A 51,982-nucleotide genomic window follows, 5' to 3' on the forward strand; every position below is an offset into this window, starting at 1 on the left:
CCGCGGTGACTGGGTCGAGTTCGACACCGGTCATCCGGGCGGTCTCCGGGGCGTAGGCGATGAAGTTGCCGCTACCGCACCCTGGCTCCAACACCCGGCCGTCCCGGAAGCCGAGATCCGTGAGGGCCTGCCAGATGGGCTGGACCAAGCTCGCGTCGGTGAAGTGCGCGTTCCTGGTGGTGGCCTCTGCGGCGTACCACTCCTCCTCGCTCAGCAGGGGCCGCAGCTCCGCCCGCAGTGTGGCGAACTCCGGCTTCCCTGGGTGGAAGATGTTGGGCACCGCTCCCCATGAGCTCCAGCGGGCCAGAACTCTCTGCTCGTCCCCAGACGCCGGGCGTTGCTCTTCACGCAGTGTGTGGAGCGTGCGGATCGCGGCTATGTTCGCCCGGATGCGTGCTACGGGTCCCGACGGCGCCAAGTCGTCTTGACTCTGGGGCCGGAACTGGACCTTCTCGTGTTCCGGCTTCGCGGGGGGCCGCTGTCGAGAAACGATCTGGTGCAGCAGCACAGGGTAGGGCTCGTCGTCTAGGTCGACGTCTTGCACGAGGAGGTCGCCGAATTCTCTCGGTCCGGGGAAGCCGACGACCACGGCAGCGACGGGTTCGTCCTCCCTTTCGTCCTGGTGCTCGACCTCGTCGCCTACGGAGTAGTCGCTGACCCGGGTGGGCGCGTCTTCCCAGAGGTCTGCACTACCGTCCTCCGCGGGGGCCCCGGTGGTGCCCCCGCGGAGGACGGTCGGTCCCTCCGGTGCTGGCCCATTGATCACACCGGCGACTAGTCGCTGCTCTGCGGATGCGAGTGCGGTCGGGCCCTGGGCTTCTCCCTCCAGGAGACTTCCTGTCTCCATGGTTTCCCAGAGACGGTCGAGTAGGTTTTCCGCCCATTGCTGGTGCGGCAGTGTCTGGGGAGAGGCAACCTCATGGACCGAGCCGTCCTCCTCGACTCGGACCAGTAGAAACCTGCCGGCCTCATCGGCTCCGGTTTCGGGGCTGTCGTGTCCGATGACGTAGAGGCGGTACTGCCAGCCGAGGTCGGGGCTGGTGGCGGCGTAGAAATGGAGTAGGTCGGTAGCAGCCTGGGCATCGAGAGCGGAGAGCTGCCGGGGCGTCTGGTACATGAATTCCTCCACGACGTCGCTGGGTGCGTGCTGGTCGGATCAAGGCGTCAGACGTTTCGCCCCTGGGCCCGCAAGTCCTCGACACTGGTCCCGAAGAGCCGAAGGAAGGACGGCGTCATGTAGTCCAGAACGCGGCGCAATTGGGCGTCGTCGAGGTCGTCCAGTTGGAGACTCCCGTCGGTGAGGCCATCGGCGGTTGCCCCGAGCCACTCGGTTCGCTCCTGCACCCCTTGCAGCCGGGCCTGGAACTCCTCGTCGCTCTCTAGCAGTCCGTCGTCCGAATCCTCGGCCGCTTTCTTCTCAGGAGTCAGCCGAACCATTTCGCTCAGCACCGTGTGCTCGGCCTCCGCTTTGAGTAGGCCGAGTCGGCCGACGCGCTCCTCATGGGTCTCTTCGACGGGAGGCTGGTCTTTGATGACCAGGTCGTCCCACAGGTCCCCTACCTGTTGCTCCACTTGCTCGCCGAGGTGCGTGAAGAACGCCACCGGGTCGGGGAGCGCGGCGTAGCGGGCAGGGAGCCACCGCCGCCAGTAGGCACGGGCCTCGATGCTGTACCGGTTCATGGCCATCGGTCTTCTCCTTGTGTTCGGTCGGTGTCTGGTGGCTTGGGGTGGTCTTCTGTGTCCCTGGGGCTCGTTGCACCTCCATCGCCGGTGGTCCCGTCGCTCGGTTCATTGCCGTCCGCCCTGCCGTCGTAGGCGGTCGCTTCGGAGGCAAGAATGGCGTTGCGGTACGGGACGTCCGCCCATGTCTCTCGGTGGCGCTCGCGGTGTTGGCCGGTGCGGCACGTTCCAAGCCAGAGCCGACCGATGCGCTCGATGCCCCGCGCGAGGGCGTCTTGCCACAGGTACGGCGCGGAGCCGGCGTCCTCTCCGGCGGCGTAGGCGGACTGGCGGGACGTCCACAGCGCCGTCAATTCCTCCACGACCCCGCCGTGCAGCCACCAGCAATGCCGCGGCAGCTGATCATTCGTGACCTCGTACCGGTCGGCAAGCCAGATCACCCAGGACACAAACGGTGGCCACAACAGCTTCATCTCGTGGCTGTCCAGGGTGTCCCAGTCGACCGGCATCCCAGGAATCCGCTCTGGTACTCCCTCCGCGCCCGCGGTGAAGGGCACGCTGGAGGCGCGGCCCTCCTCAAGGATCTTGACGCGCTCGCCGAGTAGGACCAGTTCGGCGTTCAGAGTGACAACTTCCTGGTTCACGGATTGCAGTGCCGCGAAGAGGTCGTCGAATCCGCCGCTCGTCATGTGGGCCTCCTTCCGGGAAGTCAGTCCGCCTGGCCGCGGCTTGGGGCCTTAGTTGACGGGTAGGGGCTGAGGCGTTTGGTCCGCGGGTAAGGAAGACGGGTCGACGACAGGTGACCTCGTTGCTGTGCCTCGATTCAGCGTTTCCTGTGGAGGCTCGAATACTTGCGGGCACTCATGCGAAGACTCAATCCGGAAGAGCATGGAGTTCTCTTGGGGATGTGAATATGCGTCGGGGTTCCTGACTCCGCGAAATGGTAAATTTCGGGGCGTTGTTCAGTCTTCCGGGAGCTGCTCATATCGTGTGGCCTTTCGCCAACCGTGTTCGGCTGGCGATCATTTCGTGTGCGCGGCGAGTGGCCTCCTTGATCTCGTCAGCTCGCGGACCCTCGTGAGCGCGAACGAACGCTGCGAGGACGGCTGACGTTCGACGGTGTATCAGCAGCCCGTGCCGTTCGGGAACTTTACGGATGTCTGCTGGCTCGATGACCGCTCTGCGCCGAACAGATGTGGAGACTGAAACCCGGTCACCGTCATCGGAAACGGACTCGACATCCTCATCGAATTCGCCGGCTAAAGAGCTGTAAGACTTGAGTTCCTCCGGGTCCGATATGCCGCCGAGGAAGATTTTCAAAGTGCCGCTGGCGAACATTTTCCGCACGCCTAGGGGGCCCCAGCGGTCTTCGGCCTGTGCGTACCCTTGAAGGACGGCCATGACGAATATGTTCTGAGATCCGCTTACACTCATCAAATTGGGGATCTCCGGCAGGGGAGCCACATTTGCCAGCTCGTCGAGAAAGCAACCCAGTGGAGTTTCCAGGCGCCCATTGGGGCTGCGTGCTGCGATTCTCTTGGCCGTGTCGAACATGGCTTTGGCGAATGCGGCATTGAGTGGGGCCAAGGCGCTGCCCTCTTCGTCCTCGCCGATGAGGAAGAGAGTGCCGGATTCGGTGAGGTACTTCTCGATGTCGAAGATCTCAACATCGGCATCTGGGGCAAATATTTCGGCAACTTTCTCGTCATAGAGTGCGATGAAGGACTGTTCAGCTGTCCGCCAGGTGGCGGATCGCTCCTCCTCAGCAGCTGCGTGCTGTCCGGCTAGTGCCGCGGCCAAGAGGTGTTTGCCCTTGGCTGCCAGCAGGTCGACAGCCTCACGAGTATCAGGGTCGGTCGCCCATCGCAGGACGTCGATAGCCGGCCGCTTGTGCAGGGCTGCGGCGTGCAGCCAGCAGGTGATAAGTGTCTTCGCGTTGAGTGCGAAGTAGCCTCCATTCTTCGTTCCTTCTTCGGTCTTTGTGGTCGCTGCTAGAGTTTCCGCTCGCTTGCGGGCAACCTGGTAGTCCTCGCAGCCAGCGGTGATCGGCCAGCGCAGTTGATGGGGCCAGCCGGACAGGCCGGTCGGATCGAGCACCCAGACCGGGCCGCGGGTTTCACGCAGTAGCGCGGTGTTGTAGAGGACATCCGTCTTGCTGCTGGTGGCCAGGACTGTGCCTTTGAACTCCAGAATCTCGGGCAGGATGATCTGGGACGTCTTTCCTTCACGGGGCGGGGCGACGAGAATGACGGATTCCTCTATGGTCACCCAAAGATGCACCTCCGAAGGCGTCGCGCGTCCGGCGTAGACGGCAACGTCCCGGATCGAAATGTTGGGATTCCATTCCGCCATCCGGGGTCTCAGGGACGGGGCGCGTGCCAGGGCTTGCTTCTCGCCCATGGCTTTCTCCAGTTCCGCACGGGTCGCCATACCGTCCGCCCCGTCGGCGCCACGGTTCTTCCACCACCCGTAGGCCTTCCAGGCGCCGAAAGTCGATCCGCCAAGCGAAATCAGAAAGCAGGGCCAGAAAGCCCAGGGGCCCCCGACTCCAGAATCGGATGGCCACGCGGAGTCGGGATTCCCGGGCTGGCGAAAGACCGCGAATGCGGCTGTGCCTACCGAGTCCCAACCCACTGCCGCTGGCCGCCCGTGCGCGACAAGCCCTGAGAGAAACGCTGTTAGCCAGAGCACGGCGGTGAGCATGAATGCCGCCACCATGGGAATGACCCAGACAGCGTCTCGTCCGAGCCGAAGTCGGGCGGCTGTTTTCGGCGTCACCGCCTGGGGCATCATGCGGACCCTCTCTTGGCCAGGCGGATCATCGGGGCCTGGGGGCTTTGAGTTCCGCTGTCATCGGATTCCGACATCCTGCGGTTGGTGTCCGTGAGGCGGATCTCTCTCTGGGTGCGGACGTGTTCCACCAGATTGATTCGCGACCCGACCTGCCAGACCGCGCGACCCGGCGCGCAGACATTCGCTCCATCCGCCAACGCTCGCCTGGCCCAGACGGTCAGGCCTAGATAGTTGCCTGTCGTCTCCGCCTCCTCGCGATCCATATGGTAGAGAACACGCGTCGCTGTCAGTTTGAGAATGGCTAGAGCTTCAGGAGCCTCTTCCAGAACAAGGTCCGCGAGATGGTGCAGGATTGCCCAGAAACTCAGGCCCAGACGTCTTCCGTATCTCACCAACTCCTCAAAGAGTCTGGCGACGGGACGATGGCTCAGAATGTGCCATGCTTCCTCAACGATCAAAGTCCTTTTGATGTCGTCGCCGGGCCGTATCCAACCAAATCTGATCCACGGACCGATGACTGCCATGAGTAGCGGCATTGCCTCCCCCTCGCGGGGCAGACGCGTCAGATCGAAAACGATCAGGCGAGCGTCGAGATCGATTCCGCTACTCGTGGGGCCGTTGAAAAGGCCAGCCAGTTCGCGGTCAGGGTTGCAGAGTTCGTCCAACGCCAACGCCGCAGGCTGTCCCCACGCCACCAGCTCCTCCGGGCCGACTGGCTGCTGGCCCAGCAGTGCTTCACTGGGCGCGGTCAGTGCGTCGAGGACATCGGAGAGGATCACGACGCGCTGTTGGGCTCGGGTCCTGCTGATCGCCGCTTTGTGCGCTTCTGCGAGCGCGAAACGGGTCTGGGAGGCGAGGGGGCCGCCGGTGAGGATCTCCATCATGCTCACCAGGACTTTGGCTTGGTGCTCGGGCGGGATGCGGGGGTCGAGCGGGTTGATCCGGACTCCGTCGACTCCGTCCGCGTTGCCGTAGATGAGGCGGATGGGCTGGATGCCAAGCTCCTTGGCAATGCCGTCCCACTCGCCTGTCCCGTCTTCCCCCTGCGCGTCCAGCACGCAGAAGTGCCGGTCACGGAACCGGAGCTGACGGAGAACGTAGGTCTTCTCCAGCGCGGACTTCCCGTATCCCGACTTGCCGAGGATCAGGGCATGCCCGCTGGGAAGGCGTACGCGGGCCTTCGGGTCGTACAAGATAAAGGGGTCGTAAATGTAAGCTTTGCCGCTGTATGCCTCCCTGCCGATGATGACGCCACGTGGGTCCATGCTGGCCGCACCGACGGCCGGGTAGAGGCCGCAGGCATTGCTGGTGGTAGAGCGGATGGCCCGACGGCGCGTCTGGGTTTGGGAGCGCAGCATGTCCAGCATCGCGTCAGCTCCCGTTCCGGAAGAGCCCTGCCGCGAAGGGCAAGGTGTTGGCGAAGGCTCGGTAGTGCTCCTTGTCGGTCCACTCCAAGCGGATTCCTGAGCGGGATGCCGCACTGCGGACGGTGTCGCCGTCCCGGCGAAGGGCTTCGTCGTCGGGGGCCGTGACGGTGATCCAGGCGGCCAAGCGGATGCCTGCTGCTCCAGCGGCGATCTCGTGCATGGTCCCCAGCGACGCTTTCTGAGCTTTCTGCTCGCGGGGGTCTTCGATGACTCCGGCGCGCTTGTCGGCCTGCCCGAGCTCGTTGGTGGCGTCTGCCATTGCCTCGGTGATCGCCTGGTCAGTGGGCACCAGGTCCATCGTCACGCTGACGGTGAAGACGACACCCTGAACGTAGAGCAGCACGGGTGCCATGAAGTTGATTCCGACGGGGAGGACTGGCATCTCTTTGATCCACGCGGTGCGTGAGTACCAGCCGGGGGAGGTCTCCCAGCTACGCGATACCAGGTGGCTCGGGTCACGGGCGTCAAGCTCAGCTGGCCAGCAGGTGACGCGGTCCATGCCCGTTGTGTCGTCGATCCAGTGGCTCGGGTCGTACCCGTGGTGGATATACGAGGCCAGACCTGCTTCGTCCAGGTTGCGCACGTGACGCAACTGGCCGCGAGAGAGCTGGCGGATGAAGTTCTCCAGCTCCTTGCCGAGGGCGATGCCGTAGCCGACGTGCAGGGTGTCGTAGCGTCGGGCCTCGGCGACCAGGTCCGTCGTGTACGGGATGCCGAGGACGAGAATCAGGCGACGATCCTCGGACGTGACGGCGACGTGTCGGATCAACTCCTGGTACGAGACTTCCAGCCAGGCGGGCGCCTTCGGGTCGGCGCGTGCGGCCGCGTCCCGCGCGTGCGCGTTGGGATCGGTCGGGATTACGCGTGCGATCCATTGAAGGCGGCGGATTCGGCCGCCTCCGTCAGCCGTGGCCTTGAGCAGGGATTCGTAAGCCTGGATGAGCGATTCCTTGTCTTCGGTGTCGAGCGATCCGAAGTCTCGCATCGCCTCAACCTCGATCGCCGCTGTAAACATCAGCTCGTGCGGCTGGAGGAGGATCGCGATCTCGCCGAAGGCCGTGCGCGCGCTGATCCATTCCATGTCCCGGGGCACTCCGGCAGGAACGTCAACGGACATCCGCCGCCCGGCGATCAAGCGGCCCGCATACGGGGCCTGCGACTTGTACAGCAGCGATCCGTCCCGCAGCAGGCGGCGGTATGTACGCGTGACCTCAAACCACTTGAGAAAGGTGCGTCCGCGAAAGGGAGCGAGAACGGCCCACGCACACGGCCCGGCCAGCACACCGAAGCAGACCACCTTGAGCACGGTGCTGCTGACGAGCCAAGCGAGGACAAGCCCGCCAAGAAGCCCTGCGGCGAGAACGACTTGTTCGTCGCCCTCCAACTTGCGACCGAGTAGCCCCCGGGGCCTCGGACGAGGGAAGACGAACGTGCGGGCCATCAGCTGACTCCTTCAGTGGTGGGCGGCGTCATCGCGGGTCCTCGTCCGCCGGCGGGAGATCATCCGAGGGCTGTTCGGGGGGCATCTCCGCGGGCGGCCACGATGACGGTGGCGCAGGCTCGGCATCGCCCCCTGCGGCTGTTGCACCATTGCCGCCTCCAACAGGCGCGGCACTGCTCTCCTCTCCCGCCGCAGCCTCTCCGCCTGCTGGAGAAGTCGAGTCCGAGCCTGATGCAGCACCACTCCCCGATCCCCCTCCTGAGGTTTTGTCACCGGCATTCCCAGCGGAGGTGTCCGGGGTGCCGGAGGCGCCATCCGCAGACCCGCTGGCCGCATCCACGCCCTGCTCGACTGCCTGCTCACCTTGCTCTTTGGCGGAATCGACGCCCTTCTTCGCTGCCACTGCCGCGGCACCGACTCCAGTGGCCGCTGCGCCGGCCTCAGCAACCTCAGCTTCTGAGCCTCCTCCGCCCAGGCTTTCGCCCCCTTCGCCCGAGTCACCACCCTCGCCCCCTCCACCACTGCCGCCCCCAAAACGCGACTTGAGTTCGCCGAAGCTGTCGCCCATCTGACTGCCGACGTTCTGCGCACTGCCCTTCATGCCTTCCTTGGCCTGATGCATGCCCTGGATCTCATCACCCACAAGAGGGAGGAACTTCGCAAGCTGGAATGGAAGGTAAAGGGCCAGCCAGAAGAGAGCGATCGCGGTGAACGCAGTTGCGAAACTCTGTGTCACGGAGGGACTGCTCGCATCGCTGACGAGCATCCCAGAAGCCAGATTCAGGGTAGTGAAAAGCACATACTTGCTCGCGATGATTCCGCACATAACGCCGACCCAGCGCTTAACGTGATTCCACAGACTTCTGTCGACCAGGCCGGAGAAGACACTCGTGCCCAGAACAAGTCCGGCAAGGATCAGTGCGTTCCGCACTATCAACTCCAGCCAGACACCCGCGATTGCAGTCAGGAGGGACAGGGCGAGGAAGATGACGAGGATCGAGCCACCAGGAATTGACATCAGCACACCCATGGCGGTGGTCACCGTGAAGACCATGTCGGCCGCGTCCGAGGCCACTGGCATGAGCATCGCCTCAGCCGCCTCATCGAACAGCTTCACCGTGTACGCGATACCTGCTGGGGCCAAGGCGCTTACGGTGACTGAGATCAGCAGAAAGCCGATCGATTCGCCGAGGGCTTGCAACGGCGGGACCCCTTGGACAGCACGTTTCGCCACGGCCAACAGCCAGAGAATTATGGTCAGAACCGTGGACGCAGCGAAGGCCATGGAGTACGCCCGGAGAAACCCTGGATCCTGCCAATCGATGGATGTCGTTGACAGGAGAGCCTTGATCATCTGAGTGAACAAGCTCGTGACGGCATTGTTGAAGAACTGGGCGATATAGCCCAGAGGGTCACTCATGAAGTCGACTGCCTTGTTCGTTGACTCCACGACACCGCAGACCTTGTCGGCGAAAGGAACGTTCTTGCAGGTCCAATCGCTGAAGTCGTTAGCCTCAGCCGTCTGCCCCGCGCTGAGCATCACTTGCAGCGTCGTGGTGAGTCCCACAATACCGAGGACCCGAACGCGAATCCGGTGTCCCGCTTCAGCCCGTATAGGGAGGCGCATTGAAGTCCCCATCTGCCCGACGGAATTCCTCGACAGAGCTGGGTTCGTTTCCGCCGTCGTCGAGAGGAGTGGGCCCGTTCACCGAACTGATCGCCGCGAGTTTCCAGTCGGAGCTCTGCCATTGGAGGGTCAGCGTGTAGGTGGTCCAGGAAGCGGAGACCGGAAGTGGCGCGCTCTTGTCGCTCACACCGATGAGTCCGGTCATCCAGAGGGACACGGTGGCAACCTGGTCTGAGTAGCTGACAGTCTTCGTGCCCATGGCCGCTGCGCGCGCCACCAACTCGTTCTGGTTGTCAGTCGTGACACCGAGAGCGAGGAGGACCTGCCTCATTCCCGCGTCATCGTTCCGGAGCAGCCGGTCCCGCGAGTCTGTGGCCGCCATCGCTGTAATGATCTTTCGGCGGGTCGACGTGTCCGTGAAGTAGCGCGCTGACGAACGTGCGATCTGGTAGTTGACCGCTGCCCGCACGGCACCGCCCTCGGAACGCGGGTACCCCACCGGGACACCGTCGACATGCTCCTGTTCGTTGACGGCTCCGTCGCCGCCGGCTCCCTGTGCGCCCTTGCCTGGTTTGGCGCTTTGGGCGGGGGCGGTCTGCGTCGAGCCACCCGACTCGTTGTCGCTGCCACCGTTGGACAGCCGCACCCCGACGGCTAGGGCGAGCAGGAGCGTGAAGACGCCAGCCGCGATGGCCATTCCCCACCACCATGGTTTGCCTCCCGACTGGATAGCAGGATCTTCGCCGCCGAGCACGCGCGGACCGCGCGGCTTGGCCGCCATCAGATTCCCAGCCCGTAGACGATGGTGAAGATGGTGCCGAGGGACCCGACGGCGAAGGCGCCAATCAGGCTGCCACCGACTTCCTTCTTCCCCTTGCTCACCTGGGCGGTGTCGTGCTGGCCTTCACCGACTTTGATATGGAAGGCACCGAGCGCCGCCCGGCCCAGCAGGGACACGATCACACCGGCCATGATCGCCTGCACAACCGTGCGCGCGGTAGCGCCAAGTGCTGCGAAGGGCCCCCAATCGGGGGCGACTCCGTCGACCAGACTGCCGATGTCTCCGTTCGCGGCAAGAATCACCAGTTCCTGGGAAGCAGACATGCCACTCCTCTCTCCCCGTCGCAGAGCTGACATAGAGCACGAGTTCACACGCGACACAAGCTACATACACTGACTCTTGACAACAAGTGTTTAGAGTATCTGACGCCAGAGGTGGGTGCGTCCTGATCGCTCTGTGGGGGTGGCATCCAGGCGGCGGCCCGGTCGCGGGCATCGGGCGAACGCTGCCGAGCTCCACGCCTATTTCTGCATTTGCCCAGTCAAATACAGGTTACTGAATAGCGTTGCGCGCGGATGCCGGCTGGGGGTGACTCGCCTCGCGGTGGCCCTCGATGGATGTTGCGGTGGCGCAAGTTCGGCCATCCTACTGGCGCCACCGGGTGGCTAGCTCCTGGCCATTTCACCCCGAGTGCTGTTCACTGGAGGCAGTCATAAACATATGTTGATGAAAGGGGTGGTCGCAGTCAAGAAGACCGCCCTTGTCGTCCTCGCGTTGGGGCTGGCGGTGGTATCCCTCTGCGTGCTCGTCGTCTCAGCGGCCACTGGTCAGGCGCAAGCCCGTTCCGAGACCTGCGAGGGTCTCCAGCCCCTCGGGAACGGCCAGATCGGAGACGTCGCGGGTGGCAAGCCAGTTCTCTTCGAGGGAGTAGAGCGCCCTACCGGTTCACAAGTAGTGATCCCGCTCCGCCCCGAAGGCCATCAAACGCCCGCGCGGTGGTCAGTCCGCCAGGTCCGCAACGCTTCGAGCATCACCAACGTCGCCCGGACTCGGAAGCTGTCGCCCCGGGCGGCTGTGATCGCGGTCGCGACCGCGATGCAGGAATCCACGCTGAACAACCTGGCTGGTGGGGACCGTGACTCGGTCGGGCTCTTCCAACAGCGTCCTAGCCAAGGGTGGGGAACCGTTGCGCAGTTGACGGACCCGATCTACGCAGCGAGAAAATTCTACGACGCCCTTACCGGAATCCCTGACTGGCAGACCAAACCGCTCGCAAAGATCGCCGGCGCAGTTCAGCGCCCAGCCAAAGAACTGGTAGGCGAGTACGCCAAGTGGGAGCAGACAGCGGGTGCGCTGGTCGCCAAAACGTGGGGCACCCATGCGGTGACCTCGGTCTCCAGCGGCTGTGAGAGCGATGAAGCAGAGGGTGTAGGCAGCGATCCTGCGGCGAAGTTCACGGTCAAAAACCCTCGTTCAGCTGCCCATGCCGCCGCCGTCGCTCGCAAGACAGCGGGCAAGCGGGGGTGGTACCGCATGTGCGACAACTTCGTGGCCCAAGCGTACGGCTACGGATTCTCCGGTTCGGAGACCGCCAACGTGCACTGGAACCGGCTCGTCGACGCGGGTCTCGCGCACCCTGGTGACGCCAACCCACCAGCAGGGTCACTCCTGTTCTACGACACCGGGGAGTACGCGGGCCACGTCGCCCTCTACCTGGGAAGCGGCAAGGTCGCCAGCAACGACATCCTCGACACCTACCGGGGCGAAGGGAAGATCGCGATCGTTGACAGGAAAGAGCTAACCGACGGCAAGTGGCGCCTGCGCTATCGCGGCTGGACTCAGCCGGGCTTCCCCAGCGCAGGAGGCAACAGCACCATCTGACTCACCACCGAAAGCAGGTGTCCTTACCATGTCCGATGTCGTCCACGTCCGCATCACCGTAGATGGGGCGTGCTTCATCGACGACGAGTACTTCGCGGCCCCGCCAGGGGTCTCAATCAACGAGGCCGTGCTCGCCCATCTCCAACTGGAGTCTGCCGCACTGGAGATATCGGTCCGCGCGACCATTCGAGACGAGCAAGCCGACTACACCACCGACATCGAGGTGAATCCAGACGGGACCAGTCAACCCGTCACCGCGCGAGCCGCAAATGCCACAACCTCACCTGGAGGCCGAACTGCGCCGACAACCGGATCGGTGCAACCGGCATGGTCATCCATTGAGGACCCAATCCCGCCCGGTCGCCCCTATGCCCCACTGCCGCAGCCATACCGAACCGCGCTCCAGGCAGTCTGCGCGACCGCCAACCACAACAAATTCACCGCAGCGGCGCGTGAAGCTGACCGACTACTAGCGGATTTAACCGCAGAGTACGGCCCTGACCACCTCTATACCCTGTCCGTCGGACTTGTGCGGGGTGACATCGCCTGGCTTGCCAAGGACTATCGCTACGGTTGGGAGAGCTGGAACTACATGGCCAGAGCCTGGAACCAGCACCTGGGCCCTGAACACATCACTACGATCCGCGCCGTGGGCAACAGTGTCGGCTGCTGGCACCGCCTGATGCCAGGCGAAGCCCTCTCGACGGCTCCCCAGGTCGTGGCGCTCCTCGGTAGGATCCCGGTCCCCGGCAGTGAACAGGCCCTCAAACGCATCCACCATCGGCGAAGTCTGCTTGCACGAGCATCGAAGAGCGAATAGGAGTCACCCGATGAATCCCATCACCACCGGTCGCACGATCATCTTCCTTCTCCCGTACGGGTTGCTCCTTGCGGGGATCCTCGCCGCAGCGAAAGTGTCGGGAGCGCCTGGGGGTACGACTGCCGTCTTCCAGGCTCTCGGAGTCGCTGCTCTCGGAGGCATTTGGGTCTGGCTTCGCGCTCGCAGGAGCTACCGCAGGTAGGGCCGCAAGGCCGACTAGGGCTTCCGGCTGATGAGCTCTCCCTGCGGGGGATGACTTGGTGGGAGCCGGTGACAGTGCGTTTCGACCGGCGGCGGTGGTTGGAGGCGGTGTATTGCAACCGGAGTCTGGTCACGCAGCTTGACGGTGAGGAGGCGGATTGGAGCGATCCGATCCCCCCGATGGTGGTTCGCCGACGTCGGGCCTTGACCCCGGATTTTGGACACCGGAGACACTTGGATCTTGATGGTCCAGGAGAACGGAGTCCCCGTGGGGATGAAGCACTACCCCGCCGAGTTCAAGGCGGACGCGGTCGCGTTGTACCGGTCGAGGTCGGGAGCGACGATCAAGTCCGTCGCCGCTGATCTCGGGGTGAACACCGAGACGCTGCGGAACTGGATCCGGGCCGCCGACGGGCGCCGTCCCGGCGCCCACTCGACGCAGCCGGCCGCTGCCCGGACCGGCGGTGACGACGTTCAGGCGGAGCTGGCCGCCGCCCGCAAGAGGATCCGTGAGCTCGAGGAAGAGCGTGACATCCTCCGCAAGGCAGCCCGGTATTTCGCGACGGAGACGCGCTGGTGAACCGCTACCAGTTCGTTGAAGACCACCAGCGTCGTCACGGCGTGAAGCGGCTCTGCGACATCCTCGGCCTCTCCCGCTCGAGCTTCTACTACTGGCGCCGCACCGCGGCAGCACGGGCGGCCCGGCGGGCCGTCGAGGCCGGCATCGCGGCCCGGATACGCAAGGCCCACCAGGAATCCGACGGCACCTACGGAGCCCCCAGGATCACCGCCGAGCTCCGCGACGAGGGCGGCCAGGTGATCAACCACAAGCGCGTCGCGAGGATCACGCGGACCATCGGGCTCGAGGGAGTCCGTCTGCGCCCCCGGCACCGCACCACGCTTGCGGACCAGGCCGCAGCGAAGGCGCCGGATCTGATCTGCCGTGACTTCACCGCGTCCGCGGTGAACACGAAGTACGTCGGCGACATCACATACCTGCCGGTCAGAGGTGCCAAGCCGCTCTACCTCGCGACCGTCATCGACCTCGCCTCACGCCGGCTGGCCGGGTGGGCGATCGCCGACCACATGCGCGCCGAGCTCGTCATCGACGCCCTGACGGCCGCCGAGAAGACCCGCGGAAACTTGACCGGAGCTGTGATCCACACCGATCACGGCTCGCAGTACACGAGCAGGTCCTTCGCTGAAATCTGCAGGTCAGCGGGGGTCCGACAGAGCATGGGCGCGATCGGGTCCAGCGCGGACAACGCCGCCGCGGAAAGCTTCAACGCCGCCTTCAAGAGAGAGACGCTCAAGGGCCGCAAAGGCTGGTCGAGCGAGCGTGAGGCCAGGCTCGAAGCCTTCCGCTGGCTGACCCGGTACAACACCCGACGCAGGCACTCCCGCCTCGGTCAACGATCCCCGATCTCCTACGAGAACGCCCTGCAACCAGCACCAACTACCCTGACCCAAGCCGCATAGATGTGTTCAACATCCGGGGTCAAGGCCCGAAACACGCTGACCCAGCACCCTGAACCACGTCGATGTGCCACGGACACGGTAGAGAGGCGGGCAATGCCGTCGCTGCGTCGATCTGCTCGTACACGTGTGGGATCCCCCTGAGTTGCGTGGTGAAGTCGCGACGGATGCGGGACCCGCCCGCTATCTGTCGACCACGGTGGCGGGATCGCGTGGCGACAGCGACACCACATACCTGCCCTAGGCCGGGGTTCGGTGGAGGAGCAGTGAATTAAGGAAAGACGCGGTGGCAACTGGGTCAGTTGTGTGGTGCACGGTGCGGATGCCCAGGGCCTCGGCAGGGGGCAGGTTATCGGCATGGTCGTCCACGAACACGCATTCAGAGCCAGGCAGTCCCAGGGCCTCCAGTGCGCGCTGGTATATGAGTGACGACGGCTTCCGTACCCCTTCCAGTTCCGACAGGACCACGGCGTCGAAGAAGTCGTTCCACATTCCCTTGTCCGCGTAAGGGTTGTATGGCTCAATTCCGAATGAGTTGCTCAGCATGGCCACCTTGATGCCGGCCTCACGGGCGCGCTGGGCTGCTGCGACGATCTGCGGTTCCGGGTGCAGGTTCGCAAGCGCCCGGCGCATCAGGTCTGTCGAGTCAATGTTAAGGATGCCGCCGATGACGCGGTTCCAGTCCTCCTGGGTAGCCTCGCCGACTTCCAGAGCAGCGTAGACGGCAACGCCTTCCTCGTTCTCGTTCAGAGCATGGAAGTACGCCCCGGGCCGCAGCCCTTCAGACCTCTCGAATGCCTCGCCGTTCAGTCTCATGCGGGTAGTGAGCACACCGCCAAAGTCCAAGATCAGGCCACGGTATGGGGCAGACAAAGCAGCCTCCTTGCCATTCTGGTTGTACGTGTACGCCGCCCCCCTGCCGCGCTAGCGGCAAGGGGAAGACCGTTGAGTGCCCTCTCAGGGAGAGAGGACCAGTATTCCCTCTGTCACGGGCACGCGGGCATACGCTTGTTGCGAGTGCCCTGCCCACGACGACGAATGGTCAGTCCATGGCGTATGACGGAGAGTTGTTCAGCATCGGGCAAAGGATCAAGTGGTTCCGAGAGCGCCGGGGGATGTCCCAACGGGCCTTGGGTGACTTCATTGGCAGGTCAGAGAACTGGGTCTACAAGGTAGAGAACGGGCGGATGCCGTTGGATCGGGTGACCGTCCTGGTTGCGCTCTGTCACACATTGCGATGCAGCATGGAGGATCTCACAGGGGGCTACCTATCTGGCATCACGACCAGCGGGGCTGAGCACGAACACGTCCCCAGCATTCGCCAGACGCTGTCCCTTCCGTCGTCTCTGCTGCCTCTGAGGATCGCGGAGGTCAGCGCAACCGACTTCGAGGCATCCGTCACAGACGCGTGGAACGTTTATGAGACACAGGCGGAGGGCCGCTATCGAGACGTGGGAGATCGTCTGCCCAACCTACTTCGTCAGGGGCATGCAGCTCTGCGCGACGTCGGCACCGGAGAAGAAGGGGGAGTTCTGCGGCAGCTGATCAGCCTCTACGGTCTGCACCAGATTTGGCTGCGACGGGTCGGCGAAACCACCCTCGCCCGGATCGCGGCTGACCGTGGCCTGGCGTTGGCCGAGAGAGCGGACGACCCCGCGCTCCTGGCCGCTGCGGCATGGAACCTCTCCTGCGTCCTCACCTCAGCAGGCGACGTGGCGGACAGCTACGAGCTGGCGCAGCAGACGATCGCCCAGTGCAAGCCCAGTGATAACGCTAGCGTCGAGCACTGGTCGGCGTACGGAGCGCTCCATCTGCAAGGTGCCGTCGCCGCAGTTCGGGCGACCAAGGGACCGCGAGCGTGGGATCTGTACCACGGAGCGCGGCAGGCCGTGCAGAGGGTCGGCGCCGACCTCAACCACTGGCACACCTCATTCGGCCCGACGAACTTCGCGATGCACGAGGTCCATCTGAAGGCCGAGGAATGTGACGCCAGCGAAGCGCTGCGCGCGGCGGACCACGTCCAGATCAACCCTGAGCTGCCGCTCGAACGTCGCACCAGGTACTTGATCGAGGTGATGAACCTCAACCGGGTCCAGCGCGATGACTACGCCACGGTGCACATTCTTGGGAAGCTGATGAGGCAGTCACCGGAGGAGATCGTGTTCTCTCCGCTGGTCAGGGAGGCAGTAGCCGACCTTCTGAAACGAGAGAAGCCGATGTGGCGGGACGACCTGCGTGCCGTAGCCGCACACATTGGGCTAGCCGCTTAGTAAGCGCCGCAACCCTGAGCGTTACTCATGCCTGATTTTTCCTCAGGGGCGCCTCGCCAAAACGGCCGTACTTTTACCGGTCATGACGACAAGTCCTGGAAAAACCGGTCCGGGCGCGGCGCCCTTACCACCCGTCAACCGTCACCTCCGCCTCACGCAGAAGGCCGAGGTGACACCCACTGAGGCCGGACGATTCGCGGTCCCCCTTGTGCTCCACGAGGGAACCTCAAAAATCACCCCTGTGCAGCTGGTGTTGACCGCCGAGGAAGCGGTCACACTCCACATCTTGCTTAGCTCCCTCCCCGCCATCACGGGCGGAAGTACGCCGTGACACCACGCCGCACCCCACAGAACCTTGATCGTCGCCGGAACCTGGCCGACGCAGCCACCACCGGTTTCCGAGCCTTCGCCGGAATACTCCTACGGCGCACCCCGCTCCGATGCGACCGGCACCGTGACATGACCGCTCCTCTCGGCCCTTCCGTGCCCACGCCCAGCATGGCGACATTGATCTTCAGAGCCTCCGCGAGCGCCCTTCGATCAGGTGTAGTTGGTGTGTGCTGGCCCCGTTTTATGGGCTTGGGATGTCCGTCAGCGTTCGTCGGGGTTGCGCCAGTAGTCGGGGAGCATTTCGGGGACCCATGTGGGTGTGTGGATGGCTCCTTGTGGGCCCATGGCGGGGAAGTACGGCGCGAGGTCGAGGATCGGTGTGCCGTCGACGGCGTCGAGGTCGGTGACGTGGATGTCGCGGCCGTGGACTCCGAGGACGCGGGGGAACGAGGTCGCCAGTTGGTTCGGGCGACGGTGGTTGCGGTGGGCGAACGTTCCGGTCGCCGGCCACTGCGGGTTGTTGCGGGGGCTGCGCACGTGCAGGGCCACATCTTGGGGTGTGGCCAGGTGGAAGTGCCAGGTGACGACGAGGTGGGAGAAGTCGGCGAGCCCGCGGAGGGTTTCGTCCGGGTACTCGGCGTGGAGACGGATGAGCGCCTCCACACCGCCCTGATAGTCGTCGGCTACCTCGGTGTGCCCGCCGATGACGGTGGCGATGGGCCTGATCTCGTACCTGTTGGACACTGCTTCCCCTCATTCCCGGTGTCCCGGCGCGCTGCGGTGGGTGGGCCATGCGGCCGCCCGAATGCGTCGTCGCCGTCAGCCTACGTTCCGCAGGACCGCAGCCGCCCGCTGGTCGAGTTCGGCTGCTCGGCTTCCGCCCCGTCCGCGCAATGGGGACAGCGTGCGGCGCATCTGGACGACGGTGTCGCGGGTGCGGCCGGACTGGACGCCGGTCATGGCGTCCAAGGCCTGGGACCAGGTACCGCAGGCTGCCTCCAGGTGACCCTGCCTGGCTTGGACGGCGCCGAGGTATCCGAGGGTGACGGCGTGGGTGCGGGCGTGCTGCTCGGCACGGCGGGTGCGCACGCTGCGCCGAAATTCCTTCTCGGCGGCCCCGAGGTCACCGAGGTCGCGCAGGGCGCAGGCGGTCTCGTGGGCGAGGCTGGCCTCACCGAAGAAGAAGACCCTGCCCGGCTCTTCGGTGCGCGCGTTGTCGGCGTCGCGGAGGTCATCCTCAGCGCGCAGCAGTGCGGCGAGGGCGGGTTTCTTGTGGCCTGCCGCAGCGAGTGCTTTGCCGTGGACGACGCCAAGGAGGGCCCTTTCTCGTGGTGTCGCGTGGGTGTAGCGGCGCTGTGCGACGGAAGCGTCGGCCAGTTCGAGAGCTTGGGTTGGGTGGCCGAGGTCGACGGCTTGGTGAGCCATGGCGCGCAGGATGTGTCCGGCGAGGGGTGCGTCGTCTGCTTCTGCGGCCATGCGGGTCGCGAGGCGGAAGAAGTGCTGGGCCAGTGCGTGCTGGCTGCTGTCGAAAGCCATCCATCCGGCCAGGTAGGCGAGTTCCGCCGCTGCGGATGTGAGGTCTTTGCGCAGCGGCTCGGAGGGGATGTGGCCGGAGAGGTACTCGGCGACGTCCGTCTGGAGGTAGGTGATCAGGGCGGTCCGGCCGGCTGCGCCGCCGAGCCGCTGATCGCGTCGGGAGAAGAAGACGCCTGCTTCGCGGACCGCGTCCAGGTGCCCGGCGGTCACGGTGTGGCGGGAGTACGGCTTTCGGCGTTGAGCACTGGTGAACGTCCGCTCCCACCAGTGCTGGGGCGGCAGGGCCGCACCGGCGACCGAGTAGGCCGACGTCGCGAGCAGCCGCCTTCGGGCTTTGTCCATCTGGGTACTCCCGAGGTCGGTGAGCGTGGTCAGTGTGTCGAAGTCCCAGCCGGGTTGTGTCAGAGGCTCACTGGCTGGGGCGAGCCCGATCTGCTCGGGTGTGACGACGCGTCCCAGCTTCCGCGAGAGCGTCTCGCACAAGATAGAGGCCGCCCGGGCCTCGGGTTGTGTTCCGCCGATCCACATTGCGATGTGCGAGCGGGACACCGACTGGAGTTGGTGCGCTCCGGTTTCGGTGGCCACCCGGCCGAAGTGGGCTGCCGCTTGTGTCTGCGACCAGCCGGTTTCCTTGATGGCCGCCGCGAGCAGTGTGTTGCGTGTGCGCGCCATAGTGCGCCCCTCGGTGCAGAAATGATCTTTGACGGCTTTGACGGCATCCGCACTGTCAGCGGGGTATCCCCGAGCCGCAGTTCACGGTTTCCTCAATGCGACCACGATATTGCTCAACGTCACCGGCTCGTCGAGTGTTCGCTGAGTTCATTTCCCGCAGAATCCGTTCGTAACCGGGGAGGCGGCGGCTTCAGAACCGCTTCGCCACCGCCTTCTTCTGGGGAGCGCCTTCCCTCTTTCGGTACCCACCCCTGCTCCTGCCGGAGGTTCGTCATGCCCCACGCCATGAGAACGGCTGTCGTCTACGCGTGCGCCCCAGATGCCGCCGGGTCCATGTCTCTGCTGCGGGATATGACCCGTGCGGCTCAGGAGCGGGGCTACACGGTCCGGGCGGGTGTCAGTGATACCGCGGAGTTGGATGTGGCGCTGACAGGCCGTGAGGGCTGGCGGTCTGTGAGCCGCATCATCCGGGATGGTGATGTTGGGGTGCTCGTCGTAGCGTCGACGGCGGAGCTCGCGGGCGACGCGGCAGGACGGGCTGCGGTGCTGAAGTCGTTGGCGAGCCTGCGTGTGGAGGTCGTGGTCGTGCGGCCGGCAGCGTGGGAGGTCTCGCACTGGCTGCGGAACTGGCTCTATAAAGCGCCACCGCCGAACGTCCATGAAACCCCCGATGTCCCGGGTACACGGTTGTGTCGTGCGGTCTTTCCCGCCCAGCTCGCCCATGCCGGTGCCGCTCGGGCGCTGGTGACGGACGCGTTGCGCAGCTGGGGTTGTGTCGGCTTGTCCTCGGAGTGGGACGAGGCGGCTTTGGCGGTGAATGAGTTGATCGTGAACGCCATCCGGCACGGCTCGCCGGTTCCCGGGGATCTGGTTGCGGTGTCTGTCGAGCGCGGCGAGCGGGGGTTGCGGGTCTTGGTGGAAGACCGGTCATCGGCACTTCCGCGGCCGCGTGCCGCTGGGAGCAGGGAGGAATCCGGCCGGGGGCTGGAGATCGTCGCCGAGATCGCGGACGACTGGGGCGCCGTCCCCCATGCCGAACGACCAGGCAAGACGGTCTGGATGCTCTTCCGAACCACCGCTGTCCAGCCCGCCCGCGCGGGATCGCCTGTCGCCGCCTGACTCCAGGTGAACCAAGCCCAGCGGCCTGATCGCAGCGGCCCCCTGCCCTTCTCCATACCCATGCTGACTGACGGACTCTTCGATGACCCTCACAAAGACGTGCCAGGTCGCCTCATCCTCCGACTACGACCCCGCAGTGGTTCCGCCGCTGTCCGTGGTGGCCCAGTCGCCTCATCTCGCGTACGACTACGACTACATGGTGGGGCGGCTTGCCGATCCGTCGCTGCTCGCGAACGCCGTGGCGGTGCGTGTCTTTCGGGCGCCGCTGCTGGCGGTACCTGTCGGTGGTACCCGGCTCGGCGGTGTGCTGGAAGCTCCCACGCGTGAGATCGCTAAAGACGTGGTCGGGGCTCTGGCCGGGCGGTCGGGATTCCCGGATGTGCGACTACGCCCCACCAGGCCTCAAGTCTTTCTTGTCGAGTGGGGTGCCTCCTGTCCTCCGGAGTTGCACCGTGTGGCCCGAGGTCGGTTTTACGGGCTCGCCGCAGGCGACGGTGGTCTGGCCTCCGCTCGGGACGCGGTGGTGCTGGACGCGGTCGCGCAGAACATGTCCGCGCGGACGTTGACGGATTGCCGCCTGTATCCGAGTCCACGGGACGCGTATCGGGGGGTGGCCGCTCTGGGCCGCGCCCTCGCTGATGGCCGGGCGGTGCGGTGGACCCGCATCGTGCACCTGGCTATCTCGCGTTGCTGGGTATCCGCGCCCCCGAGTGCGCAAGCGCGGACCCTGGCGCCGTGGCCGCTGGACCTTCTTCGAGCCTGGGCGGGTGGGGTGTCCCTTCCCGCCTACGCAGATCGCGCCGCCCTGGCGGAAGGGGACGCACGGGAGTTGCGGCAGCTGGTGCTCCTCGGTCTGGGGGCTCGTGGCGATCAGCACGCGGTGCTCCGCGGCCACGAGACCGGCCTCCTGCACACAGCCATCCCTCCGGTGGCGTACGGCCCGGCACCGGATACGGCGGCTAGACCGGCCGCCGGGGCGTCCGGTCGGGGGTCCTAACCCGACCGCCCCCTTTGAGACCGGCCGCCGGGGCGCATCCCGCCCCATGTCCCGTCGCCTCCCTGTGTGGGCACGGGCCAGGGGGCGCCCCGGCGGCCACCCCTCCACCGTTGCGACGCGGACGGTTCCGGCACACCCCGCGATCACCGTTTCCTCCTGGTTTCCGACTCCTTCTTTCCCATAGTGGCTGACTCGATCTGATCTGAGAGACCTGATGAGAGCTGATGTAATCGCGGCGGTAGCAGGGTGCGGTCTGGGCTTATGCCTGGCTTTCGCACTGGTCTACCGCTCGCGGTGGAAGACCAGGCTGTGGCGTGAGCAGGCCGTCCGGGCGCAGGAGGAACGGAACACACTGGGTCGGGCGCTGGGGCGGCGGCATGATGCCTGACTCGTTCGCTGACGCCACTTCGGCGCGTGTCCACGACTGGCTTCTGGGCGGGACGGAGAACTATGGAGCCGACCGCGAGGCCGGAGCCGCGCTCCTGGAGATGCTTCCCCACGCCCCACTGCTTGCCCGTGCCGCCCGGGCCTTCCTCACACGCACGGTGGGCGCCTTGGCCAAGGAGGGGATCGCCCAGTTCCTGGATCACGGGTGCGGGCTGCCCGCCGAGGTCACTGTCCACGAAGTCGCGCAGGCTGCCCGTGACGGGGCCCGGGTCGTCTACATCGACAACGACTCCATGGTCCTGGCGCATGCGCGCACCTACCTGGACGACAACGAGGACACCATGGTCCTCGACCGCGATATCCGTGCCCCGCAAGCCATCCGGGAAGCGACCCAGGGTTTCCTCGACTGGCAGGAGCCGATCGCGGCGCTCTTCGTCAATGTGCTCGACTGCCTGCCCACCGACGAGGGGGCCGGCCCGGGGGACGTCGTGCGGGCCACCGTCGAGCGGCTAGTACCTGGTAGTCGCGTCATCATCTGCCAGGTCGTCAGCGACGACGCTGCTATTTGCGAGCGGGTCACCGAGCTGATGGCGGGTGTGAAGGGCGGCCGGTGGGGGCGCCTGTGCGGCACAGTCGAGTTCCGGGGGTACTTCGAGGGGTTGGAGACCGAGTCGCCCGGGCCGGGCGAGGTGAACGGCACGAGTACGGGCTCCGGGTTCTCTTCCCCGTCCGCGCATTCGCCGGTTACGGGCGCGATGTTGTGGGCCGGCATCGGTCGCGTGCCCGGAGATTGCCTTCAGCCGCCCGGCCACGACACTGCCGCCACGCTGACCGCCCGCGCTGGTCGTTCCCCGTAGAAGCCTCGGGTCGTGTCGGCACCTGCTCGTGACCCCGCACAGGTCCGGGCACTCCACCCAACGCCGACAGGGCCCCTGCCAGGGATCCGCCCCGGCACAACACCGCTGCTTCCCTCGGGTCGGGAGCGGCGGGCCGGCCGGGGGTGGAGGAGCCATGGCGCTCCCGGTGCTCGTGCCAGGCAGCCAACCCGGCACGAGCACCGGCCCGACATCTTCTTGCCGTCCTGCCCCACCCGTGGCTCGGGCAAGGGGCGGAGGTAGAGCTACCCCCTGCCCTCAAGCGTTCCCGTTTGTGCATGTTGGAGCGGATTACGAGTGCCCGGCGTCCCCGATCGATGCCTCTCGTTTCAGCGACTTCGCGTCGTTGCCGTCCGCGCCTTTCGCCGTGACTGCCCTGAGTGACCGGAGAGTCCTGATGTTTGTTGATGTTCTCGCCGTGGCGGGGTTGGGCTTATGCCTGGCCATCGTGCTGGCCTACCGCTCGTGGCGGAAGTCCAGGCTGTGGCGTGAGCGTGCCGTGCGGGCGGAGGAGGAACGGGACGCACGGGGCGAGGCGCTGGAGGCGCGGGATCGGGCGCTGGAGTACATGGTGACCACCGGGTTGGCGGAGCTCGCCGAGTCGATGCGGTTGCCGGAGCCGACCGTGTCCGAACTGCCCTTCCCCGCAGTGCTGCGCGGCACCCGTTTCCTGGCGGGGGTCGAGGCGCTGTCCGAGTTGTGGGTGTGTGAGTTGGAGCGGGCGCGGGTGGACAGCGCCGAACAGACCACACAGCACCTGGACGAGACCTCGCGGGAGGCGTCGCGGGCAGCGGTGCGCTCGTTCTCCTCCTCCATCACCGCGCTCGGAGCGCAGTTGAGCCGCGTCGTGGACGACTGTCTCCGCGAGCACCAGGGCGACGCAGTGTTCGCGTCGCTGACGCGGATCGATCACACGGCGCAGCAGATGTCGCGTCAGGCGCAGTCGTTCTTGGTGATGTGTGGGGGTTTGCCAGGGCGGTCGTGGCCGGCGACGTCGGTAACTGATGTGGTGCGCGGGGCGATGGGGCGGGTGCGGGACTTCCCTCGGGTGCGGTTCGGTGAGTTGGACGTGGCGGTGCAGGGGCGGTTCGTGGAGCCGTTGGTGCATGTGCTGGCGAATCTGCTGGACAACGCGTTGCGGTACTCGCCGCCGACCGCGACGGTCGAGGTGTCGGTACAGCAGGGGCATCACGGGGTCACCATCGTCGTCGACGACGCGGGCATCCAGATGACCGCCGAAGACCTCGCCCTCGCACGCGCGGTGTTGTCCGGTGCCGATGTGGATCTGCACGCGCTGGGCCCACACCCGAAGGCCGGTTTCGCCTCCATCGCGGCGCTCGCCCTCCGGTACGGGTTCCAGGTCTCGTTGCATACTCCGTCCCCGTTCGGTGGGACACGGGCGAGCGTTTTCATCACCCGCGAGCTGCTCACCGCCGCCGTGTTCGACCAGAACGCCTCCCTATCCGTCCCGGAGCCTGCTCCGGAGCCGCGAGCAGGGGCAGCCGTGGAGGGCGATGCCGTGCTGCCTCGCCGGCGGCGACGGACGGCAGTGCCCGCTTTAGATCCGGTACCCGAGCTGGCCCCGGGCGCCGCTCATTCCAGTGCCGCCGCGGCGTGGGTGCGCGGCAGCCGCAGCGGCCGTCAGGCCGCCCAGTCGACCTCTCCGTCTCCTGAAGGGACTTCATGATCATGGCTTTCCACTCGGCTCGGCAGCATGTCGGCGGGAACTCGCTCAGCTGGCTGTTGACCGATCTCGACCTCGCGGGCGTGAAAGGTGCGGTGCTATCCAGCACCGACGGTCTGGTGATGTCCTGGTCGGAGAGTGTGACTCGGGAGGACGCGGAGAAGCTCTCAGCCGCGGTGTCCTCTCAGGTGTCGGTCGGTAAGGCACTCGCCCACTATGTCGGTGGTGGAGTGCGGCAGCTGCTGGTGGAGTGCGAGGGCGGGTTCGTCCTCATGTCGGCCGCGACCGCGGACAGTGTGCTGGTGGTACTCACCGACCCGACAGCGGACATCGGCGCGGTCACGCACCGGATGAACGAGCTGTCCGCGCGGGTGGGTCACGAGCTCGCGGCGGGTCCGCGCCGGGTGGCGGACGACGGTCCCGGACGGTCATGACCAGGCCGCGGCGGGTCCGTGACCTGGTACGCGCCTATGTGCGCACCGGCGGGCTCACCCGCCCGAGCCGGGACCTGGACCTATCGGCGCTGGTCCGCTCCACCACAGCAGCCGCGCCGGTCGAGGCATCCGGGGAAGAGCGGCGGGTGCTCGCGCTGTGCAGCCGACAACGCGCCCTGTCGGTCGCGGAGATCGCCGCCCATGTGGACCTGCCGCCCTCAGCCGCCCGGATCGTGATCGCCCGCCTAATGGACCACGGCCTTCTCACCACCCCCACGCACCCGCACATCACCGCCAGCCATGACCTGCTGAAGGAGGTACTCGATGGACTGCGCGCCCTCGTCTGAGCAGGGAGGCGTGACGTACTTATCCGACACGGTGACCCGGTCGACGAAGCTCCTGATCGCCGGTCACTTCTCCGTCGGGAAGACGACCTTCGTGGACTGCGTGTCGGAGGTGGAGCCGCTGCGGACCGAGGAAGCGATGACCCAGGTCAGCGCGGGGGTGGACGACGTTGCCGGCCTGCCGCACAAGACGCACACGACGGTCGCGCTCGACTTCGGACGGCTCACCCTCAACGAGGAACTGGTGCTGTATCTGTTCGGCACCCCGGGCCAGCCCCGGTTCCTTCCCCTGTGGCACGACCTCGCGAAGGGCGCGCTGGGCGCGCTCGTCCTGGTCGACACCCGACGCCTGACCGAATCGGACCCCATCCTCGCCCTCCTGGAGGAACAGGGGCTGCCCTACGCGGTCGCGGTCAACCAGTTCGACCGAGCACACCGCCACCCGCTCGACGCGGTGCGCGAAGCCCTCGATCTCGCGGACGACACCCCCCTGACCAGCTGCGACGCCCGCGACCGCACCTCCTCCCTCCACGCCCTGATCACCCTCGTCAGATTCCTGTTCAACCGCATGGAGCCCACCCCATGAACCAACAACCCTCCCCCTCCCCCTCCCCCTCCCCTTCTCCTTCCCCTTCTGCTTCCTCCTCTGTTGTGTGTCCTGCGGTGGACGGTGTGTTCCCGCTGCACGGGGCGGAGTTCGCCGCAGATCCGCACGCTGCCTATGCGCGGATGCGCTTCGCCTACGGCTCGCTGGTGCCGGTGGAACTGCATCCCGGGGTGCCCGCGACCCTGGTCATCGGCTACCGCGCCGCCCTGCGCATCCTCAACGACCCAGTCGGCTTCCCCGCTGACCCGCGCGGCTGGCAGTCCACTGTCCCCGCCGACTGTCCGATTCTGCCGATGATCGAGTGGCGGCCCAACGCCTTACGCAGCTCCGGGCCGGAGCACGCCCGCTACCGGGCCGCGACCACCGCGGCGCTCAGCGGAGAAGACCTCCACGCCCTGAACCGGCAGGTCGAGGACATAGCGGGCCGGCTACTGGGCGAGATCAGCCCCCTAGGCCACGCGGACCTCTTAGCCCAGTACGCCTTCCCCCTCGTGTTCCAGACCCTGAACACCCTGCTCGGATGCCCGCCGCAGATCGGGCAGCGTGTCGCCCAGGGCATGGCCGCGATCTTCGAAGGCATCGACGCCCAGCACGGCAACCAGATCCTCACCGCCGCCCTGGACGAGCTGATCACCCTCAAACAGCGGCGACCTAGCGATGACGTCACCAGCCGCCTCCTGGCGCACGAAGCCGGACTCGATCGGATCGAGATGATCCACCAGCTGGTCACCCTTTATGGGGCGGGGATCGAGCCGCAGACCAACCTGATCACCAACACCGTCCGGCTGATGCTCACCGATCCCCGGTTCTCCGGGGATGTGCTCTCCGGCAGCCTGACCGCGATCGACGCTCTCGACGAAACCCTCTACACCGACCCGCCGATGGCGAACTACTGCCTCTCCTACCCCCCACGGCCGGTAGAGGTGGAAGGACAACTGCTGCCGGCGCATCAGCCGGTCGTCATCAGCATGGCCGCCGCGTCCAACGACCCGTCCATCGCCGACGACGACCGCGCCCGCAACCGGGCCCACCTCGCCTGGTCGACCGGCCCGCACACCTGCCCCGCCCGCGCGGCCGGCTACCTCATCGCCCAAACCGCGATCCAGCACCTGTGCGACGTCCTCCCCGACCTACGCCTCGCCATCCCCGCACACCAACTCACCTGGAGACCAGGCCCGTTCCACCGCGCCCTCACCGCCCTCCCCGTCACCTTCTCCCCTACCCGCCACGCGTCCTGATCGAAAGGCACCCACCATGACCACACAACAGCAGACCCCCCACGTGCTGGACCCGACGGGCAGCGACCGGCAGGGCGAAGACACCGCACTGCGGGCCCAAGGTCCGCTCACCCGCGTCAACGTCCTCGGCGAACCCGCCTGGGCCATCACCGACCCGAAACTCCTCAAAGCACTGCTCATGGACGCTCGGATCTCCAAGGACGCACACCGGCACTGGCCCCGCTTCCCCGACCACACCCAGGAATGGCCTTTGAAGCTGTGGGTCGGGGTCCGCAACATGTTCACCGCCCACGGCGAAAACCACCGGCGTCTGCGTCGTCTGGTCGCGCCGGCGTTCGCCGGACGCCGCATGACCGCACTCACACCCCGCATCGAACACATCACCCGCGAACTGCTGACCAGCATCGACCGCACCCCGCCCGGGGAACCGGTCGACCTGCGCGACCGCTACGCCGCGGTTCTACCGATCCGGGTCATCGGCCACCTCATGGGCCTCCCCGACAGCCAAGCGCCTGCTTTCCGCCGCACCGTCGACTCCGTCTTCGACACCACCCTCACCACCGACCAAGCAGCCGCCAACACCCGCGACCTGTACGCCATCCTCACCCGCCTGGTCACCACCAAGCGTGCTGAGCCGGGAGACGACCTGACTACCCGTCTCATCGAGGCCCGCGACACCGACGGACTCGGCGGCGGGCTCACCGAGCAGGAACTCCTCGACACCCTCCTGCTCGTCATCTCCGCAGGCTACGAGACCACCGTCAACCTCATCGACCAGGCCATCACCGCCCTCCTCACCCACCCTGAGCACCTCGCCGAGATCCGGACCGGAACTCTCTCCTGGGACGACATCGTCGAGGAGACACTGCGCTGGAAAGCCCCCGTACCACTGTTGCCGATGCGCTACGCCACCACCGAAATCGTGCTTCCCCGGTCCCAAGGGATCATCCGCAAAGGCGACGCCGTCATCGCCGCGTTCTCCGCGGCGAACACCCACCGCGCTCTCCACGGCACCACCGCCGACCGGTTCGACCCGGCCCGCCCCCACAAAACCCACCTGTCCTTCGGCCACGGCGTCCACGCCTGCGTCGGCGCCACCCTCTCCCGCCTCGAAGCAACCACCGCCCTCCGCATGCTCTTCGCCCGCTTCCCCCACCTCACCCTCGCCGTCCACCCAGACGAATTGGCGCCGCTGCCGTCATTCCTCTCCCACGGCCACCGAACACTCCCCGTACTCCTACGCCCCGAAGCCGTGTAATCCCAGAACCGGAAACCCTTGTGTGCTGCCCTCGCTGCTTCCTCGGACGCCTGGCCGCCTTCACCGTGATCGCCATGATCGTCCACGCCGTCGCCCAAGCGACCAGCCCATAGATCGGCACACCGGTCCCCGCCGTGCTGACCCGGACCGCGCCCTTCTTCCTTCCTCATGCTCCCGAGCCCTGCCGTTCAGACCCTCACACCCCGGAACCGCCATGACAGCCCTGCAGTACGACCGCGCCCAACCACCGACCGGAAGCACCGCCCCCAGCACCGCCCGGCTCTACCACGCCTACCAACACGGCGAAGACTCCAAAGCCGCCTACGCGAGTGATCGGGACGTCGCCCGCCGTATCCGCGGGCTCGGCCTCGACCCCCAGCTGATGGCCACACAGAACCGCGCATTCCTGATCCGCGCCGTTGCTCACACCGCCCGCGACCTCAACATCAACCAGTTCCTCGACATCGGATGCGGACTCCCCGGCGATCCCGGCCCCAACGTCCACACCATCGTGGAGACCATCCACAGCGACTCGCGGATCCTCTACATGGACCACGACCCACTCGTCCGTGCCCACGCCGACGCCCTCCTCCACGGCAAGACGAGCACGACCACCGTGGTCGAAGCGGACCTGCGCGACCCCGACCTCATCCTCACCCAGGCCCGACACTTCCTGGACTTCACCCGCCCCATCGCACTGCTCCTTTCCGCGATAGTCCACTTCATCCGGGACGAGGAGCAGCCGCACGCCCTTGTCGCGCGCCTGGTGGACGCGCTGCCTGCGGGTAGCGCCATGGTGCTGTCGCATGTAACCGATGACTTCGCACCATTGGTGATGCGCAGGGCCGAAGCGCTCCTGGCCGGGGAACGGGTGCAGGCCCGTACCCGGGGCCGGGAGGACATCGCGCGGCTCTTCGCTGGGTTGTCGCTGGTGGAGCCGGGGTTGGTGCCGGTTCACCAGTGGCAGCAACCCGACGCTGAGACCGCCGCTATCGCTCCGTCCGAGGTCCACGGCTACGGCGGCATCGGCATCAAACCCGCTCCCGCACAGAACACGACACGCTCCGAGCAGCTAGGCCGAAACGCCCGGCTGACCACCCGCTCGGAGCAGGGCGTCCTAGTCATCTCGGTCAGCGGCATGGTCGAGGAACGGGAGCATGCACCCCTGCGAGAGCGCGTCAACGCGATCGCCGCAGAGTCGGCTGGCGATGTGGTCCTCGATCTCACGGCTGTGGAGTTCCTGGACTCCGCCGCCCTCGGCGCGGTGCTCGGGCTGTGCCTGCGACTGGGCAATGACGAACGGGAGTTGCACCTCCTGGGTGGGGAGCCGGTGCGCAAGCTCCTGCGGATCATGGGTTTCACCGTGCCGCTGCACACCGACCTGCCCCAAGCCCTCGCCGCAGCCCAGGGCCAGCGGAAGCGGAAGCGGGGGCGGGGGCGGCGATGACAGCGACCAGCACCGAAGCCGTCCTCATGGCCCCGCTGGTGAACGAACGAGAGCATCTCGCACTGCGGTTGACTGCTGATGGTCTGGAAGGTAGGGGCCTTGCTCGGGCCATGGAGGTGTCGCGGGCGACGGCGCGTGTGATCTTGGGGCGGGCGTGCCGTGCTGTGGGGCGGGATCATCCCGCTCAGGCCGTCCTCGTCGCTGTGGTGCACCGGCTCGTTACCGCCGGCGACCTATCGGGCGCTGTGCCCGAGGCTGGGACGCTGTGTGGCGAGGACGTGGCCGTGCTGGAGCAAGTGGTGAGCGGGCTGACTGCGTCCGAGATCGCCGCGGCTCACGGCTGGAGTACCGGCCACGCGACAGCGGTGATCCACCTTTTGAAGGGCCGCTTCCGAGCCCGGACCCTCGCTCATCTCGGCGCACTCGCCCTCGCGCACGACCTCGTCCCCTGTCACCTGGTCGACGACCGGCTACCAAGGGTGCCGCTCAGCGCCCTCCCCGCACCCCGGACACCCGCAACCCTCGCCGACGCCATGAGTCATGCACAGCAATTCCCCGACCAAGGTGGGGCCGACACCGGTGAGCAGCTGCCCCGTGATCTGCGGATCGTGTCCAACGCCACCACCCACTCCGCGGTCCAGGACGCAAGCGGTGTCGGGCAGCGGGCCGTGGGCCTGGCCCAGATCGTGTTCCGCTGGCTGCCTGTCGCACAGGAGTTCCGTTCGGCGGCGGTAGGTTCGCCAGCGCATCTACGCCGCTGGGACCACGCCATCTCCCATGTCAGCAGCGCGGGTTCGCTGACCCGGCCGCTGGGCGAGACAGCAGCGTACGCGGTGGATGTGCGAAGGCTTCTCGAAGCGGTCCGGGATGGGCGTAGCGCCGGTTCTGCTACCCCGGCCGGGTTCGCCAACTCTCTGGCCCTGCTCGTGGAGAGCCACGAGTACTACCCCGGATGCCCGATGAGCGCCTACCAGCTCGCACGCGACCATCGCCTGCCCCGGTCACTGGTGGACGACGCGATCCAGGACCTCTTGGCTAACGGTGTTCTGGAGGGCAGCGTCACCAGGCCCCTGCCAGCCGGTTCCCGAGCAACCCAGAAAGGCCATGCCGGGGTGGTCGCGGCCCGGCTGCGTGACCAACTCGCCGCCGGCCTCTACCCACCCGGAACCACCCTGTCGCTCTCTGACCTGGCCACATTCCTGTGCGCGACAGTCCGCGAGACCAACAGCGCGCTGCGACAACTCGTCGACGAGGGCCTCGTGGTTCCCGGCTCCGGACAGGTCACCGAAGCAGCAGCACGCCTCACCCCCACTCCACGCCTTGACCCACCACACCCCTACGCCCAACGCCCCGCCGGGGCGAGGATCACCATGACAGCCGGACTCGCGCACATGCGGTGGGACCTGCGCCGTCCGATCTCACCAACGGACCTGAGCAGGTCCTGGGACACGCTGCGCCGCATGGCCGCCCAGCTTCTCCCCAGCGGCAACCCCGAGAACCTCGCGGTGCGGCGGGTCATGGAGGCGGTCACCGCGCCGTGGCCCGGCATGCCACGCGACCGGGTATGGCACCTTGCCTGCCTCGGCCGCGCCCTCGCCGCCCTCCAGCAGCATCTCACTGAAACAGAGGCTGGCAGATGACCCAGATGCACTTGAGGCCGGTGACAGAGCCCACGCGCGTGGAGCTGGAGGCGACGTCGTCACCGAAGGTGGCGGACGTGACGGCGGCACATCAGACAGCAGCGTTGGAAACACTCAGGCACGACTACACCGCCACGGCGCGGGCAGCGCGGGTGTACGAGCACCTGCTGGGCGGCGTCGACGCCTTCAAGGCCGACCGGAGTGCCGCGCACGACCTCTGCCAGGTCGCACCCTGGGCACCCCGCGCCGCCCGTGCGAACAAGCACTTCACGCACGTGGCCACCACGACTTCTCTCGCCCTGGGTGTGCGACAGTTCCTCGACCTCGGAGCGGGCTTCCCGCACCATCCCTTCCTCCACGAAATGGTGCCTCCCGGCTATCCCGTGGTGTACGTCGACCGCGACCCCGGCGTCCTCGCCCACGCCAAATGCCGGCTGGACCCCGGCCCCCCGTACAAGACCGCCGTAGTGGCCGCCGACCTCCTGCACATGCAGAACCTCCTCACGCACGAGCACCTGACCGGCGCACTCGATCTCACGCAACCGATCGCCGTCACCCTGCACGACGTGCTCCCATGGTCCACCGACGACACTGCGGCGGCGGACGCGATGGCCATACTGCGGTCCTGGCTCCCGACAGGCAGCACCCTGTCCATCACCCACCTAACCGGCCATTTCGACCCGCATGGCGTGCGGCAGGCCGTAGCCGCCTACGAACGCCACGACATCACCGTCCGACCCCGCGGCCTCGCCGAGATTGCGGCATTGTTCGGCGATTTCGTCCACCTCAGCACCGGACTGAAGCCCCTCAGCCGCTGGTCCATCCACGACCAGCCCGCCGTCCGCCAGTTCACCCCGCACCCCGCCCGCTCTGAGGGTTGCCCGGCCTTTGCCGGTATCGCGGTCAAGTCATGAGCTGGCCGCCCCGCGAGCGCAGCGGTCTACGTGCTCTCGGGCCTGCTCCGGGTTTCGTCGTGTCTCTGTGATTCCCGGAGCGCCGAGAGGGACATCGACACCTATCGATTGGAGAAGCGATGACAGATCTAGGTTTTCCCTCGGTTCCGCCGAGGACGACACGTGAGGTCGGTGCGGGGGTGGTGTTCGAAGGCAACGGCCACCACTTTAGTGCGGCTCCGGAGGTGGACATCGCGGCTGCCTCGGCGGTGGCGAACGTCCCGTTGTCGGTGATCTTGCAGGTTACCAAGCGGTGCGACTTCGACTGCTCGTTCTGCTCCGAGGTGTTACAGCTCCCGGACCCGACGCTTGCGCAGTTGGACACCATGCGGGTGAACCTGGCCGGCGTCGGCCGCGTGTTCCTGTCGGGTGGGGAACCGCTGATGCGCAAGGACTTCCACGAGATTGTGGAGATGTACCACCGGGACTTCATTCTCGCTGTGCCGACGAACGCCACCCACGGGCTGAGCCACGCGTCCCGGATCGCGGGGAAGGTGGCGTTCGCGAACATCGGGTTGGAGGGCCCGCGGGCGACGGTGCGTCGGGTGCGTGGTGACTACGACAAGCAGATGGCGGGTGTCCGTGCCTTGATGGAGCATGGCATCCCGTTGTCGCTGTCGGCGGTGGTGTACAGGTCGACGCTGTCCGTACTGCCGTTCACCGTGCAGATCGGGGATGTGCTCGGCGCCGGGAAGGTCAAGTTCATCCTGCCCCTGCGCAAGGGCAACGCGCTGAACCTCGCGGAGCACGAGTTCATCACGCAGGGCGAGGCGGAGACCGCGTTTGGGCACCTCAAGGGGCTGCGGGCCGAGCACCAGTGGTCGCCGGCGCTGCGGCTCACGACGTGGACTCCGGAGAACGAGGGCCACATGATCGTCGTCGAGCCGAACGGGATCGCCCGTGCCTGGCCCGTCTACGACGCACCGGATCTGTGGGAGCCGCTGGGGAACGTGCTGGAGGAGCCGATCACCGCGATCTGGGAGCGGTACCGGTTCAAGGCGAACCACTACGCGAAGTACCTCGGCCGCTCGATCCACACTGTGGCGCAGGGATTTTGAGGTGCGGGTGATCTCGAACCTGGGCTGGCCGGATACGCCGTTCGGCTCCACCGGGCGGCCAGTGCAACGTCCGGTGCAGTGGCTCACGGGCCTCTCGTGCCAGTGGGCGGATTCCGGGGGCGATCCGGTGCTGATTGGGGCTGCCGTCGTGCTGATGCCCATACACCGGACACGATCCACGCGGGTCCGGCTCGATCTCGCTCACTTCGGGTTCAAGGCGATGGCGGCCGAGTCCAACTGCGACACCGGTCTGTTGGACATGCTGGACGCGCTCCTCGTCCAGGCGCGGCGCCAGGCCCGGGTCATCGCCTGGCACGCGGCCGATGACGACCTTCATGTGCTGCGCGGGCTGGCCCGTTCCTGTGGCGGGCACCGGCATCCCGGAATCACCGGGCTGTCCGAGGCATGGGCTGAGCGCGATCGGCCCGCGAGCGGTCTGGCCCGCTGTGTGGACACGGCGTTGGACTTCTGTCCGGGCGTCGTGATCGCGGACGCCGCCGTCGAGCACGCGTTGGCGGTTGCAGACGAGTTGCTGGGTCTTCAGCACCCGACCCATATGCAGCTCTGCCACGACGTACTGGCGGAGGGCGGCGACACCACTGTCGTCACCGAGACGATCGCGGCGGCAGCGCTCCTTCAAGCCGTGATGACAGCTCTGCTGGGCGGGAAGGCAACCGATCGCCTTCACTGGGAGGGCGACGACGTCGGCAACGACCGCCCGTTGGACCTGCACCGCTTGATCGACACAGTCGCGTGGGGCCAGTTCCCGACCCTGTTCTCCCGCACCCTCCATTGGTAGACGAGTAGCGTTTCGCGGGGGCTGCGGGCACCGGGCCCGCAGCCCCCGCACACGACAGGAATCGATGATCACCATCAGCAGCCATCCCCGCTCCCACCGGCCACCGAAACGGCGCGCTGGCATCATCCGCATCGCGTCGATCGACGTCGAGTGGACCAAGAACTACCGGATCAAGAACGGCAACCGGCCGTTCTGCTACTCGATCGTCTGGCTCGACCTGCCAGCCAAGTCCTCAACCGACCTCGCGGTCATCCCGTTCGCGTTCACCAGCGTGTACGTCGAAGACCCAGCAGAGGGGCCCGACCTCGTCGCCTCGGCCGCCGCCACCATCCATACGGCAGGTGAGCACGCCGACCTCATCACCGGCCACCAACTCTGCTCCGACCTCGCCGTCCTAGCCGCCAACGCCGACGACGACGAACCCGCCCTCACCCACGCCCGCGGCCAGTGGAAGCAACGCCGCACCAAGACACCGGCCACAACGCCCTATCTGGACACCCGCTACGACGCAGGCCACCTCCTCACCGGTACATCCCGCCGCCTCGTGGACGTCTGCACCGAACTCGGCCTCGACGTCACCCAGCCCGAACTACGCGGCGCGTCCATGCCCGCCCTCCACCGACGCTGGACCGACCAGGCCGACACCGAAGGCCGCGAACGCGTCAGCGTCCTCAACCTCCGCCACTCACTGTCCACCGCCTACGTCGCCGCCCGCGCCGAGGGACTGGGCCACTGGGCCCCCGACGGACTGAACGTCAACCAAATCCTCGCCCAAGGCGCCGAGGGTTCCTGGGACTGGCTCACTCACCCAACCTTCACCAACCTATTGGAGAGCCGATGCCGATCCGAGACTGCACCGTTATTGCCATCGAAGGCACGCAGGCAGCCGGTAAGACAACACTCGCCCACGCGTTAACAGCACACCTGCGCGAACAGTCCATCAACGCCCAATGCACCGGCGAACCCGCCCGCTCCAGCCCTTTCATGGAAGAGATCGTCCTCCACGACCAAGGCCACTTCGACCTCGTCGCCGAACTCGACCTCTTCGCCCAGCACTTCACCGTTCCCCTACGGGCCGCACGCCACCAGCAACTCCTGATCACGGACAAGACCCCCGCCAACGTCCTCGCCCTCGCCCACCTGGTCCTTGACACCTCCGACCCCCAGACCGCGACGGTCCTCGCCGCCTGCGACGCCCTATGCCGAGCCTGGATGCCCACCGCATACGACGTGATCCTCTACTGCCGCGACCGCTACAACCAGAAGGCAGGCGGCGACCGAATGCGGGAGAAAGTCCTCTCCCTCCAAGACGACGCCGACACCGCCATCTACGCTGCCTGCGCCGCCACCGGCGTACCCATCCTCGAAGTCCCCACCGGGATGAGCACCGCAGAACGCGTCCACTGGATAGCCAAACGAGTGAATCACCGCGGGCTGGTCGCCTGACCGAGCACTAGAGTCCCCGACGACCACCGCACCGTTGGAGGACCCGTGCCACAACCCCACCACCCCGTGAACGACGTCATGCTCATCCTCGAACGAGGAAACACCCTGCTCCTCGCCGAACGACAGAACACCGGCTACGCCGACGGCCTCCTCAACCTGCCCTCCGGCAAGGTCGAACACAACGAAGACGTCTACGACGCGATCATCCGCGAGGCACACGAGGAAATCGGCGTCCAACTCCGCCGAGACGCCCTACGGCTCGTCCACGTCATGTACTTCCGCAACCCCGAGGGCGCAACCCGTGTCGGCTGGTTCTTCGCGACAAACGAATGGGACGGAGAACCGGTCAACACCGAGCCCCACAAATGCGCCGGCATCGCCTGGCACCACCGGGACCAACTCCCCGACAACACCGTCCGCTACAACTCCCTCGGCATCGGCCACTACATCAAAGGCGAACCAATGTCCGTGCACTGGCATGACTCCCACACCCACCAGTGACGCAGTCATTGCCAGCGACGCTGACACCGATCAACAGTGCTAGCGCAACAGAGCGGCTCCTCAGGCAGAGGCCCTAGCGACACGTCGATCCATCACAGCGACTCACCGAAGCGTGATGTGCTGATCACCACTGCCGGACGCCGGTCCGCTCCAACTTCCGTGACCGAATGACGCAGCCGCAGGCCTAGAGCAAGGAGGAAGCCGACATCCCCTCCCACGCGGTCCGCCGCGCAGCTCGGCTCTGGCCAGGTCGGGCGGCGGGCTTGTAGTTGCCGCAAGGAATGGCGCAGGTTGCTGTGTTTAGTACGGTAGCGCGGCGCATGCGAGGTGAGCGGGCAGCAGGCCGTCACAGCAGCACTCACCTCACGTTGCCCGCGCGCCCCGCCACCGACAATCTCAGCCTTCGCCGGCACCATCGGTGCGCTGGCGACTCAACATTCTGCAGCGCGCACGAAGATCCGGAACCTCCATAGTCACGCTGCAGCGTGCGGAGAGCAGTCGGTCAAGCTTCAGGAGCGTCGTGACGGTTGGGAAGCTGGCCGCTGAGGAGCTGCCGGATTGCCTCCTCGTATATCTGCACGGTCCGTCGGAGTTCGTGGTTTTCTTGCGCCAATTCGTTGTCCCGGTTGGGGCTGGTCTCGAATGCGGAGTCGAGGGCACGGAGGCGGTCATCGAGTGTGCCTTCGATCGGTGGGGTGTGCCCCAGGGCGGCCATGCGGGCATTCCGCTCGGCCAGCCATCCTGCCAGCGCTCCCTGCTGTTCCTGGCTGAGCCGATCCTTCTTGTTGCTGTCCATCATTCCTCTCCCATTCCTAGGCTCCTGGGCTCCGACGTGGGCCAATAGGGCGACCTGATTGGCGCTGGTGCTCGTCTTCAGCGACCTGTGTAGTTCGCCGACTGACTTGTGCTGATTGCGTCGAGGGCAGTGGGCTCTCCGGAGACAGTCCGCGGTGAGAGCGCTCTGCTGTACGCAGGGCGTCGATCTCTGCGAGCCGTTGTTGGATGCGAGCACGCTGGAAGAGCGTCATAGCGGCTTCCAGCTCGTTCCACTGGGCGCGGAGTCCGGTTTCACTAGGACTCTCTCCCAGGGGCTCGTCGGAATCAGTTTGGTGCAGCATCCGCCACAGTGCCAATGCAGTTACGACCCGCTTCCACTGCGCTTGCTGCTCGTCGTCTTCGGCGTCTGGGGCTGGGATGTTCCGGACCCATTCCTCCAGCGGTTCTTCGCCCTCTATCGCAAGGTGCAGGGCGGTGTCGGCGAATCCGCTTGCGGCGCGTGTCAGAGCCTCGTGGTCATCCTGGTCCGGTATGAGCGCGTCGAGTAGCCGGAGGTGGATGTTCTCGGCAGCTTGAGCTGCGATGCGGGTACCGTTGTCAGGTGTGTTGGGCCGGGCGCGGGCAGCAGTCGACGCACGAGCGCGCCGCGCCAACTCTGCGATACGGGCTTGTAGAACAGACCAGGCGTGACCCTCGTCAGGGCCATTGGGGGCTGGGCCGATGCTATCGGCTGAGTCATCCACGGCGTGCCGGGTGCGCCAGGCTTCAGCGAGAGCGGCGGTACGTTCCCATAGGGCTCGCAGATTCGTTCCTGTGCGCGGAACGGGGCCTAGGGCGCACGCCCAGGCGGGCGGCTCCGCCGCCAGGAGGGCACCGTTGTGGTCCAGACGTTGGGCAAGGACGATGCGTCGTTCGACGAGGTGCTGGCGCCAGCCTTCGGGTGTTTCTGTGTCCCGCAGTGCCCGAGAGGGGGCTAGCCAGTCGGGGAGGGGGCCGGAGTGGTCGGCGATGGGGGCGGGGCCGTGCGGGAGCTGTTCCCGTAGGCGGCGCTCTGCGCGGATACGGTCGTCGATGATCTGCGCGCGGCGCAGCCGGTTGCGAGCGCTCTCTTGGCGGTGAAGAGTGGCGGTCAGTTCCGGGAGGGTGAGGTGAACTGGCTGGTGTGCTGTGTGGCTCGCGCCCTTTCGGGGTTCGCGTTGCCAGTCCTCCCGCATCCGGTCGATCGGCGGCATAGTCTTCCTTAGCCGCTGTTCCCTGCGTAGAGCTGTGTGTTCCATCGCCGCTGTTCGTTCGGCGTCGTGTGTCCCTTCCAGCGCGGCTTGGCGCATGCGGCGGCGGGCATCGGCGACCGCCGCGCTCAGGTCGGCCCGGGTGAGATAGCCATAGGTACGGCGTGGCCAGGCAGGGTGGGGCAAGCCGTCCGCGACGACGGTCCGCGGTTGGCCGGCGACAGCGGCATCGGCGCCGTGGAGTTCCTCCAGCGCGTCACGGCGGTGTGAGTCGGCACGCTTCAGTAGCTGGGTCAGCAGGTTTTCGTCCAGGTGCTTTAGCGGGCGGCTGCTACCGGGGCGGGACTCGCGTCGAGCAGCGGTTTCGGCAGCTGATCGGCCCTCAGCGACGCGTGCCAAAATGCGCCACGACAGTAGGGCGGCAGGGTCTTCGGCGTCCGTGAAGTCGTGTTCGGTGTGGGCTGCCGCGAGTAGGGCGCCAGCGTTCCATCCATCCGCCTCAGCGGTCCGGAGCGAGCGTTCTACAGCGGACCATGCGTCGGACTCGATGAACGCCTCGGCTGCGGAACCGAGGACGCGGCGCGCGACTCTTGTGAGGCGGTGGCTGACCGTTCGTGCACAGACGTCTGTGTACTCCGCCGCCAGTTGAGTGATGCTGTAGGCGCGGTCCTGTTCTGCCTGGATCGTCTCGTGAGCGGAGAGCTGGGCGCGGTTGCTGCGAGCGACGGTGTCGAGCACGTCGCGCATGTTCTGCCCTTCCTCGGCCGCTGCGTACAGCCAGTTGGAGCGACGGCCGCGGGTGGCCATGACGTAGGCCGCCTCTCGGCTGGTCCGGGTGGTGATCAGGCCGTGGGCCGTGTCCACGGTCAGGCCCTGCGCGCGGTGCACTGTGCTGGCATAGCCGAGTTCTCCGTGCCTGCGGAGGTACCGGGAAGGGAGCACGACACGGCCTCCGTGCCCGGTGTGCCGAACTGTCGCGCTACCGGACTTGTCGAGCCTCTCGATGCGCCATTGGTCTCCGTTCTTGACGTAGTCGTGTCCCGCGAGCACAGGGAGCCGGGGCTGGTTCCTTCGGGTGATGATGACGTCGCCAACGGCAGCCCGGAGGTCGTCCCGCAGAGCGATGGAACGTGTCAAGTCAAGGTTTCCGGAAGCGATCTGGTACGCCTGGGCACGGACGTTCAGCTCGCGTACCGCGTCTGTGTCGTCCGCCATCATCAGAGAGTGGAGACCGGCTTCGGCGTCGGTCTGCCAGGCGGTGAATACGGCGTCCAGCATGGCATCGGGCGTGCCGCCGACGATGCGGTTCTCCGTGAGGTACCAGCGCCACGCGTCGGGAGGGTCAGCGTTACGAAGGGTGAGGCTGGCATGGGCCTCGCCGTCCGTCTGGAATCGGTGAAGGGTCTCCAGTCCCACTGCTCCGACTTCGTTGGCCACTCGTCGCAGATCGCCGCCGGCTTCTACGGAGCCCAGCTGAGCGGGGTCTCCGATCAGCCTGATCAGAGCGCCTGCTGTCTCTGCTTCGCTGGTGATGCGGGCGAGTCGCCGGTTGCCAGCCATGAAGGTCTCGTCCACGACGATGACGTCACCGGGGTGGAGAGTGAAGTCGTCCTTCACCTTGCGCCCTTCGGCGAGCCGGTCGCGTTGTGCAAGCCACCTGTGCACGGTGTGTGAGCGGACGCCGAGCTCGGCCTCCATGACTTTGGCGGCCCGGCTGGACGGGGCGAGCGCTATCAGGCGGCCTCCGGAGGCCGCCACGGCATCCCGTACCAGCTGGAGGGCGGTTGTCTTGCCTGAGCCGGCTGGGCCGAGACCAAGCACGAGCAGTCGGTCCGAGCAGGCGAATGCCTCGGCGAGCCGCCGTTGTCCCGGGTCGAGAGGGGGACCGACGAAGCGGCTGGCGACGGACGCGAAGGCGTCGTGCCCCAGTGCTGGGATGACGCTTCTTTTTGCGGCTTCGAAGATGCGAGAGCCGACAGCCAGTGTGTCTTCCGATGTGTAAAGCTGTGATTCGCGACGTCGGTAGATGCTGGTGCCGTCCGCCCGTAGTAGCGGTGCGAAGGGGGAGTGGAGATCGGGGGGCGTGATGTCGATGGAGCCCTGCTGTAGTACCTGCTGTGTGATGCGTTCGGCCAAACCTCGGGTGTCGCCTCGACCGCTGGTCAGTCGGACGACTTGTCGCCGGGCTTCGGCCAGTACGTGTCGCTTGCCCCACACCGTTCGTTCCGATGACACGGTGTGCAGTACGTCACGGGCCGCTTCATCGACGTCGACGGCTGCAACGGAATCTCCACTTGCGAGTCCCCCTTGGGCGACGTGGCGAACGTGTTCCAGCAGGCCGTCGATTCGCGCTGCGCCGAACATTGCGATGGCCTCAGAGCGCCATGCAGTCCGTAGAACGGACAGGGCTCGTGCCTTCTTCTTCTTCTTCGGACGGGAAAGTTGGGCGGCCTGTTGGATGAGTGCCATGCGGGCGCTGATGTCGGGGTCCTTCTTGTAGCGATCCCGGTACTCGTCGAGGAGCCTGTCGAGGTCGCGACGAATGTCGCGACCTCGTTTGGAGAATGCCTGGAGGAGGTCGTCGTCGATGCCGCTGATGGCCATCACGGGGCGCTTGCCGGGGGTTACTTCCCTCTCCTCGGCCTGAACACCGAGCCGTCGGCAGAGCTCTTCGACGACACGCTGGTTGTAGAGTTCGCTGGCTGCCACGCCCATCGCGTACAGCAGTTTGCCGTCGATGCTGCGCCACTTCCCGTCCAGGCCACGGACTTTGTTGGCGACAACGACGTGGTCGTGCAGCAGGGGGTCTCCGCATCGGCTGTCGTAGTGGCGATAGCGCGCGGCGATGAGTCCGCGCACGTCCTCTTGGGCGATTCCGTTGATGCCGGTTCGGGTCGCCAGCGCGTGTTGTTCGATCCAAGCGAGCGTGTCGGCGATGGCCAGCTCGTGAGCTTCTTGGACCTCGCGGCGTGTTCTTTCGTCGCACAGCCCCCACAGTAGCGAGGCGTACTTGTGGCGGAAGACGAGGTCGTATCCCGCGACGGCCTGACGGTCGCACGAGGTGTTCGCGCTGATGTAGCGGCTCAGCTCCTGGGCGTCTTTCGGGGACCGGCCGAAGTCTTCGCGGAAGGCGAGGGCACCCACCCTGCCTCGAAGGCTTTTGCGTTCGGGATCTGATGCCTCGCGCCCCTGGCGTGCTTCGAAGTCCTCGATGGCATCCTGGATCTTGGCGGCGAGTGGTCCTTCGGTCCGGTCGTACCGGTAGTACCGGCGGCCAAGGCGGGCTTTCCGCAGGGCGGCTGGAGCGCTCAGTCCCTGGGCGGTGGCCTGTTCGATGATCTGGTCGGCATCGGGGTGTATCCCTTCGCCGAAAAGAGCTTTCATCTGCAACTCTGTGACAGGGCCGGAGACACCTAAGTCGCTTGCTCCGGAGCCGGTCCAGACTCCTGGCGGATTTCCTTCGGCGGTGTAGTAGTCGCTGAGGTCGCGCTTGCCTGAGCGGCGTTCATCGCCGGTCGCAATCTCGCGCGTGTAGTACAAGTAACCATCCCCAGCGCTGAGCTTGTGGATGGTCATCATGCATTCAGATTACCTTGTGACATTGTGAATGCAAGAGCTTCGACCGTGCCAAAGGCACGGGAAGCATGAGGAGTTGGGGATGGTGAGGTACGAGCCGAGCCAACGACGCTGCGCACCCGTGCCTTTGGCACGGTCCGCGTAGCGCCACTCGGTTGTCCACAGGGACGCTCTCCCGAGCGTCCCTGTGGACAACCGAGTCTTTCCGTTTTCCACAGGAAGATCACTACGGTGATTCCGCCCGTGATCTCTAACCGGCGGACATCTACCGTTCGAGATAGTCCACAAGGGCGCCCGTATCATGGGGAGTTGCCCGGCTCGGGGAAGTCGGGTAACCGTCACCGGGAGGAGGCCCATGGCCGAGCGGAGAGGGGCACGCACCGTTCGCGCACGGGAGAAGGCTCGCGCACTGAACGCAGAGAGAAGGCAGCGTGAGCAGCAGCTGGAGGACCTAGCCGTCCTGTGGTTCGAGACCGACGAGCAGATAGTCGATACCAGTAACGCGGCCCAGCAGAAGATCGACAAGTACGTCGCCCGTGTTCGTAGCGAGGCGGAAGGGGAGACCGGGAGGCTGCGGGAGTCGATGAACGGGGTCGTCGCCGACATGCTGAAGCTTGCGGGGGTGCGGTCCGTGGCCGAGCGTCTCGGTATCTCGGAAGCCGCGGTCCGTGAGGCCAAGGTGTCACTGGAGGGCACAAGCGGTGAGCCTGTGGATTCTCCGGCGCCCCCGGAACCTGCCAGCGGTCAGTCGCCGTTGTCCGTGGACGCGTTAGCAGAAGGGGCGCGGACACCCTCTGCATGAAATCGCGAAGCCTGGGCTCCCGACCTCGACTGATCCCCCCGGTCGGGAGCCGCAGCAACACTCCCCACCTAGCGGGGACCACCTACGGTCGGAGGCGTCACCCATGACTGCGGGGAGAGCTGAGCTGGAGTAGCTACCGCGGCTGCGGTCTGGTGTGGGTGCTGCCCTGGCAGAGCACCGGGATAGGCCGGCTGCCGCACCCACCGAACCTTCGTCCCCGCAGAGACTTCGGTGCGCCAGGGCTGATCCGCACTGAAGAGAATCCACAACTGCTCGCCGTCGCGGGCGACTCGTTCGTACCGCGCCAGCCTGAACCCCACAACAGTTCCGTCACCGGTCTCCAGCTCTATTGCCAAGCCGATCCAGCTGGGATTCAGCTGCTCGATCGACCTCTCATCCATCCAGTCCTGTGCCATGTACTCCCCTTCCGACAGCCTGAGGTGAGAACCGTCAACTGCTGTGACGGTACCTTTGGCAGTGACCGTTGCGGAGAACCCAAAGCGCCCCGGACGACGCTGGGAGCGTCGGCCGAGGCGCTGGCCTGGCATCGGATCTTGAGTTCACGCGCCCGGGATCACCAGGCGTATGCCATCCGCGAAGCCATGGAGGTAGCGGGGAGCTTCGCCTTCATACCCCTCGCCATTAATCTCCTGGCCGATGGGCGTCTCGTGCATAGCCTTCCGCCCGGAAACCTGGGCCGACAGGGCGAGCATGGCGCAGTACAGGGAGCATTCTCCATAGGCGTCAGATGGGTCGGCGAAACGGGGGATGCACGCATCCAGGAACGCGCGGCCGGGCTGCTCTTAAGGCAAGACTCATGGCACCGAGGATCACGTCACCCTTGCGGAGCTGGTCGACACGCATCAACTGTGCGGCTGAGGTGTCGAGACCAGGGAGCGGGTGGGGGTAGGTCGCCAGATACCAGCTGAACATCCCGTTGCCCTCGCGGGCTGACGGGATGCGGGTGTCAGCGGTGCGGACGGTGCCGTCCATGAGGTCGACGTCAACAGTCCTCCTATCGCGTGGCTCGACCTGGAACACGGGCGGGATGGCCTGCAGGCCGCGGATCATCTCCCAGACGGTACGGGCGGCATCTGCGGGGTTGTCCCCAGGTACGTCATTGTTCGTCCAGGTGAAGCGGAAACCGGGCATGGTTCTCTCCTATGGGTGGGTCCTGTGTTGTCGCCGGTTCCGCCGTCTGCCCGCAGGTAGACGGCGGAACCGGCCCCAGTGATCAGAGGCGGAATCTGTGCTCGCCGCGGTTGTCGGCCTCGAAGTACATGTGCTCGTCCTCCCTGTGCTCGTTCTCAACATGCCTGTACAGAACGTGTCCAGGCCGCTCACGGATCACGACGTTGACGCCGAAGACCTCGGCGACGTAGGTGTCGCTCGGCTGCCCCTCGGCGTAGTCACCGTCGTAGACGCGGAACTCGCCGTACCTAAGAGTGACGCTCGTCGGCGGAAGAGCGGTGCAGTCGCCCTCGGGCCGGGATTCGGGCGGCAGGATGAACGTGAGGAAGTAGGGCGGCTTCGCTCCACGTTCGGCGCTCCCCGTCTTCTCCAGATGCCATGCACGGCCGTGGCCTGCTCCGCCGGACTCCTCAACGTGCTGATCGGCCTTGAGTAGAAGGTCGAAGGCGATCTCGACGTCTCTCTTGAGCAAGGGCTCTGAGGAAGGCTGGCCGCTGCGAAATACGAGGGAGCGACCTTCTCGTTCTCGACGCGGAGGAAGCGTGGAGGCATGACCACGTGCCAGTCGTTGACTGAGCGGTCGAAGACGACCTTGTGGGCGGTCGGCCAGTGTTCCCGGGTGATGGCCGCTGCCACGAATACGTAGCCTTCCGCCAGTTCGCGCCGTGCCTGCTGGAACTCCTGGTGCCGGGTGCTGAGGTAGCCCGTGGGAGAGGTATACGGATCGGGAAGGTTGGTAGAGGAATGGGGTGTGGGGGCGTTGGCTTCACGGGACATGCGGTATCTCCTATTGGCGGGTGGTGGAGCCATTAAGACGTCATCTCATTTGGTGAGTCTGCGGTAGCAGATGAGGGTGCAGGCGATGCTGGTGAAGGCGAGGAAATGCTCGGCTTTGCGTTCGTAGCGGCGGTGGAGGCGACGGCAGCCGGCGAGCCAGGCCATGGTGCGTTCGATGGTCCAGCGGTGGCGGCCCAATCGCTGCGAGGACTCGATGCCCCTGCGGGCTATGCGGTGCTTGATACCACGTCCGCGTAACCACCTCCGCAGGTGGGCATAGTCGTAGCCCTTGTCCGCGTGGAGCTTGCCGGGCCTACGCCGTCGGCGGCCGCGACGCGACCGGATGGGCGGAATCCCGCGGACGAGGGGCTCAAGAGCCTGGCTGTCGTGCAGGTTCGCCCCCGAGATTCCGACAGACAGGGGCAGACCGGTCCGCTCCGTGATCAAGTGGATCTTTGACCCGAACTTGCCCCGGTCAACAGGATTCGGACCCGTCAGGTCCCCCTTTTCAGGGCCCGCATGTTCACCGAGTCGATCGCACAGCGGGACCAGTCCAGTTCACCGCGAGCGCCGAGCTCGTCAAGGACCAGGCGGTGGAGCTTGGCCCACACCCGCGCCTTGCTCCACTCGGTGAACCGTCGGTGAGCTGTCGCCCCCGACGGCCCGAACGACGCCGTCGGCAACTGTTGCCAGGTGCAGCTCGACGTGGCCACGAACACGATCGCCGCGAGCACTTCCCGGTCACCGTGCCGGCGCCGACCACCGCCCTGAGGCCGCGACGGCGCTTCCGGCACCACCCGTTGGAACAGTACCCACAACTCATCCGGCACCAGCCGCTCAACAATGCCCGCCACGACCGACAGCCTACCCAACGTACCAAATGAGATGACGTCTAAGGGACTTGCCCTGTCCCTGAATGGCGACTTTCACGTCGGGGCGGTTGGCAGGCATGGCGTCGTGCCCGGCCCGCAGGTGGTAGCTGTCCATTCCCGGGGTTGGTTGGGGACCGGTCAGGTGTGCGACATCAGCGGTCCGGTGTGAGCGAGGCGACGAACTCCACGATCGCGGAGACAGCGGTGCGGCTGTCGGTATCCACGTCCGTGTTGTCGCTGTCGTACACGGTGCAGGTGTGGATGTCGTCTTCCGGCCGGATGTATCGCAGCACCTTCCAGCCCCGGTGCTCCTCAGCCCCGTAGACGGTGCTGCCGTCCTCGTCGGTGATACGGATCTCTGTGCTGTCGGGCAGGGAAATGATGAACACATTCCCCGTGTCGTCAGGGATGTCGAGAGTGGAGAGCACACCCCGGCAGGAGTCGATCCGGTAGGTGATCCCCGCGAGGTCCAAAGCCGTGCGCAGACTGTGCCCGGCGGTGCCTGCGGTGTCGTGTGAAGCCATGGCGAAACCCGTTCAGTTAGTTAAGTTGAGGCCGATGCCGGGCCGCGCGGGTAGGAGGGAATCCGCGTGGTTGCGGCCCGGCATGGCCGCTTCATTCGCGTAGGTGTGTGATGCTCCAACGGCTGTGAAAAGTTGGGGCTCGGCCGTCAGTTAGTCACCGGACAGCGGTACTTTCTGCACCGGTTTCCCCACAGGCGGTTGGGGTCGTGTTCAGACTTGCGCCAGTTGCACTCGGCACATGGAGCGCCCCACTGTGCGGGAACGGAGACAGGGGTGGCCGTGTACTCGTCTCCCGGCGCCCACGGGAACCCTCCGCGTGCGAACCGGATGGTTTCATCGGGCATGAGCAGTGCCCATCCGTCCGGCCAGTCGATCGGACCAGGCCTGAGCGCTTCGGTCACTGCATGACGTACGGCATTCTGCGACCACGTCTGCGGCTGACCGTCGGTTCCGGCTACCTGGTAGGCGGCTGCCGTGATGCAGCGGTCCGGGTACACGATGATGAGCCCGGAGGTGCGGTCTGGTGTGAAGCTGATCGTGTGGTGCTGTGCAGTCTGGCGGTAGTGGATCGTGTCGTCCTCCGTGATGCTGCCCTGGCTGCAAAGCCAGAAGCCGAGGGATCCCCGGAGGTAGTTGCGTACCTCCACCCCGGTCACGGCGCGCCTCCCGCATCCGATGCTTTCGCGGACGCTGAAACCGTCCGCGTTCCGGCCGATGGTCTGCGTGTAGGCGGCGTGGAAACGGGCGTCGTCGGTGACGATGCGCTCACGGGGAGGTCCGTCGTACCACACTGGAAGTGGATGGTTCTTGACCTCGATTCCCGGGAGTGGACTGCCGGGCTTGACCGGTACTTCTGCGCTCTGGGACATGCCGGATCGCTCCATGTTCTGGTGATGGAGAAGGAGGGGGCTTGCCCTGCCCCCGGTCGGGCGGCGGGGCGGCCGGACAGGCTCCGGTCCACCCCGCCGCCCGAAGGTCAGAAGAGAAACCGCTGGGGGTCTTTCTCGGCCATAGTGAGAAGCGCGGCGTCGGGGCCGCCTTTCAGCATGATCAACTCACGCGCCAGGACTGCGTACTCTGCGGCGGTCGGCGACCGAATGCCCGCCTCCGTAAGGAACTCGCCCAAGGTGTCCAGGACGTCGTCGGGGCATGAGTACGTCTCACCGAGGCCGTGGATACCGGCCGGGTCGCCGTCCTTCCATAGCTGTACCGCCAAGTTGCGGAGAACCGGGTCGAACACAGGCACAAGCCGGGCTGTCTCGCCTATAGGAACAGCACTGCCCTGGGGCATGGGAGCCTCCTTGATCTGGTGGTGGGGTTTGGTGGCGGGGGCTTGCCCTACCCCCAACCTGTCATAGGTAAATCTATCAAATATGGGCGGGGGAGGCAACCCTCCATGCGCCACAAACCGCACCCACCCTCACGTCCGCGCAGCGGACGGCCCTCACTCCCATTCGCCCAACAGCCGGTCCGCACCCGGCTGGCAGCCCGCGCCCCCCACCCTGCTGCCCCGAAGACACCACCCCCCTTCCCTCCCGGCAAAAAGAAAACCGAGGGGCCGTCGGACGCAGTGCAGGGGAGGACGGCATCTATTTTCACCGCGACGAAGGAGCGGCGAAAAAAGACGACGAACGACCTTGCGCGCAGTCCGCCGCGGCCCCTCACACTCAACCAGCCGGGAGGAACCACCCGCACCCAACCAACCAGCCCCAACCATCACAAACCACGGACCACCAGTTCCTCGATGTCGGTCCGGCGGAAGTACCGCGTACTTCCTACGGTGAGAACACTTCGCGGCGCCGATTTTTTCCTCAGTAGCGTTTTCACGCGCTCTCGGCGTTGAGCGGGCGTCAGCTGTTCCTGCCCGCCAGGGAGAAGTCCGGCGATCTCAGTTTGGGCGATGAGTCCGTACTCCGGCATGACTACGTCTGCGGCCTGCGACAGGTACCGGGCTGCTACCTCCCGCCCTACTCCGAGATGCTCGGCCACTACGTCCGCCGTGAGGTCTAGGCCGTTGGTGACGACGGTTCGCAGGATCCCGGAGACTTCTGCGACCCGCCCGGTCGGGTGCTGAGTTCCACTCGGCGTTCCGTTTGCCTTGGCGCCCCTGTCGGCGTACCCGGGGCGCTCGTCGTCGTACCAGGCAAACCAGCTTGCGACCGCCGCGGCATCGCGCTTCCGATCGCCCCCCGCAGGTGGAAACGGGCGCTCGGAATGAGCCGCGTACGCCCTGCCGAGGTTGCTGATGGCTCCTGGTGTCACGCCGCGCAGCCGGGCGATGTCCGACCAGCGCCACCGCTCGCCCGGGGCGTGGCTGAGCGGTTGGGGGGCAGCGGCCAGTCGCGGGCCAGAACGCCGGTCGGCAGCCCTTGGCCCGAAGAGCCTTCCGCGGGCCCACTGCGCGCCGGTCGCCTTCTCGATGAGCTGGACGCTGTGCGGCCCAGTCCGTGTCTTCTCCTCGGGGATGGGATCGGCGGCAAGCCAGTTCCGCAACGTCTTCGCCGATACGCCGGCGAGGTGCTCCAGCTGCTTGCGGGTGATCCAGTCCTCTTCCAGTTCGGCAAGCCGCTGGTCGAACTGCGTTTCCGTGGTCGTCACGGTGTCATCCTGTCGTATCGCGAAGTCGTAGACTGATGGGCGTCATCAACCGAGCCGCCGGGTTATTCGGTGTCCTTGGCTGGTGGTGGAGAAGGGGTCGGCGGTTTGCCCGAGCCAGCACGCTTCGGCGGGGCTGGCACGAACCCTTGGTTCGTATCGCCGACCCCGCCGAACTCATACGCTGTACGGGGCCTCGCGCGCGGCGTACCCTCACGGACCGGCGCAAACTGACCCCAGAAACCTAATTCTGCTGGTGGCCAGGGTGCGGCTGATAGGCCGCACCCTGGCCCGGGTCAGGGCTGCTGAAAGTCGGAGCAGGCAAGCGTGAAGAACGCTCCGCGAGAGCGCCCTCCGTGCTGCGTCTTCGGCTGCTTGCAGCTGGCGCAGCCGGGGTTGTCGGCCGTGAACGCGATTGGACCGGTGGAGAAGTTCCGGCATGCGGCCACTGGCGTCTCGTGCTCGGCCTGCCACTGGCCGCACACTGCGCACTCGCTCTGTGTCTCGCCGGTCGTGGGGACCGCTGTGTACGTCGCCTGGTCGAACCGTCCTGCGTGTGAGGTGAACACCACCTTGGTGGCATCGCCGCTTTCCTCCACGGCGATGGCTCCACCGCACTGCCGAGCGTTGATCAGCCGGGCGCGTACTAGCGCTCCCGATTGCGCACTGACCCACTGAGTCTCCCTACCCTGGGATTCCACCCTGACGATGTATGCGGATGCGGAGACGGTTCCGATCGAGTCTAGGAGCTTGTAGTCGACGGGGGTGTTCGGTTCGCTGCCGGTCAGTTCGTGGGCGTGCAACGGAAACGCGCTCAGTCGGGGAAGGGCTCCGATGGCGCTCACGTGAGGGATGCGTAGGGCGGCGATAAGAGCTGCGTCCCTGGTGGGGCCCTGAACTCGTGCAAGTTCCGTGCGGTGGAGATCGGTAATGGACCACCAGTCAGTGAGGTCCCCTGCGGGCGGCGACTGACTTCCGGGGAACGGCCCTAGTTCGGTGAAGGGGACCCGCCTGTACTCCCGATCGCTTACGCGCAGTACGGCTATCTGTCCGTTGCGGTCGGGTCCGCCCTCGATCAGTACCGTTTCGGGCCCCTGCCCGTCCCCGGGGGTGTGCACGGCCAGCCCATCGCGGCGCACGTATTCCGGCACAGGCCGTTCCCCCTGCAGCCCGGCGAGCCTCCGGCCTAGTGCTGTGATGTAGAGGCTTCCGAGTCTGAACCTGTCGACCATTGGTGCACTATCGATCACTGTGCCATCCGTCTTGCGGAACTCGGCCAAGCCGTCGCGGACCAGGCCGCACGTAGCCGCATAGTGGACGTTGCCCATACTGCCCGTATGCGGATTCGCCTCCTGTAGTGCCGCCGCCTTCGGTTCGGGCATCAGGGCCTCTCGACCCTCGGTGGTGATCACGAAGCGGGTGAAGCCGGTGTAGCCATCGGCCTGTACGGCGGATGCCTCCCGCTCATCGGGCGTAACTTCTTCGATCCAGTGGGCGGAGACCATCCTGTCCAGCGTGCGGCCCCGGACACCACCAGGGAGGGCGTGCTTCGAGTCGGCGACGGCTGCTAGGAGCAGCCGGCGTTGTGCGTCGGTAGGCGGTTTGAGAGCGGTCACGGCGATGTCCTCGTGGCGTCGGGGGGAGCCGGTCCGGGAGGTGGCCCCGGACCGGCTGATGCAGATGGCTAGCTGTGGTTCGCGGGTGGCGTGGAGAGGTCGGTGTTCTCAGCCACTGCTGCAATGCGCCTCAGTAGGTCCCAGTCACGGGCCCGCCCGTGGTGGATGTGGTGAATGCGCCGAGCGGCTGTCGCCGGGTCGACAGGTCCCGGGGCGAAGTGCAGGCAAGTCCTGTCGTTGGCTGCCGGGTTGACGCGACTGACGATGAGTCCTGCGTCGGCGAGGATCGCAGGAACTTCGGCAAGCAGCTCGGGGGTGGGCGTGCTGCTGCTGATGAGGTTGTGGATGCGACGTCCGGCCTCGTCCTCAGTGATGGAGGAGGGGGTCTCCCAGACCCAAGTTGCTGCACCGACGCAGTAGCGGCCGTCTGCGTCGGGGTGGGAGTGCTCGATCCAAGGGTCTCCGTCGCATTGTTCGACGCGGGTCACGGCTACGTCCTCTTCCCAGTGCACGGACGCTTCCCAGCCGGCGGTGTCCTGAACGATCTGGTTCACCGTCTCGGCACTGAACCGCGGGATGACGAAGCCCTTCCAGCGGTGGTAGCTGATCTCTGCGGGGTAGGGCCCCAAGAGGGAGGGGGCCTCGTCTATGACCACGCGGGCCGGGGTCCAGCTGTGGAAGTGGATGGACATGAGGTATCTCGATTCGGTTGGTGGTGGATCCCCGATGAGGCGGCTTGCCCTGCCGCTCAGCTGGGTTGCGGGGTAGGCCCTGCCCTAGTGGGGGGTGGCGTTGACGAACCGTGCGTGCCCGTCCTGTGCCAGGCGATGGCTGTCCAGTCCGAGTCGATCGCCGCACAGCAGCAGATCGGCGAGCAGACGGGACAGTGCGCTGTAGGCGTGCCCATGTACCTCCTCAGCTGGGGAGTTGGTGGTGGGCTCGAAGCGGTCGAAGCTGGCGTAGTGATCCCACAGGAATTTGAACAGGGTTTCCGTGTCCAGGTCCCGGTGCTCTCCGTACAGCAGGACCTCGCCGAACAACTCGCTGATGACCTCTTCGGCCATGGCCTCGTCGGTGGGGTCGATGAGCCTGCGCGAAATGATCAGCTCGCCGGGCTGCTGGCGCGTCTGCTGGCCGTACCAACGGGCAGCGAGCAGCCCGCGAACAGCCGGGTCCTGCTCGCCTGTGCTGGTGCAGTTCGCCAGGTATCGCTCGACGATGGCTCGTGCTGCGGGGGGCTTCTCGTCCCCTCCGGTTCCGGGGTTCATGACTTCCTTTCGAGGCGGTGGATCTTCATCCCACGTGCGCGGTTTGCCCTGCCGTGCACGTGGGAGTTGTGGGGTGGTCAGAGCGGAGCGCGACGGGCTTACGTACGTGGGCGTCGCGGTCAGGGCAGGGTCTCCGGCGCTGGCAGTGGTCCGGTGGGTAGCTGGGCCGCCCTGGCCAAGTCCAGCCGGTAGTACCCCCGGGATATGGCGATGCAGAGCGGTTGCCACCCGGCACGGTTGTCCCAGTTCAGGTGTGACACCCACTCCGACAGGCCGTCGAGTGCGTCGGGGTCCTCGATGTGGTGCACTTCGTCGGTGGCCGTCCAGTACGTGCCGAGCGGGACAGCGGCGCACCCGTACTCACCCACCCGCAGGGCAAGACCGGCGGCATCGAACTCTGCGTCGTGATCGAAGTCGGTGAGGATGTCGCGTACTGCTGCGGCGATCACCGTGCAGGCGATGCGGGCGCGGTGTGCATCGGCGGTGGCGAGCTGGGCTTGGGCATGGTCGATGGCGATGGTGAGTTCGCCCGGTTCGGGAAGGTCATAGGTCAAGGTGTGCTCCTGGTGGGATTGGCGGGAGTTGGCGAGGGCCGGGGCCGCTCGTTGCGCGGCCCCGGCAGGGAGGTCAGAGGACGCTGGCTACCGCGTGGCCCAGCCACTCGGGGACGTTGCAGCTCACGGCGTTTCCGGCCTGCATCGTCTTCGCGGCTTTACTGGTGCCCCTGACGATGTAGCTTTCGGGGAAGCGTTGGGCGTTCATCTGCTCGCGCCACTGGAGCATCCGGAAGTGGCAGTCCTCGATGTCCACGGCGGGCCGGACAAGACCGGCTGAGTCTCGGGTCGAGAGGGTGTGCAGCGGCTCTGCGACGTGCTTGGGAGTGGAACCCTTACGGAAAGGGATCACCAGGCCGTGGTGATTGCCGCCCGCCGTGACGGTCGCCAGCGGAGTAGCATCGACGCGTTCCGCAGACCCGTGGTTCCGGAGCGTGACGACGAACGGCGGGGCAGCCAGGCCGGGTACGGTCGTGTAC

At 66.1% G+C, this 51,982-nt stretch carries 47 protein-coding genes and 2 pseudogenes (1 of these 49 running past the window's edge); 22 read left to right on the forward strand and 27 right to left on the reverse strand.

The window, feature by feature from the left end:
• From NBG84_RS10775 to NBG84_RS10815, 9 genes are all read right to left on the reverse strand, one after another.
• Window positions 1–1,117, reverse strand: partial view of a UvrD-helicase domain-containing protein gene (locus NBG84_RS10775; RefSeq protein ID WP_250919098.1) — the 5' portion only. It extends 19,523 nt beyond the left edge of the window; the window shows 1,117 of its 20,640 coding nt (coding positions 1–1,117); the start codon lies at window positions 1,115–1,117; the stop codon falls past the left edge of the window.
• 47 nt (window positions 1,118–1,164) lie between these two features.
• The gene (locus NBG84_RS10780) at window positions 1,165–1,686 is read right to left on the reverse strand and encodes a hypothetical protein (protein WP_250919099.1); all 522 of its coding nucleotides are present in this window, start codon (window positions 1,684–1,686) and stop codon (window positions 1,165–1,167) included.
• Window positions 1,677–2,369, reverse strand: coding sequence for a hypothetical protein (locus tag NBG84_RS10785; protein WP_250919100.1), 693 nt, complete (start codon window positions 2,367–2,369; stop codon window positions 1,677–1,679). Before NBG84_RS10785 ends, NBG84_RS10780 begins: the two co-directional genes overlap by 10 nt.
• 292 nt (window positions 2,370–2,661) lie before the next feature.
• Window positions 2,662–4,080 (reverse strand): type IV secretory system conjugative DNA transfer family protein, encoded by a 1,419-nt coding sequence (locus NBG84_RS10790; protein WP_250919101.1) that lies wholly within the window; start codon window positions 4,078–4,080, stop codon window positions 2,662–2,664.
• 389 nt (window positions 4,081–4,469) lie between these two features.
• Complete coding sequence (locus tag NBG84_RS10795; protein ID WP_250919102.1) at window positions 4,470–5,840, reverse strand: ATP-binding protein; 1,371 nt, start codon at window positions 5,838–5,840, stop codon at window positions 4,470–4,472.
• Window positions 5,841–5,844: 4 nt separating this feature from the next.
• Window positions 5,845–7,341, reverse strand: a complete 1,497-nt coding sequence (locus tag NBG84_RS10800) for an SCO6880 family protein (RefSeq protein WP_250919103.1) — start codon at window positions 7,339–7,341, stop codon at window positions 5,845–5,847.
• 28 nt (window positions 7,342–7,369) lie between these two features.
• Window positions 7,370–8,908 (reverse strand): hypothetical protein, encoded by a 1,539-nt coding sequence (locus NBG84_RS10805; RefSeq protein WP_250919104.1) that lies wholly within the window; start codon window positions 8,906–8,908, stop codon window positions 7,370–7,372.
• A 37-nt stretch (window positions 8,909–8,945) separates the two neighbouring features.
• The gene (locus NBG84_RS10810; protein ID WP_250919105.1) at window positions 8,946–9,665 is read right to left on the reverse strand and encodes a DUF8175 domain-containg protein; all 720 of its coding nucleotides are present in this window, start codon (window positions 9,663–9,665) and stop codon (window positions 8,946–8,948) included.
• Window positions 9,666–9,748: 83 nt separating this feature from the next.
• Entirely contained in the window at window positions 9,749–10,072 is a 324-nt protein-coding gene (locus NBG84_RS10815; RefSeq protein ID WP_250919106.1) for a hypothetical protein, read from the reverse strand.
• A 403-nt stretch (window positions 10,073–10,475) separates the two neighbouring features.
• On the opposite strand from NBG84_RS10815, the gene NBG84_RS10820 reads away from it, so the two are divergent.
• From NBG84_RS10820 to NBG84_RS10830, 3 genes are all read left to right on the forward strand, one after another.
• Entirely contained in the window at window positions 10,476–11,630 is a 1,155-nt protein-coding gene (locus tag NBG84_RS10820) for a hypothetical protein (RefSeq protein WP_250919107.1), read from the forward strand.
• 28 nt (window positions 11,631–11,658) lie between these two features.
• Complete coding sequence (locus tag NBG84_RS10825; RefSeq protein ID WP_250919108.1) at window positions 11,659–12,450, forward strand: hypothetical protein; 792 nt, start codon at window positions 11,659–11,661, stop codon at window positions 12,448–12,450.
• Between the two features lie 469 nt (window positions 12,451–12,919).
• Window positions 12,920–14,130 (forward strand): IS3 family transposase gene (locus NBG84_RS10830; protein ID WP_250919174.1). Its coding sequence is split into 2 segments (ribosomal slippage): window positions 12,920–13,214 and window positions 13,214–14,130, totalling 1,212 coding nucleotides; the frame shifts between segments, so codons are not numbered across the junction.
• A 237-nt stretch (window positions 14,131–14,367) separates the two neighbouring features.
• On the opposite strand, the gene NBG84_RS10835 is transcribed toward NBG84_RS10830, so the two are convergent.
• Window positions 14,368–15,000 carry an HAD family hydrolase gene (locus NBG84_RS10835; RefSeq protein ID WP_345780612.1) on the reverse strand — a complete coding sequence of 211 codons (633 nt, stop codon included), beginning with the start codon at window positions 14,998–15,000 and terminating at the stop codon, window positions 14,368–14,370.
• A 176-nt stretch (window positions 15,001–15,176) separates the two neighbouring features.
• On the opposite strand from NBG84_RS10835, the gene NBG84_RS10840 reads away from it, so the two are divergent.
• Window positions 15,177–16,397 carry a helix-turn-helix domain-containing protein gene (locus tag NBG84_RS10840; RefSeq protein ID WP_285366551.1) on the forward strand — a complete coding sequence of 407 codons (1,221 nt, stop codon included), beginning with the start codon at window positions 15,177–15,179 and terminating at the stop codon, window positions 16,395–16,397.
• Window positions 16,398–16,988: 591 nt separating this feature from the next.
• On the opposite strand, the gene NBG84_RS10845 is transcribed toward NBG84_RS10840, so the two are convergent.
• Together NBG84_RS10845 and NBG84_RS10850 are read right to left on the reverse strand one after the other, a co-directional pair.
• Complete coding sequence (locus NBG84_RS10845) at window positions 16,989–17,471, reverse strand: SAM-dependent methyltransferase (protein WP_250919110.1); 483 nt, start codon at window positions 17,469–17,471, stop codon at window positions 16,989–16,991.
• A gap of 75 nt (window positions 17,472–17,546) precedes the next feature.
• Window positions 17,547–18,935, reverse strand: coding sequence for an NsdA family TPR-like regulatory protein (locus NBG84_RS10850; RefSeq protein ID WP_250919111.1), 1,389 nt, complete (start codon window positions 18,933–18,935; stop codon window positions 17,547–17,549).
• A 285-nt stretch (window positions 18,936–19,220) separates the two neighbouring features.
• On the opposite strand from NBG84_RS10850, the gene NBG84_RS10855 reads away from it, so the two are divergent.
• The 17 genes from NBG84_RS10855 to NBG84_RS10935 all read left to right on the forward strand — a co-directional run bounded on the left by NBG84_RS10855 (window position 19,221) and on the right by NBG84_RS10935 (window position 35,722).
• Window positions 19,221–20,054, forward strand: coding sequence for an ATP-binding protein (locus NBG84_RS10855; protein WP_250919112.1), 834 nt, complete (start codon window positions 19,221–19,223; stop codon window positions 20,052–20,054).
• Window positions 20,055–20,136: 82 nt separating this feature from the next.
• Complete coding sequence (locus tag NBG84_RS10860) at window positions 20,137–21,051, forward strand: DUF6302 family protein (protein WP_250919113.1); 915 nt, start codon at window positions 20,137–20,139, stop codon at window positions 21,049–21,051.
• Window positions 21,052–21,428: 377 nt separating this feature from the next.
• Window positions 21,429–22,295, forward strand: a complete 867-nt coding sequence (locus tag NBG84_RS10865) for an SAM-dependent methyltransferase (RefSeq protein ID WP_250919114.1) — start codon at window positions 21,429–21,431, stop codon at window positions 22,293–22,295.
• 415 nt (window positions 22,296–22,710) lie between these two features.
• Window positions 22,711–24,000 carry an ATP-binding protein gene (locus NBG84_RS10870; protein WP_250919115.1) on the forward strand — a complete coding sequence of 430 codons (1,290 nt, stop codon included), beginning with the start codon at window positions 22,711–22,713 and terminating at the stop codon, window positions 23,998–24,000.
• A gap of 2 nt (window positions 24,001–24,002) precedes the next feature.
• Window positions 24,003–24,431, forward strand: a complete 429-nt coding sequence (locus NBG84_RS10875; RefSeq protein WP_250919116.1) for a roadblock/LC7 domain-containing protein — start codon at window positions 24,003–24,005, stop codon at window positions 24,429–24,431.
• Window positions 24,428–24,778 (forward strand): DUF742 domain-containing protein, encoded by a 351-nt coding sequence (locus NBG84_RS10880; protein WP_250919117.1) that lies wholly within the window; start codon window positions 24,428–24,430, stop codon window positions 24,776–24,778. Before NBG84_RS10875 ends, NBG84_RS10880 begins: the two co-directional genes overlap by 4 nt.
• The gene (locus tag NBG84_RS10885) at window positions 24,756–25,361 is read left to right on the forward strand and encodes a GTP-binding protein (protein WP_250919118.1); all 606 of its coding nucleotides are present in this window, start codon (window positions 24,756–24,758) and stop codon (window positions 25,359–25,361) included. The genes NBG84_RS10880 and NBG84_RS10885 overlap by 23 nt, the downstream gene beginning before the upstream one ends.
• Before the next feature lie 86 nt (window positions 25,362–25,447).
• Window positions 25,448–26,620 (forward strand): cytochrome P450 family protein, encoded by a 1,173-nt coding sequence (locus NBG84_RS10890; RefSeq protein WP_425608610.1) that lies wholly within the window; start codon window positions 25,448–25,450, stop codon window positions 26,618–26,620.
• Between the two features lie 16 nt (window positions 26,621–26,636).
• Complete coding sequence (locus tag NBG84_RS10895; protein WP_250919119.1) at window positions 26,637–27,878, forward strand: cytochrome P450 family protein; 1,242 nt, start codon at window positions 26,637–26,639, stop codon at window positions 27,876–27,878.
• A gap of 214 nt (window positions 27,879–28,092) precedes the next feature.
• Entirely contained in the window at window positions 28,093–29,325 is a 1,233-nt protein-coding gene (locus tag NBG84_RS10900; RefSeq protein WP_250919120.1) for an SAM-dependent methyltransferase, read from the forward strand.
• Window positions 29,322–30,965 carry a GntR family transcriptional regulator gene (locus tag NBG84_RS10905; protein ID WP_250919121.1) on the forward strand — a complete coding sequence of 548 codons (1,644 nt, stop codon included), beginning with the start codon at window positions 29,322–29,324 and terminating at the stop codon, window positions 30,963–30,965. Before NBG84_RS10900 ends, NBG84_RS10905 begins: the two co-directional genes overlap by 4 nt.
• Window positions 30,966–30,985: 20 nt before the next feature.
• Window positions 30,986–31,879 (forward strand): SAM-dependent methyltransferase, encoded by an 894-nt coding sequence (locus tag NBG84_RS10910; RefSeq protein ID WP_250919122.1) that lies wholly within the window; start codon window positions 30,986–30,988, stop codon window positions 31,877–31,879.
• A 119-nt stretch (window positions 31,880–31,998) separates the two neighbouring features.
• Entirely contained in the window at window positions 31,999–32,976 is a 978-nt protein-coding gene (locus NBG84_RS10915) for a radical SAM protein (RefSeq protein ID WP_250919123.1), read from the forward strand.
• Between the two features lie 154 nt (window positions 32,977–33,130).
• Window positions 33,131–33,775 (forward strand): hypothetical protein, encoded by a 645-nt coding sequence (locus NBG84_RS10920; protein ID WP_250919124.1) that lies wholly within the window; start codon window positions 33,131–33,133, stop codon window positions 33,773–33,775.
• A 64-nt stretch (window positions 33,776–33,839) separates the two neighbouring features.
• Entirely contained in the window at window positions 33,840–34,691 is an 852-nt protein-coding gene (locus NBG84_RS10925; RefSeq protein WP_250919125.1) for a hypothetical protein, read from the forward strand.
• Complete coding sequence (locus NBG84_RS10930; protein ID WP_250919126.1) at window positions 34,613–35,221, forward strand: AAA family ATPase; 609 nt, start codon at window positions 34,613–34,615, stop codon at window positions 35,219–35,221. The genes NBG84_RS10925 and NBG84_RS10930 overlap by 79 nt, the downstream gene beginning before the upstream one ends.
• A gap of 45 nt (window positions 35,222–35,266) precedes the next feature.
• Window positions 35,267–35,722 (forward strand): NUDIX hydrolase, encoded by a 456-nt coding sequence (locus tag NBG84_RS10935; protein ID WP_250919127.1) that lies wholly within the window; start codon window positions 35,267–35,269, stop codon window positions 35,720–35,722.
• Window positions 35,723–36,224: 502 nt separating this feature from the next.
• Here the strand turns inward: NBG84_RS10935 and NBG84_RS10940 are convergent.
• Together NBG84_RS10940 and mobF are read right to left on the reverse strand one after the other, a co-directional pair.
• Window positions 36,225–36,521, reverse strand: a complete 297-nt coding sequence (locus NBG84_RS10940; RefSeq protein WP_250919128.1) for a hypothetical protein — start codon at window positions 36,519–36,521, stop codon at window positions 36,225–36,227.
• Between the two features lie 2,512 nt (window positions 36,522–39,033).
• Window positions 39,034–41,307: pseudogene (gene mobF / locus NBG84_RS41505) on the reverse strand (MobF family relaxase); the annotation flags it as partial.
• Window positions 41,308–41,659: 352 nt separating this feature from the next.
• Here mobF and NBG84_RS10950 point away from each other — a divergent pair.
• A complete protein-coding gene (locus tag NBG84_RS10950; protein WP_250919130.1) occupies window positions 41,660–42,106 on the forward strand; it encodes a hypothetical protein in 447 nt (148 codons plus the stop codon).
• Between the two features lie 68 nt (window positions 42,107–42,174).
• Here NBG84_RS10950 and NBG84_RS10955 read toward each other — a convergent pair whose 3' ends face one another.
• From NBG84_RS10955 to NBG84_RS11015, 13 genes and pseudogenes are all read right to left on the reverse strand, one after another.
• The gene (locus tag NBG84_RS10955; RefSeq protein WP_250919131.1) at window positions 42,175–42,522 is read right to left on the reverse strand and encodes a hypothetical protein; all 348 of its coding nucleotides are present in this window, start codon (window positions 42,520–42,522) and stop codon (window positions 42,175–42,177) included.
• Between the two features lie 328 nt (window positions 42,523–42,850).
• Window positions 42,851–43,258: a hypothetical protein gene (locus tag NBG84_RS10960; RefSeq protein WP_250919132.1), complete on the reverse strand. Its 408-nt coding sequence runs from the start codon at window positions 43,256–43,258 to the stop codon at window positions 42,851–42,853.
• An 82-nt stretch (window positions 43,259–43,340) separates the two neighbouring features.
• Window positions 43,341–43,769: a hypothetical protein gene (locus tag NBG84_RS10965; RefSeq protein ID WP_250919133.1), complete on the reverse strand. Its 429-nt coding sequence runs from the start codon at window positions 43,767–43,769 to the stop codon at window positions 43,341–43,343.
• Window positions 43,770–44,119: 350 nt separating this feature from the next.
• Window positions 44,120–44,919 (reverse strand): IS5 family transposase gene (locus NBG84_RS10970; RefSeq protein WP_250919177.1). Its coding sequence is split into 2 segments (ribosomal slippage): window positions 44,120–44,581 and window positions 44,584–44,919, totalling 798 coding nucleotides; the frame shifts between segments, so codons are not numbered across the junction.
• Window positions 44,920–45,098: 179 nt separating this feature from the next.
• Complete coding sequence (locus NBG84_RS10975; RefSeq protein WP_250919134.1) at window positions 45,099–45,470, reverse strand: hypothetical protein; 372 nt, start codon at window positions 45,468–45,470, stop codon at window positions 45,099–45,101.
• Window positions 45,471–45,616: 146 nt separating this feature from the next.
• Window positions 45,617–46,339 carry a hypothetical protein gene (locus NBG84_RS10980; RefSeq protein WP_250919135.1) on the reverse strand — a complete coding sequence of 241 codons (723 nt, stop codon included), beginning with the start codon at window positions 46,337–46,339 and terminating at the stop codon, window positions 45,617–45,619.
• 107 nt (window positions 46,340–46,446) lie between these two features.
• Window positions 46,447–46,761 (reverse strand): hypothetical protein, encoded by a 315-nt coding sequence (locus NBG84_RS10985; RefSeq protein ID WP_250919136.1) that lies wholly within the window; start codon window positions 46,759–46,761, stop codon window positions 46,447–46,449.
• A gap of 425 nt (window positions 46,762–47,186) precedes the next feature.
• Window positions 47,187–48,068, reverse strand: coding sequence for a hypothetical protein (locus NBG84_RS10990; protein ID WP_250919137.1), 882 nt, complete (start codon window positions 48,066–48,068; stop codon window positions 47,187–47,189).
• A 293-nt stretch (window positions 48,069–48,361) separates the two neighbouring features.
• The gene (locus tag NBG84_RS10995; protein ID WP_250919138.1) at window positions 48,362–49,681 is read right to left on the reverse strand and encodes a hypothetical protein; all 1,320 of its coding nucleotides are present in this window, start codon (window positions 49,679–49,681) and stop codon (window positions 48,362–48,364) included.
• A gap of 68 nt (window positions 49,682–49,749) precedes the next feature.
• A complete protein-coding gene (locus tag NBG84_RS11000) occupies window positions 49,750–50,373 on the reverse strand; it encodes a hypothetical protein (protein WP_250919139.1) in 624 nt (207 codons plus the stop codon).
• 84 nt (window positions 50,374–50,457) lie between these two features.
• Window positions 50,458–50,949 carry a hypothetical protein gene (locus NBG84_RS11005; RefSeq protein ID WP_250919140.1) on the reverse strand — a complete coding sequence of 164 codons (492 nt, stop codon included), beginning with the start codon at window positions 50,947–50,949 and terminating at the stop codon, window positions 50,458–50,460.
• A gap of 119 nt (window positions 50,950–51,068) precedes the next feature.
• The gene (locus NBG84_RS11010; protein WP_250919141.1) at window positions 51,069–51,503 is read right to left on the reverse strand and encodes a hypothetical protein; all 435 of its coding nucleotides are present in this window, start codon (window positions 51,501–51,503) and stop codon (window positions 51,069–51,071) included.
• A 73-nt stretch (window positions 51,504–51,576) separates the two neighbouring features.
• Window positions 51,577–51,982: pseudogene (locus tag NBG84_RS11015) on the reverse strand (DNA cytosine methyltransferase); the annotation flags it as partial.

Origin of the sequence: Streptomyces albipurpureus, from assembly GCF_023701525.1 — a bacterium.
Classification (GTDB): Bacteria; Actinomycetota; Actinomycetes; order Streptomycetales; family Streptomycetaceae; genus Streptomyces; species Streptomyces albipurpureus.

What these genes read in the sequence shown, in the direction of transcription:
- NBG84_RS10780 (WP_250919099.1), bottom strand. Translation starts at nt 1,686, where the DNA reads ATGGCCATGAACCGGTACAGCATCGAGGCCCGTGCCTACTGGCGGCGG.
- NBG84_RS10785 (WP_250919100.1), bottom strand. Translation starts at nt 2,369, where the DNA reads ATGACGAGCGGCGGATTCGACGACCTCTTCGCGGCACTGCAATCCGTG.
- NBG84_RS10790 (WP_250919101.1), bottom strand. Translation starts at nt 4,080, where the DNA reads ATGGGCGAGAAGCAAGCCCTGGCACGCGCCCCGTCCCTGAGACCCCGG.
- NBG84_RS10795 (WP_250919102.1), bottom strand. Translation starts at nt 5,840, where the DNA reads ATGCTGGACATGCTGCGCTCCCAAACCCAGACGCGCCGTCGGGCCATC.
- NBG84_RS10800 (WP_250919103.1), bottom strand. Translation starts at nt 7,341, where the DNA reads ATGGCCCGCACGTTCGTCTTCCCTCGTCCGAGGCCCCGGGGGCTACTC.
- NBG84_RS10810 (WP_250919105.1), bottom strand. Translation starts at nt 9,665, where the DNA reads ATGGCCATCGCGGCTGGCGTCTTCACGCTCCTGCTCGCCCTAGCCGTC.
- NBG84_RS10815 (WP_250919106.1), bottom strand. Translation starts at nt 10,072, where the DNA reads ATGTCTGCTTCCCAGGAACTGGTGATTCTTGCCGCGAACGGAGACATC.
- NBG84_RS10820 (WP_250919107.1), top strand. Translation starts at nt 10,476, where the DNA reads ATGAAAGGGGTGGTCGCAGTCAAGAAGACCGCCCTTGTCGTCCTCGCG.
- NBG84_RS10825 (WP_250919108.1), top strand. Translation starts at nt 11,659, where the DNA reads ATGTCCGATGTCGTCCACGTCCGCATCACCGTAGATGGGGCGTGCTTC.
- NBG84_RS10840 (WP_285366551.1), top strand. Translation starts at nt 15,177, where the DNA reads ATGGCGTATGACGGAGAGTTGTTCAGCATCGGGCAAAGGATCAAGTGG.
- NBG84_RS10850 (WP_250919111.1), bottom strand. Translation starts at nt 18,935, where the DNA reads ATGGCGCGCACACGCAACACACTGCTCGCGGCGGCCATCAAGGAAACC.
- NBG84_RS10855 (WP_250919112.1), top strand. Translation starts at nt 19,221, where the DNA reads ATGAGAACGGCTGTCGTCTACGCGTGCGCCCCAGATGCCGCCGGGTCC.
- NBG84_RS10860 (WP_250919113.1), top strand. Translation starts at nt 20,137, where the DNA reads ATGACCCTCACAAAGACGTGCCAGGTCGCCTCATCCTCCGACTACGAC.
- NBG84_RS10865 (WP_250919114.1), top strand. Translation starts at nt 21,429, where the DNA reads ATGATGCCTGACTCGTTCGCTGACGCCACTTCGGCGCGTGTCCACGAC.
- NBG84_RS10870 (WP_250919115.1), top strand. Translation starts at nt 22,711, where the DNA reads ATGTTTGTTGATGTTCTCGCCGTGGCGGGGTTGGGCTTATGCCTGGCC.
- NBG84_RS10875 (WP_250919116.1), top strand. Translation starts at nt 24,003, where the DNA reads ATGGCTTTCCACTCGGCTCGGCAGCATGTCGGCGGGAACTCGCTCAGC.
- NBG84_RS10880 (WP_250919117.1), top strand. Translation starts at nt 24,428, where the DNA reads ATGACCAGGCCGCGGCGGGTCCGTGACCTGGTACGCGCCTATGTGCGC.
- NBG84_RS10885 (WP_250919118.1), top strand. Translation starts at nt 24,756, where the DNA reads ATGGACTGCGCGCCCTCGTCTGAGCAGGGAGGCGTGACGTACTTATCC.
- NBG84_RS10895 (WP_250919119.1), top strand. Translation starts at nt 26,637, where the DNA reads ATGACCACACAACAGCAGACCCCCCACGTGCTGGACCCGACGGGCAGC.
- NBG84_RS10900 (WP_250919120.1), top strand. Translation starts at nt 28,093, where the DNA reads ATGACAGCCCTGCAGTACGACCGCGCCCAACCACCGACCGGAAGCACC.
- NBG84_RS10905 (WP_250919121.1), top strand. Translation starts at nt 29,322, where the DNA reads ATGACAGCGACCAGCACCGAAGCCGTCCTCATGGCCCCGCTGGTGAAC.
- NBG84_RS10915 (WP_250919123.1), top strand. Translation starts at nt 31,999, where the DNA reads ATGACAGATCTAGGTTTTCCCTCGGTTCCGCCGAGGACGACACGTGAG.
- NBG84_RS10920 (WP_250919124.1), top strand. Translation starts at nt 33,131, where the DNA reads ATGCCCATACACCGGACACGATCCACGCGGGTCCGGCTCGATCTCGCT.
- NBG84_RS10925 (WP_250919125.1), top strand. Translation starts at nt 33,840, where the DNA reads ATGATCACCATCAGCAGCCATCCCCGCTCCCACCGGCCACCGAAACGG.
- NBG84_RS10930 (WP_250919126.1), top strand. Translation starts at nt 34,613, where the DNA reads ATGCCGATCCGAGACTGCACCGTTATTGCCATCGAAGGCACGCAGGCA.
- NBG84_RS10940 (WP_250919128.1), bottom strand. Translation starts at nt 36,521, where the DNA reads ATGATGGACAGCAACAAGAAGGATCGGCTCAGCCAGGAACAGCAGGGA.
- NBG84_RS10950 (WP_250919130.1), top strand. Translation starts at nt 41,660, where the DNA reads ATGGCCGAGCGGAGAGGGGCACGCACCGTTCGCGCACGGGAGAAGGCT.
- NBG84_RS10955 (WP_250919131.1), bottom strand. Translation starts at nt 42,522, where the DNA reads ATGGCACAGGACTGGATGGATGAGAGGTCGATCGAGCAGCTGAATCCC.
- NBG84_RS10960 (WP_250919132.1), bottom strand. Translation starts at nt 43,258, where the DNA reads ATGCCCGGTTTCCGCTTCACCTGGACGAACAATGACGTACCTGGGGAC.
- NBG84_RS10975 (WP_250919134.1), bottom strand. Translation starts at nt 45,470, where the DNA reads ATGGCTTCACACGACACCGCAGGCACCGCCGGGCACAGTCTGCGCACG.
- NBG84_RS10980 (WP_250919135.1), bottom strand. Translation starts at nt 46,339, where the DNA reads ATGTCCCAGAGCGCAGAAGTACCGGTCAAGCCCGGCAGTCCACTCCCG.
- NBG84_RS10985 (WP_250919136.1), bottom strand. Translation starts at nt 46,761, where the DNA reads ATGCCCCAGGGCAGTGCTGTTCCTATAGGCGAGACAGCCCGGCTTGTG.
- NBG84_RS11000 (WP_250919139.1), bottom strand. Translation starts at nt 50,373, where the DNA reads ATGTCCATCCACTTCCACAGCTGGACCCCGGCCCGCGTGGTCATAGAC.
- NBG84_RS11005 (WP_250919140.1), bottom strand. Translation starts at nt 50,949, where the DNA reads ATGAACCCCGGAACCGGAGGGGACGAGAAGCCCCCCGCAGCACGAGCC.